The sequence below is a fragment of the Acinetobacter sp. YH01019 genome (genome assembly GCF_013420285.1).
Lineage (GTDB): Bacteria > Pseudomonadota > Gammaproteobacteria > Pseudomonadales > Moraxellaceae > Acinetobacter > Acinetobacter gandensis.
Genome location: NZ_VOYM01000019.1, coordinates 1 through 47,327 on the forward strand (window position 1 = coordinate 1; position 47,327 = coordinate 47,327).

The window sequence follows — 47,327 nt, forward strand, 5'->3', positions numbered from 1 at the left end:
TGTACACGGTGCACTGGGTTATGTATCGCCTTTTGAGTTTGAAGCAATGTACTATGATAAGATTAATCCGTTAGGTCAGGTGGCCTAACTTAAATAAAAAAGTCTCCGACAAACCCGGTACGGTTCAATGCTTAATGTATTGATGTTTCCCTTGCAGTATAGTGATAAAAAAAGAGCAACCGAAGTTGCTCTTTGTAAAACTCAAATCAAATTAAGATTTGTTGTGGTAGAAAGTATAGTAACTGGCATAACACACAGCAATAAATGCCAAACAACCAAAGAAGCTAATACGCATACTTGGATCAAATACCATACTGATACAGGTAATGAAACAGAACACGAAGCCAAGGATTGGAACAATTGGGAAGAGTGGTGCGGCAAAGCCTAGATCTTTGGCAGTTTTGCCTTCCTTATACCATTGGCGACGGAAGTTAAACTGACTTAAGCAAATACTCATCCAAACCACAACCATGGTAAATGCAGCAATTCCTAAAAGATTAGTGAAAATCGTTTCAGGGGCAAATTGCTCAGACAATAATCCTGGTAAGCCACCAATCATTGTTACAATCACTGCAACATACGGAATACCACGTGCATTTACACGAGAGAACACGGCTGGTAATTGCTTCTTATAAGACAAAGACCACATCATGCGTGATGCTGCAAATAGTCCTGAGTTCGCAGCAGATAAAAGCGCAGTAATAATGACAAAGCGGATTACATCTTCAGCATAAGGAATACCGATATGTTGGAATACCGCAACAAATGGTGAGCTACTGACGCCATCACCACCAAGACCTGCTTCTTGATGTGGTAATAAGCAAGTAACGACCACAATGGTACCCACAAAGAAAATCAACAAGCGGAAAATTGCTGTGTTAATCGCTTTCGGTACATTTTTAGCAGGGTCTTTGGTTTCACCGGCAGCAACACCAATGAGTTCAGTACCTGAGAAAGCAAAGTTAACAATTAACATGGTCGTGAAAATTGGGAACAAGCCTTCAGGGAACCAACCTTGTGCGGTAAGATTACTAAAGAGCGGTGCTGTTTCTTGACCTTGATAGCCAATAAAACCAAAGATAGCCATTAAGCCGAGCACGATAAAAGCAACTACGGTGATTACTTTAATCAAAGCTAACCAGAATTCAGATTCAGCAAACCATTTGGTTGAAATCATATTTAAGCTAAATACAAAAGCACCAAAGATTAAAGTCCACATCCACATGGAACTGTCTGGGAACCATTCCTGCATGAGCAGTGCTGCAGCAGTAAATTCAGTTCCTAGGGTAACTGACCATGTCAGCCAATATAACCAAGTGATGGTATAACCTGTGCCTGGACCAATATAGCGTTTAGCATAAGCGCCAAATGAGCCAGATTCAGGCATATGCACAGCGAGCTCACCTAAGCAAAGCATCACCATGTAGGCGATTACACCGCCTAAAAAATACGAAAGAATGGCACCTACAGGCCCCGTTTGTGCAATGACTTCACCCGAACCTAAAAATAGACCAGTACCGATTGCGCCGCCAAGCGAAATCATTACCAGATGTCGAGTACTCATAGCGCGTTTTAACGGCGCAGAATTGCCCTGATGCGAAGCATCATTCGGAGAATGAGATGACTGCATAGAGTAAAAGGAAAAATCAAGAAATGAAGCGAGTAATTGTAGTGAACAATGTTACTGTTCTGCAATCAATTAATATAATTTATAGATAAATAAACTGATTGTTTGTCAGAGCTGACAGAAGAATTGGCGTCCCTACGGGGATTCGAACCCCGGTTACCGCCGTGAAAGGGCGATGTCCTAGGCCTCTAGACGATAGGGACGTTTTGAGGTGCTTGTATGTTATGGATAAATAGAGACCGAGTCAAAGGAAATTTTGAAAAATACGATTTATTCGTTTGTTATTCATACACATAAACTGAATTTTTAATCCTTAAAAGGTCTAAGTTAGATGTGTCAATAAATAATTATAGTTTTCTCATAAAATGAGAAATATGCAGCGATCATGTAGTGAATTAAAAAAATAGTACAAACGGAGGATTTGCCATTTAAAAAGTGAACCTGAGATTGGTCAGATTCACTGAATAAAAGCTTAGATAAGATTAATTTTTATTATGGTATAACCAGTAATAACCTGCATAGCATGCTGCCATGAACAGCAAGCAGCCGATGAAACCAGAGAGCATTTCAGGGTCTGCCGCCATACTTAAGCCAGTTGCAGTACAACAAACAAAACCTAAAATAGGTACCAATGGGAACCAAGGTGTACGGAATTTAAGTTCAGATACACGATGACCTTGTTTGAGCCATTGGCGACGGAAGTTGAACTGACTCCAACAAATACTCATCCAAACGATGACCATGGTGAATGCCGCGACACCCATTAAGTTTTTAAAGATCACATCTGCGCCAAATTGCTCTGAAAGCAAGCCTGGTAGGCCACCGATCATGGTAACTAATACAGCAACGTAAGGCACACCCGATTTGCTCAATTTACCAAATACGGGTGGCAATTGTTTTTGCGCAGACAGTGCCCACATCATGCGTGAAGCAGCATAAAGGCCTGAGTTCGCAGTAGAAAGTAAGGCTGTAATAATGACGAATCGAATAAAGTCTTCAGCGTATGGAATCCCCATCAGGTTGAAAACTGATACAAAAGGACTGCTACTTAAACCTCCATGACCACCTACATTTAAGCCAGCATCGGTATAGGTTAACAACGAGCTAATCACAATAATTGTGCCGACAAAGAAAATGATAAGTCGCCAAACGGCCGCATGAATGGCTTTCGGTACATTCTTTTCAGGATTTTGAGTTTCGCCAGCAGCAATACCGATCATTTCTGTACCATTAAAGGCAAAGTTCACAATCAGCAAAGTTGCAAAAAGCGGAAATAAACCATTTGGGAGCCAACCGTGTTCAGTTAAATTATGAAACATCGGTGCAGATTCATAACCTTGGAAAGGTACAAAACCGAAGATGCAAGCAAAACCAAGAATAATGAATAGCAGCACAGTTGCGACTTTCACCATCGACAACCAAAACTCTGATTCAGCAAAAGTACGTGTAGAGCTTAAATTTGAGAACAATACCCCTGAAGCAAAAATCAGCGTCCATAACCAAATTGAAGTTTGTGGAAACCACTCCTGCATAAGAATCGCGGCTGCGGTGAATTCTGTTCCAAGCGTCGCAGACCAGCCAAGCCAATACATCCACGAGACCATATACCCAGTACCTGGGCCAATATAGTTCGTTGCAAATGCACCAAAGGAACCTGAAACAGGTAAATGTACAGCCAATTCACCTAAACAGAGCATGACCATATAGGCAATTAAGCCGCCAATAATATAGGCAAGGACTGCACCGAGTGGGCCGGCTTGTGAAATTACTTCACCTGAACCCATGAATAAGCCAGTACCAATGGCACCGCCAAGAGAAAGCATAACGAGGTGACGAGTCGTCATCGCTCTTTTTAGCGATGGACTATGTCCCTCTGCAGATGAAGACTGCGAAGGTTCTGAGGGAGATTGCATAATGAAAATAAGTGTTTAGAAAGATGTATTTTATGATTGATTTGAATAAAATATGAGATAAATCGTATTTTTCTTATAATGTGAGAATCTTAATCTAAAATCTTGATATTTAAAGCCGATCACTACTTAGTGATCGGGTGTCTGAAACTGTGATTCAGAAGCGGCTTTCGGTTCAGCATGTTCCGTAGCTGGAGCAGGGGTATTATCACGACTGACAATATAAATATACAGTGCAGATGGAAATAAAATGGCTAAAACCAAGAGCAACTTTTTAAGCATGAGGTTAACTAACATTGAAAAACGTATTGCTTCATTATAAACAAAACGAGTCAGACTGAAAGTAATTAAAGTTTTAGGTTTTCCTGTTCAAGTTTTGAAAGTATGAGTTGGTAAATATCAGGATACTGTTATTTAAATTTATATAGAGCTTATTTCATAAATAAAAATAGCACCTTAGAGCTCTTTGATTACTTTAGAATTTGAACGTTACATCAGCAATGAATTGTCGCCCAATTTCAGTCATAACTCGAGGCGTACTTGAAGTACTTGTTGCTCCAGTTACATAGGTATTAATGCGATTCGTTACATTATTAATAGTGAGACCAAAAATTGCTTTTAAATCTTTACCTAAATTTATGTCATAAGTTGTTCGCATATCCCAAGTAAACTTAGGTTTAATTTCAGAAGCAATATAAGAGTCGATTTTTGAACCGTTATAGTCAATCTTTCCATTTGAAATCATGTCGTCATAACTATCTTTGTAACTAAAATAGTTTGATAGTTTTATTGGGGCTGAATCAAAAGCAATGTCCCAGTTAATGCGAGCAGTCCAAGGTTGATTAAAATTTTGCGCAGGACGGTCGGCCCATTGAATTATTTTACCATCATAAGAAATTAAGCGGTCTTGTTCGGCATCTTTATATTCAGATGTATAGTCAATATAGCTACGGAATATTTCACTATAGTCAAAACCTAATGCAAATAAATGCTGCGTACCTGCAATATTGAATGGCTCTCGGTTTTTTAGTGTCAAAGAATAGATGTCTGCTTCACCATGTCCATCATTGGCATATTCGTAAGAAAAATTGAACCCATCTTGAGGAATGTCTGTACGGTTGCGGGATATTTCATCTTGATACTTACGATTAACCCATTTTAGATCTAAATCCCAATTTTTAATCTGGCTATTAATCCCAAAAACTGTTTCATCACTAAATGGTGTCTTAAGTTCTGAGCGGCGTGTAGAAGTTGAAGAACTAGACATAGATTCAACCCAATCAGTTTCAGGGTTTGGACGTGTTGCCTTATACAATAACTCTCCCATTGCATCATTAAGTTCTGTACCTAAAGTTTGCTGTCCATAGTATCGGTTCCATCCAGCTAAAATGTGCAGTCTGTCATCTTGAAAAGGTTTGTAAGACATTGAACTACGCGGGGCAATGTTAAAATTAGAGCTTAAAGAATCATAGTCTGCCCGAATACCGAAACGTGTTGAAAAGTGATCTGACCACTGAATATTGTCTTCAATAAATGCATTGAAACGGTCTTGTTGCGCCGAAAATTGACCAGCTTTATAAATTGATGCTGATGCAAAATATTGTCCTGTCCAACCTTGTATAGTTGTATTGGTGTCACATAATAAGTCATCTGGTAGGCAAGTATAATTACCTAAATTTTTAAGATTTGTTGAATTACTATTAGTGATTAATACATCTGAAGCACGCCTCCAATCAACTTCTGCATGGCTGTAACCAACGCCAGCGAGGATATTGTGTTGTGTTTGTCCTATTTTAAATAAATCGAAAGCAGCTTGGGCATCATAACTTAAGGCCGTCTGATTTTGCTCTAATTGTCCTAGCATAGTCCCCTCTGAAACAGTTTTTGAGTCTGTCCAATCTTTACTGCCTTCGGCAAAATGCCAGATCAAGCCGTAATTTTTATCCGATTGGCGGTTACTATCAGAGTTCTGGAAATTGAGTTTATGAGTGAGTGTTGCTGGGCCAAACCGGTGTTCGAGTTCAGAAAATAAGGTTACGGTCTCGGTTTCAAGTGTACTTTCTGAATTTCGGCGACTATCTGCATAATTGAGACTATCTAAGATCCCATAATCGAAGCCAAATTTAGCTTTAGTTGTTTCTGAAGGTGAGTAGAACAAAGTTGTTCCAAGATTAATGTTTTTTCGTTCCTGATCAATTTTTTTAGGGCTATCGAAACCACTTAAAACAGGTATAACCGAGGTTCTTTTTGATGCATAACTATTAAAGCCCCATTGTTCTGAAAGCTTTCCGTAGATATTTGTGCTTAGGCCTTGTTTTGTATATTCTTTTTGATTGGCTTCACTCGGTTCTTCAAATAAATCTTGTTCTTTTTGGCTAATAATATTATATCTAGCCCAATCACTTTCAGTATAGTCATATGTAATCGAACCATGAATTTTACCAATTTCAGTGTTAGGTGCACATGTTTTTGCATTAATTACACCACCTGTAAACTGACCATAAGCAGCAGAAACATTGCTATCTAAGATTTCAAGCGAACATAGTAGATCTGTGTTGACAGCCATAGCTTGTGAGCCAGTACCAAAGCTGTGCATTGTATTGGATTCAGAATCTGTCGGATTAATCAATAAGTTATTAGAAACACCATTGACTATAAAATTGTTTTGAAAGGTCTGTGCACCATTAATTGAAATTTCTGCTGGTTTAAGTTCTGCTTGAGATCCAGAAGCATTTTGGCTTTGGCTAAACTGCACATTTGGATTAACTTTTAAAAAGTCAGTGATGTTTTTAGAGCTATTCGGCGTTTTTTCTAAATCTTCTTTGCTATAAACAGTTTTACCAACTTCTTGTTTGGCTTTAACTTCAACCTCAATAGGTGTCATCGACACCGTATTGGTTTTGATTTCTTCGGTGATCTGGCTTTCATTTGCATACGTTTGAGATGCTAAAGCAGTCAAAATTGCGATATTAAGGGGAGAATAGGCAAAGCGCATGGCTGTCAACAATTATGCAGATAAAAACGATAGCGATTATCATTAACTTTACAAGAATAATCAATAGAAATGAGAATTATTTGCAATAAATGTTTTTTTAATACACAGAAATTCAATCAATGAGAATTAAGATAGAAATAGAAGTAATTTAAGAATATTCATTCGTTATGAATATTAGAAAAAAGAAAGAGCTTGATAAGAAGTATTGGCGTCCCTACGGGGATTCGAACCCCGGTTACCGCCGTGAAAGGGCGATGTCCTAGGCCTCTAGACGATAGGGACGTTTAGAAGATGGCGGTATCTTATTGATCCGCCACCAGAGTGTCAAGTAGGTGAGGGCCGAGTTTGTTCAAAATATAGCAGAACAGTTCAGCAGTCTTTTGAGTGTCGTACAAGGCAGAGTGAGCCTCTTTACCATCAAACTCAATTCCAGCTTGAATACACGATTTAGCAAGTACAGTTTGACCAAACATCACCGCACTTAAAGTTACGGTATCAAATACGGAAAAACTGTGAAAAGGGTTTTGATTTTTTGTACCGGTACGGGCAATTGCTGCTTGTACAAAACCTAAGTCAAAATGCGCGTTATGACCGACTAATACCGCATGTGTGCAGTTTTGTTGACGACGTACTTCATTTACAGATTTAAAAATACGCTTTAACGCAGATTTCTCATCCTCTGCCATCGCCATACGCATTGGGTTAAATGGATCAACACCAATAAAATCTAAAGATCTACGGTCAAGATTCGCACCTTCAAACGGATTAATATGCGCATGGTGAGCTTCACCTGGCACAAATTTCCCTTCTGCATCATACACAATTGGAATGGCTGCAATTTCCAGTAAGGCATCGGTCTGTGAGTTAAAACCTGCTGTCTCGACATCGACAACAACAGGTAAAAAACCACGGAAACGTTGACCAACTACTGGTCGAGTTTCATCTGTCACACTTTTCTCCATTGAATGGTCTTACCCGCATATAACGGAATAATTTTTTCGCCATCCAAATAGTCTAAACTTTCAGGGATCACTTGATCTTCTTTTACCAAAGTAATGGTATTGGTATTACGAGGGAGTCCGTAGAAGTCTGCGCCAAAGTGACTTGCAAAACCTTCTAAGCGGTCGATTTTACCGACTTGATCAAATGCTTGAGCGTAGAGCTCAATTGCTGTAGGTGCACTATAACATCCTGCACAGCCACATGCATTTTCTTTAGCATCTTTTGAGTGCGGCGCGCTATCTGTACCTAAGAAAAACTTAGGATTTGCACTGGTTGCTACTTCAAGTAAGGTTTGCTGATGTGTTTGACGCTTTAAAATTGGTAAGCAGTAGAAATGCGGCTTGATGCCACCGACTAACATATCATTACGGTTAAACAATAAATGTTGCGGGGTAATAGTGGCAGCAACGTTACGGTCTTGTTCTAGAACAAAATGCGCAGCTTCACTTGTGGTGATGTGTTCAAGCACCAATTTTAATTTTGGAAATTGTTTAAGCAGTGGAGATAACACTTCATCTAAGAAGCGTTTTTCACGGTCAAAAATATCCACATGATTATGTGTCACTTCACCATGAAGAAGCAGAGGAACTTGATGTTCTTCTAGTTGCTCAATCACAGCATAGACCTTACTAATGTCGCTGACACCACTGTCTGAGTTTGTGGTTGCACCCGCAGGGTAAAGTTTAATGGCATTGACGTGTGCAGATTCTTTAATTTTTTTCACTTCACTTGGAGATGTATTGTCAGTGAAATACAACACCATGCGTGGGTCAAAGTGTACGCCTTCAGGTACATGAGCCATGATACGTTCACGATAGGTATTCGCTTCTTCCACTGTTTTAACCGGTGGAACAGTATTTGGCATGCAGATCGCACGAGAGAATTGTTTTGCTAAATCGGGAACTGTGCGCTCAAGTGCTAAACCATCACGTAAATGTGCATGCCAATCATCTGGCTGAAGAAGAGTAATCGTATTCACAGCGATCCCGGAACTTTGAAATAATACAAATGATAATGCATATAATGTGAAAATGGTAACGAGAATTCAGGACAAATGGTATTGTGGGTATAAATAAATTTTGAAAACTGTGGTATTTTTAAATCACTAAAAGAATTAGATAAATGCTTGGAAATGGAATACAAGTATAACCTTGCAAAGTTGCAATACGATAAGGAAAAAATAGAAGAACTGATTACACGGCAAACGCGTCGTGTCGGTGAAATTTTTCCGAAAAAACTCGAGCAACAATTTTGGTCGCTCAATTTACAACGCGCCCGTCATAACATCAGCCAATACTTTTGGATGGGTGTACTAACTTATTTTGTTCTCACTGTCCTGATTATTCCTGGGGATTACTGGATTATTCAAAAAGAACATTTTAGCCATGACTTTATTAAATGTTTATTGGGTTTGGTTAATGGCGCACTGTGCTTGCTGACGCTTTATGCCTTCTCGCGTTATAACATTCTCAAAGCTTATTTTGCCCATGCCAGTATGTTCATTGTATTTTGGGCTGTGCTATCGATGACATGGTTGACCATGACTGTATACACCGAAGCCTTAAAGCATCAAGCGATGATGATCATCTGCATGATTTATATTTTGGGATATATTTTGACAGGGGTTAAACCTATACACATGCTAATGGTTGGCATGTTGGCAGCAGTGATTACAATGCTGATGCTGTTTTCAATGTATGTACAATTTGATGCAATGGTTATGGGTCGTGTATTGATGGGTAGCTGTGTGATGGGCTTTGCTGTTAGTAAAATGCTCTGCGCACGTGAACGCATGATTTATTTAAATATGTTACGTGCAGATATCAGTGAGAAAATACATCGTATCCATACCACTGAGCTATTGCATCTTAGTCAGCATGACGAACTAACTAAAATATCCAATCGCCGCACATTAGATGAAATGCTTGATACTTTTTATGAGCAATCTAAACAAAACAATACAGCACTTGCTGTGCTGTTCATCGATGTTGACCACTTTAAAAATTATAATGATTTCTATGGGCATCAGAAGGGTGATGAGGTCATTTCAACGATTGCCAAAACGATTAAAAATGCCATTCGACATATGGATTTTGTCGCACGTTATGGTGGTGAAGAGTTTGTGGTTTTACTGCCTGAAACCGATGCGCATGGTGCTTATGCGGTAGCGTCAAATATTTATAAAGCAATCGATCGTTTAGAAATTCCACATGCCAAATCACAGGTTTCAAATCACGTCACTATTAGTTTGGGTATTACGGTATATCGTGCTGAAAATATGACGAAGGATGAACTGTTAAATATTGCCGATCAGGCGTTGTATCGTGCGAAACAATTAGGCCGGAATCAAATTTATTACCAATCGATACGTGCAATCAATGTCGCTTAAAGGTAGGTTTAAGTGATGCTTTATAAAGCTTGGATATAAAAAACCGCGCAAATTGCGCGGTTTTTTTTGACTCAACAAATCTTATTTGTTTTTGTCTTTTAATTGAGGCACTGCAGAACCTGTACCCACTGCAAGCAAGCCAGCACCAGTGTAGATGCCAAGTTTTGCACGTGTATCAGTGATGTCAAGGTTACGCATAGTCAATTGGCCAATACGGTCAGCAGGACTAAACATAGAATCACCTTTCTCCATGGTTAAACGCTCAGCTTCATAAGTGAGGTTAGGAGATTCAGTGTTCATGATGGTGTAGTCATTACCGCGACGAAGTTCAATAGTAACTGTACCTGTAATCGCTTTAGCAACCCAACGCTGTGCAGTTTCACGAAGCATTAAAGATTGAGAATCGAACCAACGACCTTGGTAAAGAAGACGACCTAAACGAAGACCGTTAATGCGGTATTGTTCGATGGTGTCTTCGTTATGAATACCAGTCACAAGACGCTCGTAAGCGATGTGAAGAAGAGCCATACCCGGAGCTTCGTAGATACCACGAGATTTTGCTTCAATGATACGGTTTTCGATTTGGTCAGACATACCTAGACCATGACGACCACCGATACGGTTGGCTTCAAGAATGAACTCAACTGGGTTTTCGATGCGTTTGCCATTTAATGCAACAGGGAAGCCTTCTTCGAAAGTTACAGAAACTTCTTCAGCTTTTACTTCTACGTCATCTTTCCAGAACGCAACGCCCATGATTGGGTCTACGATTTTGATACCCGCATTCAGGTATTCAAGATCTTTTGCTTCGTGAGTCGCACCTAACATGTTTGAATCAGTTGAGTATGCTTTCTCTTTTGACATTTTGTAGTCAAAACCGTTGTCGATTAGGAACTGTGACATTTCTGCACGGCCACCTAATTCGTCAATAAAGGTTTGGTCTAACCACGGTTTGTAAATTTTTAGCGATGGGTTAGTCAATAGACCATAGCGGTAGAAACGTTCAATGTCGTTACCTTTATAAGTCGAACCGTCACCCCAGATGTTTACGTCATCTTCTTTCATTGCTGTTACAAGCATTGTACCTGTAACTGCACGACCAAGAGGAGTCGTGTTGAAGTAAGGCATACCACCAGTTGAAATATGGAAAGCGCCACATTGAATAGCCGCAATACCTTCTAATGCAAGTTGTAAACGACAATCAACTAAGCGAGCTTTAACTGCGCCATACGCTTCCGCTTTTTTTGGAATCGCATCGTAGTCGTCTTCATCAGGTTGACCTAAGTTTGCTGTGTAAGCATAAGGTTCTGCACCTTTTTGTTTCATCCACAAAAGCGCAGCTGAAGTATCTAGACCACCAGAGAAGGCAATACCAACTTTTTTGCCAACTGGGACATTCTGCAAGATAGTTGCATTATCAGTCATTGTTAATCCTAACGATATAAATATAGGCACCGAGAATGGGTGGCCTGAAAGAATACATATATGTGCGCGATTGTAGCACTTTTCTGCACGGTTTTTCTAAAAAATCATGAGATACAAGCGATGAGGTGGAAAAAAATGATCGTTGAAATCTATTGGTGAATACTTCATCCAGTTTTTGCGGGCGGAAAATGCGTTTTCTGAATGGAATAGGATGCAAATATAAATAAATCTATTTGATTTAAATAAATGGTCATACCAATATTGAGTTGATTTGGTTTTTATCCTTTTCGTTGAAATGAGACTGAAGTCAAACAAAGCTTGGTTATTAGACTAAAGTATATTTTATAAAGTTTATTCATAAATAATAAATATAAAACATATATTTAAAAAAGGATTGTTAAAAATCTAAACTGGAAAATAATGTTTTCGCATTGAATATTGGTCATACCAAAAATAAGAAAAGCTTGAATGGTTGAGTTGAAATAATTAAAAATTGCGGAGTATTTCAGCAATAGTATGAGTTTTTATGTCTTTAATATTTATATTGGTATTACCAACATGAAAAGACCACATGCTGATATTGCTCAATAATTAAATCTTAGTAAGCATTTCAAGGAGATGACAATGCTTCAATGGCAGCAAATATATGACCCAATGGGGAATATATGGATATCAAGTTTAATTGCGCTCATTCCGATTATCTTTTTTTTCTTGGCGCTTGCTGTATTTCGTTTAAAAGGCAGTGTGGCAGGTACGATCACCGTTGTACTGGCACTTTTGGTGTCTTTATTTGCCTATGACATGCCTGCGCTCATGGCATTGGCTTCGATGGTCTACGGTTTCTTCTACGGTTTATGGCCGATTGCATGGATCATTATTGGTGCGGTGTTCCTGTATAAAATTTCTGTCAAAACAGGGCAGTTTGACATTATCCGTTCTTCGATTCTTTCCATTACTGAAGATCAACGATTACAGATGCTGTTAGTTGGCTTTGCTTTCGGTACTTTCCTAGAAGGTGCGGCGGGCTTTGGTGCCCCTGTGGCGATTACTGCAGCACTATTGGTAGGTTTAGGCTTTAAGCCTTTATATGCGGCAGGTCTTTGTCTGATCGTAAATACAGCGCCAGTAGCTTTCGGTGCGATGGGTATTCCAATTATCGTTGCTGGACAAGTGTCTGGTGTTGATACGATGGAAATCAGTCAGATGGTTGGTCGACAGCTGCCATTTATGGTGCCGATTGTACTGTTTTGGATTATGGCGATTATGGATGGCTGGCGCGGTGTGAAGGAAACTTGGCCTGCGGTTGTAGTTGGGGCGAGTAGCTTTGCGATTGCACAGTACCTAACCTCGAACTTTGTCGGTCCTGAATTACCAGATATTACCGCGGCGATTGCCTCTTTAGTGTCATTAACGATTTTATTTAAATATTGGCAGCCTAAACATATTTTCCGCTTTGCAGATCAAGATGCGACGATGAGTGAAGATGTTGCTGCACAAAAACAGCAAAAATATAGCTTGGGTCAAATTGCAAAAGCGTGGTCGCCATTTGCGATCTTAACGGTGATGGTCACGATCTGGAGTATTAAACCGTTTAAAGATTTATTTACTAAAGACGGTGCCTTACATGATTTAGTTATTTCGATCAAAGTGCCATTTTTACATCAATTGGTTCAAAAGATGCCGCCAGTCGTACCTGAAATGAAGGACTACGATGCTATCTATAAATTTGATTGGTTTTCGGCAACAGGTACAGCAATTGTTATCGCTGCGATCATTACCATTATTTTCTTAAAAATGAAGCCGAAAGACGCGATTGTGACCTTTGGTGAAACCATTAATGAATTAAAAATTCCAATTTATTCAATTGGGATGGTCTTGGCTTTTGCATTTATCGCCAATTATTCAGGGATGTCAGCAACATTGGCATTAGCACTTGCACATACAGGTCAAGCCTTTACCTTCTTCTCACCATTTTTAGGATGGCTTGGTGTCTTCCTTACGGGTTCAGATACGTCAGCCAATGCGCTATTTGCTGCATTACAGGCAACCACTGCACAGCAAATCGGTGTACCAGAAGTATTACTCGTTGCTGCCAATACCAGTGGTGGTGTGACAGGAAAAATGATTTCACCCCAGTCCATTGCAATTGCATGTGCGGCAGTTGGCTTGGTAGGTAAAGAGTCTGATTTATTCCGTTTTACCGTAAAACACAGTATAACGTTCACAATCATGATGGGGATTTTAATCACCCTACAAGCTTATGTGTTCCCTTGGATGATTCCATAACACGCATTGTGTAACAACGTTAAGGAAAGCAGATGAAAGTCTCTGATAAAACTGTTCAAAGTCTTCGCGTATTGATTGAAGAAAGCAATATGCAAGTTGGAGATCGTCTGCCTGCAGAACGGAAACTGTGTGAACAACTTGGCGTCTCACGCACTTCTTTACGCGAAGCGATTTCTCAATTGACCAGCATGGGCGTGTTGGTCAGTAAAGTCGGTGCGGGGACTTTTTTAAAGCAATTACCAGCGACTTGGTCGAGTTATCAAATTGTGCAGCCCATCAGCAGTTTGATTAGTGAAGACCCTGCCTACCGGTTTGATGTGCAAGAGGCGCGCATTATTTTGGAAGGTGGTACTGCATGGTATGCGGCACAACGTGCTACAGCAGAGGACTTGGCACATATCCGACATTATTATGATCAGATCAATCATTTTCAGGCTTTAGGCAATGACGATGAAGCAGCGCGTGCAGATGCCAAATTTCATTTGGCGATTGCTGAAGCATCACATAATTTAGTGTTGATTCAGATGATGCGTGGTCTATTTGATCTGTTGCAATTTAATGTCGTTTTAGGTCGTCGAAAAGTTTATAGCGAAGCACACCGATTTGATCAATTGCATGATCAGCATTTTCAAGTCATGAATGCAATTGAACGTCGTGATCCTGAAGCTGCACGTAGAGCAGTCTGTGGACACATTGAGTTTGTAGTACAACAGGTGCGTATGATTGATGAAGAAGAAGCTCGTCGTCAGCGTGCCAGTCGATTAAACAGGATATAAGCATGATTATTTCTTCTGCCAATGACTACCGTGAAGCGGCACGACGTCGTTTACCGCCATTTTTATTCCATTACATCGATGGTGGTGCGTATGCAGAATATACCCTGAAGCGTAATGTAGAAGATCTATCAAAAATTGCTTTGCGCCAGCGTGTACTGAACGACATGTCACAGTTAAGTTTAGAGACCAAACTGTTTGATGAGACTTTGTCGATGCCAGTTGCATTATCGCCTGTGGGTTTAACAGGCATGTATGCACGTCGCGGTGAAGTTCAAGCTGCGGTCGCTGCAGATAAAAAGGGTATTCCGTTTACGCTTTCTACCGTTTCAGTATGTCCAATTGAAGAAGTGGCACCTGCGATTCAACGTCCAATGTGGTTCCAGCTCTATGTACTACGTGACCGTGGTTTCATGAAAAATGCTTTGGAGCGTGCTAAAGCGGCAGGCTGTTCAACCTTGGTGTTTACTGTGGATATGCCTGTTCCGGGCGCGCGTTACCGTGATGCCCACTCGGGTATGAGTGGCCCAAATGCAGCAATGCGCCGTTATATGCAGTCATGTTTCCACCCACATTGGGCGTGGAATGTCGGCATGATGGGACGTCCGCATGACTTGGGCAATATTTCCAAATACTTAGGTAAGCCTACAGGTCTAGAAGATTATATTGGTTGGTTAGGTTCTAACTTCGATCCGTCTATTTCGTGGAAAGACCTTGAGTGGATTCGTGAGTTTTGGGATGGGCCAATGGTCATTAAAGGAATTCTGGACCCTGAAGACGCCAAAGATGCAGTGCGTTTCGGTGCAGATGGGATTGTGGTTTCAAACCATGGTGGTCGTCAGTTGGATGGTGTTTTATCTTCTGCACGTGCGCTTCCACCAATTGCAGATGCAGTCAAGGGTGATATTAAAATCCTTGCAGATTCGGGTATTCGTAATGGTCTAGATGTTGTACGTATGCTGGCGTTGGGTGCGGACACGTGTATGCTCGGTCGTGCTTTTGTTTACGCATTAGGTGCTGCGGGTGGAGCGGGCGTTTCAAATCTTTTAGAACTGATTGATAAAGAAATGCGTGTGGCAATGACTTTAACAGGTGCAAAAACCATTGCTGATATTACTTCAGATTGTTTGGTACGTTTAGAGCGAGAGTTGGCTTAGCCGTTAACTTTTAAATGTCAAATTCGAGTTGTTTCTTAACTTTGATACGCGTAAATGTCATCTGCAATTGTTCGAGGCAGGCTTACATATTTAAAGTGATGTTTCTGCGAAGATAATATTTATCAGAAAGTATTTGACGAGTTTTGCGGATGACAATGGTTTTGCCTACTTTTCCCAAAAGGAAAGTAGGTCGAACCGAAGGTTAATTCCTAAATATAAACAAAACTGAAATTACTCCGCCGTTATGAATCCTTTAAAGCCTGAACTGTATAAGCATTCATCCATAGGATAACCAATATGCAACCCCATTCAGATTCACAGCAAACCATTCAAAAACTCATCGAGATTGTTGGTAAACAACACGTTTTAACTGACGATAAAGACACACGTTTATACCGCCAAGGTCGTCGTTACGGTGCAGGGAAAGTACTGGCTGTTGTTGCACCAGGGTCATTACTGGAACAGTGGCAAGTACTACAAGCGGCTGTTGATGCAGATTGTATTGTGATTATGCAAGCAGCCAATACAGGTTTGACCGGTGGTTCAACGCCTTTTGGCGATGACTATGACCGTCCTGTGGTTCTGATCAGCACGCGTCGTTTGATTGGCATTCAGGTCATTAATGACGGTCAACAAGTGATTTGTCTACCTGGTGCAACACTAGATCGACTTGAAAAAGAATTGGTGCCATTTAATCGGGAGCCACACTCGGTGATTGGTTCATCGTGTATTGGAGCTTCAGTTTTAGGTGGCGTCTGTAATAACTCAGGCGGTGCTTTGGTGCGCCGTGGTCCTGCTTATACTGAGCTGGCATTGTATGCTCGTGTCAATGATGATGGTCAGTTAGAGTTGGTGAATCATTTAGGGGTAAATCTCGGAGAAACACCTGAAGAAATTCTAAGCAAGCTTGAAACGAAAAATTATCAAATCGGCGACATTATTAATAACTCAGGCTGCTGCGCATCGGACCATCGTTATGGACATGATGTTAAACAAGTTGATGAAAATACGCCTGCACGTTTTAATGCCGATCCGTCTCGTTTATATGAAGCATCGGGTTCGGCAGGTAAAGTGTGTGTTTTTGCCGTACGTTTGGATACCTTTGAAAAAATTCCAAGTCAGGTATTTTACGTCGGTACAAATTCACATGATGATTTGACTGAAATCCGCCGTTTTTTACTAAAAGATTTGCCGCGATTGCCGATTGCAGGGGAATATATCCACCGCGTGGCTTATGATATTGGGGCAGAGTACGGTAAAGACACCTTCATGTTCATTGAAAAACTCGGCACAGCCAAAGTACCTGCTGCATTTGCAATGAAAGATAAGGTCGATGCGTACTTAGAAAAATTTGGTATGAAAGGACTGTCAGATAAAGTTTTACAGCTGGTGACCAAATTCATGCCCAATCATTTACCGAAACGGATGAATGCCTTCCGTGATCTGTATGAACACCATTTGGTTATTCGGATTGAAAATCAAGATGTCGAGCAAGTTGAAAGCTTTTTAAAACGGTACTTCCAAGATAAAGCCTCAGGTGATTTTTTCCACTGTAGCGAGGAAGAAGGACGTAAAGCATTTTTACATCGTTTTGCCGTTGCAGGTGCAGCAATTCGTTATCGGGATACGCACCGTTCAGAAGTTGAAGATATTGTAGCTCTGGATATCGCATTGCGTCGTAATGATCGCGAGTGGGTGGAAACCTTACCCAAAGAGATGGATGATCTGATTGTTCATAAACTCTATTATGGTCACTTTTTATGTCATGTGTTTCATCAGGACTATATTGTGAAAAAGGGCGTGGATCCTTTGGCGATGGAACACCAAATGTGGCATTTACTGGATGCGCGTGGGGCGGAATACCCAGCTGAGCATAATGTCGGACATTTATATGTAGCAAAGCCTGCACTACGAACGCATTATGAAAAGCTTGATCCAACCAATAGTTTTAATGTGGGTATTGGTCAAACCAGTAAGTTAAAGCATTGGCAGTAAAGGGCTTTGGTCTAAAAAACTAAACCAGTGAGGGCAACGTCACTGGTTTTTTTATTGTCGTATGTTTTTGAGAGCTCAGTTGAATTGACCGTAGATGCCAAGAATTTTTTATAAATTGTCATCCCAATATTTTAAAAAACAGCTAAAGTACTATGCAACAAGTTGCAAAGCCAAAGATAAGGATTCATGATGACAACCAATAGCTATGCACATATTTTAAAACCCTTACATTTGGGTTTTACCACCATTAAAAACCGTGTGGTCATGGGTTCCATGCATAGTGGTTTAGAAGATCGTTTTTATAATTATCCAAAACTTGCTGCATATTTTGGCGAGCGCGCAAAAGGTGGTGTTGGCCTCATCATTACAGGCGGTATTTCGCCGAACCGTCAAGGCTGGTTGTTACCAGCCGGGGGAACAATGAATACCTTAGGCGATGTGGCGCCACATCGTTTAGTTACACACGCCGTGCATAAGCATGGTGCTAAAATTTTAATGCAAATTCTGCATGCGGGTCGTTATGGCTATCAACCATTTGTGGTGTCATCGAGTCCGATTAAATCACCGATTTCACCTTTTAAACCACGTCAGCTGAGTGATAAACAAATTTTATCGACCATAGATGACTATGTGAAATCCGCAAGCCTTGCACACAAAGCTGGCTATGATGGCGTAGAAATCATGGGTTCTGAAGGCTATTTGCTGAATCAATTCCTAAGTCGCCATGTGAACCAACGTACAGACCGTTGGGGGGGGGACATTGAAAATCGTATGCGCCTCGCAGTGGAAATTGTTAAAAAGATTCGTGCTGAAGTGGGTGAAAAATTTATTATTTGCTTCCGTTTGTCCTTATTAGATTTGGTGCATGACGGCAACACGATGGCAGAAGTCATTGCTGTTGCGAAAGCATTAGAACAAGCGGGTGTTACATTATTGAATACAGGGATTGGTTGGCATGAAGCTCGAATTCCCACCATTGTGACTTCTGTACCACGTGCCGCATTTGTCGATTACACAGCAGAAGTGAAAAAGCATGTATCAATACCAGTCATTGCATCCAATCGTATTAATATGCCAAATACCGCTGAAGAAATTTTAGCAAGTGGTAAAGCTGATATGGTGCAAATGGCACGTCCTTTATTGGCAGATGCTTTTTGGGTAAATAAAACGGCAACTAACCGTGTCGATGAAATTAATACCTGCATTGCATGTAACCAAGCATGTTTAGACCATACTTTTAAAAATCAACGCGTGAGTTGCTTGGTGAACCCACGTGCGGCACATGAAACTGAGCTGGTTTATTTAAAGGCCAAAAAACCAAAACGAATTGCTGTTGTGGGTGGTGGTGTGGCAGGTATGTCAGCTGCCACTGTTGCTGCGAGTCGTGGGCATGATGTCACTTTATTTGAAGCCAATGATGAGGTTGGTGGTCAATTTAACTTGGCAAAAGTTGTACCTGGTAAAGAGGAATTTCATGAAACCATTCGCTACTTTAAAGTTCAAATTGAAAAAACTGGTGTTGAACTGCGTTTAAATACGCGCGTTAACCGCGAACAACTTGAACGTGAAGGTTTTGAAGAGGTGATCATTGCTACAGGTGTTGTACCACGTCATTTGAAGATTGCTGGCAGTGATGCACCAAATGTACTGTCTTATGCTGAGGTGCTAAAAGGTGCAGCAGTAGGTGATAAAGTTGCAGTGATTGGTGCTGGGGGGATTGGTTTTGATGTCTCTGAATTTTTATTAAAGCCGCCACATCAGCCGCAGCCTCAACCATTGGTAGATTGGCAGCGTGAATGGGGTATTGACCCAAATCCGAACTATATCACCGAAGGTGGAATGCAAGCAGCTGAAATTGAGCCCCCTGTGCGAGAAATTTACCTGTTACAACGTAAAACTACACCGTTAGGTGCTGGTTTAGGAAAAACCTCTGGTTGGGTGCATCGTGCACAATTAAAGAAAAATGGTGTACGTATGTTACGTGGTGTGCAATACAAAGCCATTACTGAAGAAGGTTTGTGGGTAGAAACAGCGGGGCATGATCAATTACTTCGAGTAGATACAATTGTCGTTTGCGCGGGTCAGGAATCAGTAAAGCATTTGATGCCAGAACAAGGTGAGAAAACGCTCGCAAATTACCATATTATTGGTGGCGCTAAATTGGCAGCAGAACTTGATGCTAAACGTGCAATCCGTGAAGGGGCTGAACTAGCGGCAAAACTTTAATGGGCTGGTGAAACAATATTCATTTGAAAGGTTTAGTTGTATTTTTTACTTGTCAGATGGATAAAACCTCCGTATTATGGCGCACATGGAAGCGTGGCAGAGCGGTTTAATGCACCGGTCTTGAAAACCGACGAGGGCGCGAGTCCTCCGTGAGTTCGAATCTCACCGCTTCCGCCAAATTTGAAAAGCCCTGACAATGTCAGGGCTTTTTTTATGTCTGAAATTATTTTTTAAGCTACACTATCCATTAATTGCTTCGCTCAATTATCTTTAATAATTGTTTGATTCATAATCTTTATTTTAGAATTAGACTGAAAAAAAATGATCTTTTTTTATCTACTTAGATGACGTATCGTCTCCAACAACTATTCTTAAATTATTGCTTTTTAATCCGTCAAAAAGTAAAAGCATCAATAAAATAATTAATCTAAAAAATAGATTGTAAAAATTAAAATTAACAGTTTTACCGATTTAATTCTGATCTGTATATTTCTTCAACATAAAGAGCTTTTAGAGCAGCAAATTCGCTGCAATCTCCCGAAATGAGGAATGTGATCATGATGAAATTAGTTGTGGCTGTAATGACTGTTGGTTTATTAAGTGCATGTGCAACTTTTGATCCTGTACATTATGAAAAACAGCGTCAAATTGAAAATGCACAGCACTTACGTACTATGGGGTAATTTCAACATTTAACGGCTTAAAATAATCTGTTTGATGTGTATATATACGAAGATATAAAAAAGCCCTCAATATTGAGGGCTTTTTTATTGAAATAACACTTATTTGACTTCAGGTAAGTCAAACCAAATCACTTGCGCATCATCTAAAGCTTCAATTTTGCTAGCTTCTAGAAAGGCGATTGCGCCACCAGCTTCAACGGTATGTTGAGCAATTTTCACTGAGCCTGAAATGACATGCACATAGTTAATGTGTTGTGTTGCTTCAATGTCTAAAGATTGACCTTTAGAAATGACTGCTGTTTTCACTTCAGCTTGTTGGCGAATATGCATCGGTGCATTGTCATTCGGTCCAACAATTAAATGCCATTGATCTGGTTGATCACGTGGATCGCATTTAATTTGCTGATATGTCGGCTCTGCATCACGTTCGTTTGGAATGATCCAAATTTGCAATAAATGAACATCTTCATCACCTTGGTTCATTTCACTGTGACGAACACCAGTTCCCGCGCTCATCAGCTGCCATTCACCAGCAGAAATCCCACCATGATTACCCATACTGTCTTTATGGGTAATTGTACCTTTTAGCACGCAGGTTAAGATTTCCATATTGTCGTGCGGATGTTGACCAAAACCTTCATGCGCAGCAATTAAATCATCATTGATTACACGAAGAGCACTGATGCCCATATATTTAGGGTCATACCAGTTACCGAATGAGAAGCTGTGTTTAGATTCAAGCCAACCCATTTTTACGTGGCCGCGATTTTCGCTTGGATGTAAAAAAGCATTCATGGCATTTATCCTTATCTTAATTATTTAACATGAACACATTTTAGGATTTAGCCCAAAGTAGATATATAGCTTTTTAGCGACAATTCATCCTATATTTGCAACGATAAAGGGTGAATATGCCAGATTGTAGATATAAAAAAGCCTGCATGAAGCAGGCTTTTTTGAACAAACTTAATTATTCAAGGAACTTAACAGTTACGCCAGATTTTACTTTTTTACCTAAATCATTTGCGTCCCAGTTAGTCAAACGGATACAACCGTGAGACGCAGTTTTAGAAATTGCAGAAGGGTTAGGTGTACCGTGAATACCGAATGATTTTTTGCTTAAGCCAATCCAAATATTACCCACTGGGCCGTTAGGGCCTGGTGGTAAAGACAATGGTTTTTTATTGTTGCCTTGAACAAAGTTAGAAGGTGAGTAGCTGTACCAAGGGTTTGGTGCTACACCTGTAACTTTGTATGTCCCTGTAGGCGATGGAGTATCTGAACTACCAATCGTTGCAGGGAATGAGCCGATCATTTGGTTACGGCTGTTGAATAAATAAAGCTGTTTCGCACCTTTATGCGCAACGATTAAGTGAATATCTTCTGGAACTTCGTTACGAATGTTCGCTACAAGAATTTTTTCACCCGCTTTTTTAAATGTTGCTTTTGGATTTAATTTCTTTAAGAAATCTTCATCCATATGGAATTTTTCACCCAACATTTCAGTTACACGTGTGTAGTACAAGCCTTTCATTTTTGCTTGTAATGCATAATCGTGAGGAATGGAAGCTGCATATGGGCCTTTTAAGTCTGCCTCTGTCAGCGTGTATTCGATGAAAGCAGGCTTAGAACCTTGTTTAGCAATTAATGCATCCCAAGTTTCTTGAGTTAAAGTACCCGTTGGTTTTAATGCATTCATTTGTTGGAATGATGCAATTGCTTTTAATGTGTTTTTACCACTTGTACCGTCAATTGCACCCGGTGAAGCATGTGCATTGTTTAACATGACATGTGCACGTGCATAAACAGGGAATTGACCTTTACCAATATTGTCATACCACTGTGCATTGTTGAGATCATTTAAACCCCAAGTGGCTTTGGCAGCAGGTGTACTTGTTGTAGCTGGCGTAGATGTTACAGGTGCAGCACCGATATCAGCTTTCACATCTTCAGATTGTTGTAGGCTATCTAACGTTTGAGAAGCCTGATTCAAATCTTCTTGTTCTTGAGCGCTGATTTGATTTGCAGCTGAAGAAGCTTCAGTCGCGAGTGGATCAATTGGATCCTGCACGGCAACATTGCTTACTTTTTTTGGCGTTAATGGTTGTTCAGCAGTAGATGCGGCAATAGCTGTACCAGCAAATATGCAACTTAGGCTCAAAGCGAGCATTGTGCGAACGAACATGTAATTCAACCTTAAGAATTATTCATTTACTGTGTATAAAAAATCTGGCTAAGTATTACAGAAAAAAAGTGGAGATGCAGTATTTGTTTTGTGTAAATATCATTTTTGGCACTAAAGGTGATCGGTTTTTAAATGCATGAGAAGTTATTAAATTTACGACCTTTTTGTTATGATGATTGCAATGTCAAATATAGTTGGGAAAGTGAATGACGACCTTAAAGAATGATCGTTTCTTGCGTGCCTTATTACGTGAACCGGTAGATGCAACTCCGGTGTGGATGATGCGTCAGGCAGGCCGTTATTTACCTGAGTATCGCGAAACACGTAGCCAAGCTGGTGATTTCCTATCTCTTTGTAAAAATACAGAATTAGCTTGTGAAGTGACTTTACAGCCTTTGCGTCGTTATGATTTAGACGCAGCAATTTTGTTTTCAGATATTTTAACCGTGCCTGATGCACTTGGTTTGGGATTATATTTTGAAGCGGGTGAAGGCCCTAAATTCCATAAAACCGTTCGCACCGAGCAAGATGTTGCTAACTTACCAAAATTCAATGCTAAGTCTGATTTAGACTATGTGATGAATGCAGTATCTACGATTCGTTCTGCATTGGGTGGTCAAGTTCCACTGATTGGTTTCTCGGGTAGTCCTTGGACATTGGCAACTTATATGGTTGAAGGTGGTTCAAGTAAAGACTTCCGTTTCACCAAACAAATGATGTATGCACAGCCTGAAGTTTTACATGCATTATTAGATCGATTAGCGGATGCAGTCATTGAATATCTAAATGCGCAAATTGATGCTGGTGCACAAGCTGTTCAAATTTTTGATAGTTGGGGTGGGGCATTAGCACACCGTGAATACATTGAATTTTCACTGAACTATATGCAAAAGATTGTTGCAGGTTTACAACGTGAAAAAGATGGTCGTAAAGTCCCTGTGATTTTATTCACCAAAGGTGGTGGTCAATGGCTTGAGCCAATGGTCGCAACAGGTGCAGATGCATTTGGTCTCGATTGGACAACACCACTGCATGTGGCACGTCAAACAGTGAATGGTCGTGCAGCCTTGCAAGGTAATTTAGATCCTGCAACGCTTTATGGTTCACCTGATGCGATTGCTAAAGCGACACGTGCCATGTTGGATGATGCTTATGCCAATGGTGAAAAAACCGGTTATGTTGCAAACCTAGGTCATGGTATTACCCAATGGGTAGATCCTGCAAATCCGAAAGCGTTCGTTGATACTGTCCACGAATACAGTGCGAAGTACCTTTAAGTAACAGTCCACACGCTTAGGAATTAGGGTTTAGGATTCAACCGTGATCAGCATTTTAAAATCATGTTTTGAGTTCTCATATAAGGCAGCTTCGGCTGCCTTATTTGGGATATTACTACTCATAGCATTTGCGTTGACAGCCTCAATGGGTAGTCAAGAATATTTTGGCTTTTTCCGCTACGATTATTTATTGTTTTATGCGCTGCTTATTCAGGCGTGTTTGCTTTATCTCAAATTGGAATCTTGGGCTGAAGCAAAAGTAATTGCGCTGTTTCATATTCTGGCTATGGGCATGGAAATTTTTCTAACCCATCCCCAAATTGCTTCATGGCAATATCCACAGCCAGCAGTGTTTAAAATTTTAACTGTGCCTTTGTTTGCTGGATTTATGTATTCAGCTGTGGGAAGTTTTTTCGCACGTTCTTTGCGTTTATATCAGGTTTCATTTATTGCCTTACCACGATTTAGCAATATGTTGGCTTTGGCAGTGTTGTCATATTTGAATTTTATGACCAAATTTTTTGTGCCAGATATTCGTTTACTCCTTTTTGTTTGGAGTGGTGTGATTTTTTGGAAGACTAAGTTACGTTTTCAATTACAACATCATCAAATACAACTTCCGATGTTACCGGTTTTATTGTTATTGGCATTTATTATTTGGATTGCAGAAAACATCAGTACTTTTTATAAAATTTGGCTCTACCCAAGTCAGGTTGACGCATGGCACATTGTGGGCTGGGGCAAATTAGGTTCTTGGTATTTATTGCTACTTTTAAGCCTGGTTTTGGTGCTAAAAATCCTTGGAAATCGTGATGAAAAAGGTGTTTGGAAGTTAAAAAAATAGTTAAATCAGGGTCTTATTGTTAATATGATGTTTTAGATAAAAAGTTTTGCGTTATCTGAAATATCACGCTAATCTAAACTCGTGTAATAAAAATTACACATGTTTTAATAATTAAAAACAATGGAATATAATTCCCTGGAGAAGTGCTATGTTAAAAAAATTAGCTTTAGCTGCCGTTGTAGCGGCAGGTTCTACAGCAGCATTTGCTGACCGTGACGTAGGTTGTGGTGTTGGTTCTCAAGTATGGGCTGGTCAATCAGGTAAAATTCCTAAAATTTTAGCTGCAACGACAAACGGCATTTTTACTAACCAGCTACTAGGTATTACTTTTGGTACCTTAGGTTGTAGCGGTACAGGTACAGTGACTGCTCAAGCAGTAACATTTACCAATGAAAACGCTGAATCACTAGCGCGTGATATGGCGGTTGGCCAAGGTGAGAGCCTAAACGTTCTAGCTGAACTTCTAAATATTCAATCTACCGATAAAGCACGTTTCTTTGCTGTATCTAAAGCAAATTTTGCTGAAATTTACTCAGCAGAAAACCAGTCTTCTCTACAAGTGCTTGCATCATTACAAAGTGTAATGGCGAAAGACGATGTACTTAAAGCATACGTTTAATTGATGCTTATAAAACCCTGTCTTATGGCAGGGTTTTTTATTACCCAAAATATATAAAAATGGATTTGAATATAACTGAATGAAATCAATTGCTTTATTTTGTACCTTTATTATTCCGAGCATGATTTATGCACAGCAGATCGATAATTTAAATCCTGCTGAGATACAGCATTATCTTCAAATTGCTCAATTTAAAAAATTGTCAGAGCACATCAGTTGGCAAAGACTGCTATATACCGATAATAAAGGACAAAGTGAAGTTACCTATTCAGGCTATTTTCTTGCTGAAAATGGCCGTAATGATGCTCATGCTGAATTAAATGCGGATATTCAAGCTTTGTTTCAAAGTGCAGAACCGAATCAATCGATTCGTTGTAAATTTCCTGCACGAAGCCAGTGGTTAATGCAGCAACTGAATATTTCAAATGATCAATTACCACCAGTGACATGCCCTGAACTTGATGAATGGTTCGGTAAAATCAGGCCTTATAAAGCCACTTTAATCTATGCTACGGACTTTATGGGTAATCCAAGCTCAATGTTTGGTCATACATTATTGCGCCTTGATCCCAAAGATCAAAAAGAATTAAATCTGGTTTCTTACGCAATTAACTATGCGGCTACTGTTGCTGGAGAAGATAACTGGTCATATGCATGGAAAGGATTAACGGGCCAGTATCCTGGTGAATATTCACTCATGCCTTATTATCGAAAAGTAAAAGAATATGGTGATTTTGAAAGTCGTGATTTGTGGGAGTATGAACTGGCTCTAACGGAGCAAGAAACCAGTTTCTTGGTAAAACATATATGGGAAATGCAGCAGGTGAGTTTTCCATATTATTTTGCTAGTGATAATTGTGCTTATCGACTTTTGGGTTTAATTGATTTGGTTCGACCAAGTTCAAATTTAAAAGAACAATTCAAGGTTGCCTCAATCCCAGTCGAAACGATTAAAGAAGTTGATAAACAAGGTTTAATTAAAGCTGCAATTTACCGTCCAGCCTTAGAAACGCAATTATTATCTCAGGCACAGCAACATGGTTATCACTTAGCGCGAGAAGCACAGCGACTCTCACTCGTTGAACCAGCTAAGATGCAAAATGTAATTGGTACTTATAGTAAGCAACAACAAGCTAAAATTTTAGAAATGGCTTATGACCATTTATATTTACAATTGATTGGTCGTAAAGTTGATGCAGAATTTGCGCAACCAAGACTTCGTCAAATATTGGCATTACGTAGTCAATCAGATATTGAAAAACAACGAATTGAGCCTGCTATTCCCAGCCTAGATCCAGTAAAAGGTCATCACGCGCGTACTTTCGATGTAGCGCTTGGTGAAGTACAAGGTGAACAGTTCCTTGAGTTGAGTCATCGTGAGGCCTATCACGACTTGATTGATCCGCAAGGTGGTTTTCGTATAGGGACACAACTGATGTTTTGGAACGGTTCTATTGAGTACCGTGAAGACATGTTAAAGCTCAGTCGTTTTGATTTTCTGTCAGTTAATTCATATAACCCGATTACACCGTTTAAAACGCCATTGAGTTGGGGTTTTAATTTGGGTTGGCAGCAAGCTTCCGTTGATCAAGGTCAATTCAGTGAAACTGAGCAACATGGAGTGGCTGAGCTAAAAGCACAGTCAGGCTACAGTTGGGCAGATCAGGCAAGGACTCATTTATGCTATGTGCAAACCCAAACGCAATTTCAAGTTGGCAAAGCACTGGATAAAGGTTGGCGTGCTGGTATTGGTCCAACATTGGGTTGTCAAAATATCTGGTCAGAGCGAGTCAATACCTTGCTACAAGCAGAATTACCTTATTGGGAAGATTTGCATCAGTGGAATTTAAAAATTAATGCTCAAGTTCAATACCTGCTTAATCAGCAAAATGCGTTAAGGCTGGGTTATGAATATCAACAACAAGACACGAAGGATTGGGACAAATTTAAATTGAGTTATACCTTCTTCTATTAATTTTTAAGATAGATAAAACTTGATGATTCATTTAAATATGTTTTTTTATGTAAGTAAAGCACGGTATCATCTCTAGCTTTTATGCCGCTGTGGTCTATCTCCCATGAATCAAGAATGTATTACAGGTCTGTGTCAGACTTGGAAGAATATTTGTGAGCAATATACTGCTAAAGAACATCAAGCGGCTTTCAAATTTATTGAAGAACATGTTGAATATTTGGTAACGGTTTTTTATCAACAAATGGTGAAAGAGCCTGAATCTGCCGAATTTTTTAAAGACGATATTATTCAAAAAAGACTAATAGATACACTTCGTAAATGGTTGCTTGAAACCTTTCAGGTTGCAATGAATACCCACTATGAACAGTCTGTAAAACGCCAGCAAAAAGTCGGTGTTGTACATGCACGTGTGGGTATTCCATCATGGTTAATCATGCGAGGAGTGCGTGAAATTGAACGTAATGTTTTTGAAATATTAGAGCAGAAATCAGAACAACAAAATCTGCATATGTGTAGCTACATTGTGCAGATCATGGGCTTCAGTACTGAAATTATGTGTCGTTCTTATGAAGCGAACACAGAAAAAAGTCAGGAAATAAAGCACAACTATCGCTTATTTTCAGCGATGCAAGATGTTGCTGTACATAAAGATAAACAACGTGGTTCATTACTCGATTGGGAAAATGAACTGATGTTTAAAATATTCTCTGGAAGCTTAGGTTTTTATCACCCGTTGTTCTCAAAATCTGAATTTGGCTTATGGTTTATTCATAAAGCATCTTATGCATTTTCAGGGTCTGAACAAGTGCAGTTGATTATTGATCGAATTTATCAAGTGGATGAGCTAACGCAGCAAGCCATGCAAATGATGGACAGGGATCAGCTACAACAGGTGATCCAAAATATACGTGAATTAAACCGTGAAATTCAGCATTTGGTTGATCAATTATTCCAAGTGGCAGAGTACATTGAGTCAGGCAATGATTCATTGACGCAACTTCTCAATCGGCGTTATTTAAATACCATTGTCTCTCGTGAAATTAGTTTTGCACGTCAAAACCATACACCTTTGTCATTGTTGGCTTTTGATGCAGATTATTTTAAAAGTATTAATGATAAATTTGGCCATGCGGCAGGGGATTTGGCACTGAAATTTATTGCCGAAGCTTTACAGCGATTTAGTCAAGGCAGTGATTATGCTTTCCGTATTGGGGGGGAAGAATTTTTATTATTGTTGGTGGATACTGAAGTTGATCGTGCAATGAGTATTGCAGAAAATGTAAGACGCTATATTGAACAGGGTTTAATTCGCACGGCTCAAGGACAACAATTTAATTTTACAGTGAGTGTGGGCTGTGTGCTGTACGATGGTCATCCAGATTATCAACGTTTTCTTGATGCTGCAGACCATGCCTTATATGCGGCGAAAAACAATGGTCGAAACTGTATTTACGTTGCTAAAACTGATCCGCAAGCAACATGCTCTGCATCTTAAATGGATACTCACTTAATTTTGCTTTGTATAAAATCTAAAAATTTTGCTTTTTGCTCTATATACATGGGATGAATTTTAGCTTCATCCCATTTTTGTTTAAATACTCGTGCAGCAGCAGCTTTTACGGGATCCTCTTTTTGTCTTGGAAGTTCTTCGCGTCCTTGTGCACCACTTAAACCCTTTTTATCATCAGGGACTGGACCCTCATATTTTTTTACCACCTTTATGGTTAGCATAGCGACGTGCACGTGTAAAACCCATCTGTAAAAATTTACGTGCCATATCTGCACCGACAAAATCTTCAGCGCCCAAATACTCTTCAAAGAGCTGCCAAATTTTGGTACTGCTTTCGATGGCTTTTTCTTCATTAGCAAATCGCCAATAGGGCAAAATTTCAGATTTATAAGGCTCTACGAGTAATACACCTTGTTCACCACGTCCAATTCTATAAAGTTCAGGGTGTTCGCGAAAATTTATTTTTTTAAAATCTAGACTGTAATCAAAACTATTGGAATGAACGCGAGATACACGCTTAGGTGTGGGGATGGATTTCTTATTCATATTCACTCCATTACAACCTTACTCTATTTCAACCTTAAGCTAAAAAAGTAGCCCCAGTTGGGGCTACTTTTTATTTTGTCTTTTTGCTGGTAGATTTGGCTTTGGTCGTCTTGGGTTTTTCTCCCTTAGACTTGCTTGCCTTAGCATCCGTTTTCTTTTCTGTTGAAGATTTTTTGGTTGTTTTCTTCTCAGCTTTTGGCTTTTCCTCTTTAACCCTAGTGCTTGTCTTTGATGTGGTGGCTTTTTTAGGGGCCTCTTTTTTGTTGGCTTTAGATTTCGGCGAACTTTTAGTTGACGCAGATTTTTTAGCTTTTACTTTTTCATCTTTAGTTGCAGCTTCTTTTTTAGAAGTGCTGTCCTTAGATTTTTTTTCAGCAGTTTTCTTTGTTACTTTGTTTGAATCTTTACTCGATGCTTTAGCTGATTTTTTTGCTTTATCCTCATTTTTTTTTACAGTTTTTGCCGTAGTTTTCGCTGTCTTTTTCTCATCTTTTTCAGTTGTCTTTTTTGCGGCTACCATAGTGATCACCTTTAGTTAGTAAAAAAGAAAGTAGCAATGAATCTAAAGGATTCATCTTGCTTTCAATGTACGGATTAATCTTAAATAGGGGGGTGAAATCATGTTATGAAATGTTTAATTTACGAACAGAAATACATTAAGTAATTGATATTAATTTTATGCGGTAGTTTTGAGTTACAAGTCTTACAGCAAGGTTACAAACAACATTTTTAAAAGATATTTTTGAAAAAAAATATCTTGGGCGATCAAACTTCAACGACTACAAAGTATTTTTTTACAGTTTCTACTACTTCGAAAGTGCCGATAAAACCGGGTGGAATTACGCCTGCATTTCCAGCTTTCACTTCTATATATGTGCCTTCTTGGTCGTGTATACGAACTACGCCTTCAATAACTTGAAAGAATTCTTGTTTGTTGTTGGCAAAATGAATATTCCATGCCCCGACTTCACATTGCCATATACCACAGTCCATATTGGTATGAGCATATAAGCTTTGGGTTTCTCGTTTAGGATTACCATGTATCAAACGATCAGGCCGAGGGTAGTCAATGCTTGAGTCAGCGTGGGTTAAACCTTGACCTGCTAAATATAATTGCGTCATTGTTTGTCCTAAATTGAGTCATCTAAGTATAAAAAATTACAGCATATTTAATCACGCACAAAAAAGCCTCAATAGATTGAGGCCTTTTTATGTCGCAGAATTAATAGCTTTCTGGAACTGCACTTAAAAATTCACGACGTTCTTCTTTATTGGTTTTAAAGTCACCGACAAAAGAAACAGTACGTGTCGTAGACTCTTGTTTACCAACACCGCGCATCATCATACACATGTGAGCTGAATCAATCACAACCGCAACACCGCGCGCACCAGTGACTTCAGACACTGCTTCAGCAATCTGCTGAGTGAGGTTTTCCTGAATTTGTAAGCGACGTGCAAACATTTCCGTGATGCGTGCAAATTTAGACAAGCCTAAAACATTACCTTCTGGAAGATAAGCAATATGGACACGACCATAGAATGGGAGAAGATGGTGCTCACATAAAGAATAGAATTCGATATTTTTAACTAAGACCATTTCACGGTTATCGGATGGGAAAACCGCATTGTTAGTCACTTCTTCAAGCATTTGTGTATAGCCTGAAGTTAGATACGAAAAAGCTTTAGCAGCACGCATAGGCGTATCTTTAAGACCTGGGCGATTTAGATCCTCACCAACGGCAGTTAGGATATTTGCGTAGGATTGCTGCATAGACATAAGACGTGTTCACTTACACTGAGAGATTGAACAAGGTCGGCATTGTAGCAGAAAACTATTACAATGCCTTCTTTTGGGGTAAATTCCGATTACTGTTTGAACTGTGGGTTCTTTTCTGCACGTTTGAGCAGAACTAGAACAGCTCCTGTGCCACCTTGTTTTTCAGGTGCACTGACAAAAGCTAAAACATCACGGTGTTGACGAAGCCAACTATTCACATAGGTTTTTAGAATTGCTTCAGGGCCTTTACCATGCACAATTTTAATCACATTTTGATTTTCTTCTTTGGCCATTTGAATAATTTGCAGCACGGCAGAACGGGCTTCTTCCACTGTACAACCATGTAGGTCGACCGCTTCAAACCAACGTAGATTACCAGCTTTTAAATCTTCAAAAACTTTGTGCTGCAAAGTTGCAATGCGATAGCTTAAAGCCGCTTGGCTCGCCACAGGGTTGAGCATTGCTTGGGTATCTGACAACAAAGCATCATCAGTTTCCATTGGACCTATAGCCGCAGCTCGTTTAGCCAACGTTTGCGCATCGGGTTTCTTACGGCCAACTTTATCTATTTTTGCAATATTGCCTGCATCCATTTTTTGGACACCTTGCATTTGCTTTTGAAATAAAGCTAAGTCATCTTCCTGCTCTTGCTCAACAGTTTTGGCTTTTGGCTCAACATGCTTCGCTAGGGCAGTAGAATGTGGATTCGTGATTTGCTTTTTAAAGGCTTTCAATAAATTGAATTGATCTTTAGAGAGCGAAGAATCGTGTTTGCTCATATTTAAACAATAAAAAAAACGGCAAAAATGTAGATAAATTATAGCTTGAAATAGCCATAATTTGAACTGAAATGGATTCAATGCATTTTATAAATAGCGAATAAATAAAATTGAATTTGTATAAGTGAACAGTTGGTTATTAGATCTGTTAAAAAATGTGGGTTAATTATTCTCGATACGGCGTATGGCAGTCTCTAAATCGTAAAAATATTGAAATTGTTCGTCAGCGATAAAGCAATTTTGTTGGTTATTTGAATTGAAAAAGATCGTGCACATTCCTACATTTTTTGCACCGGCAATATCTGCAATTGGATTGTCTCCAATAAAAATACAATCTGATGGATTACAATCAAACTGTGTGCAGACGTAGAGAAAAATTTCAGGTTGAGGCTTTCTCATCTGTAGAGCTTCAGATACAAAAATCCCAGAAAAATATTCACTTAGTCCTAAAGCGTAAAAATTATGCTCTTGAAAGGGTGATCGACCATTGGATATCAATCCTAATTTATATCCATTTTGGTATAATTGTTTAATAGTGATTTCTGCATGCTCGAAAGCAACAGAAAATTCATTAAAATCATTAATATAAATGGTGAGCAGTTCATTTACAGTATATTTTGTAAAGTTGAATTCAATACTTAATTGATGATAAACCTGATCTTTCCAAACTCGTCCATGATCATCAAGTTCAATAAATCGCTGTATAAATTTTTGTTTAGAATTCTGTGGAATCAGTTGCAAGAAATTAATCTGCCAATTCAGAAATCTATAGAGTGATTCATCGCGATTTAAAATGGTTTGGTCTAAATCAAAAAGTAGAATTTTTTTCATGCCATGGTTTATAACGAATAGTAAACGAGCATCAAGTATTTATGATTTTGACTTTTGATATTGCAATTAGATGTTGATGAATATTTTAAATTTAGGCTGAATAAAAGTTCAGGGAGAAACATCACCCTGAACTTAATCGAAGATTAAACAGTCTTTGGTGTACCAAACAACTCTTTAAATGCCTGATCAGGGCGAGGCTGCTTCATAAAACTTTCACCTACCAAGAAGGCATGAATGTCATGTTCCTGCATCATTGCGACATCAGTAGGTGTTGCAATACCGCTTTCTGTTACAAGTAGGCGAGAAGGCTCAAGTAACTTTTTCAAACGTAAAGATGTATTTAAATCCACATCAAATGTTTTTAAATTACGGTTATTCACACCCAACAAGCAACGATCTGAAAGTTTTAAAGCACGTTCCAGCTCATCTTCATCATGCACTTCAACCAATACATCTAAGTTATGCTCAAAAGCTGTTTTAGACATTTCTTCCAATTGCTGATCTGATAAACAAGCCACAATTAAAAGAATACAGTCAGCATGTAATGCACGTGCTTCAATCACACCATAAGGGTCAATCAAAAAGTCTTTGCGCAGGGCTGGCAAGTCACAGTGCGAACGTGCGATCTGAATGTTTTCATCAGCACCTTGGAAAAAATCGACATCAGTTAATACAGATAAACATGCCGCACCTGCGTCTTGATATTGCTGTGCAATTTCAGCAGGGTTGAAGTTTTCACGAATAATGCCTTTAGACGGAGATGCCTTTTTAATCTCAGCAATGACACCAGGACGTTTTGAACGGAGGCTTTCAGCAAAGCCACGTAGAGGTGTTGCTGCTTGAGCAAGTTCTTCAACATCTTTATAACTGCGTTGCTTAAGACGGGCAGCAAATTCTTCTTGTTTACGGTCTACAATTTTACCCAAAATTGTATTTGCGATATCTACCATGATCTGTGTCCTAATCTTAAGCTTCGTATTCTTTTAAAGTTTTAGTAAATTCAGACAAAATGCCCATTTTTTCTAAGGCTTGACCGCCATAGATAATGTCATGTGCTAATGCAACACCTTGTTTATAGCTTTTGGTTAAACCTGAAACATAAATGCCTGCGCCTGCATTCAGCGCAATCATATTTGCCGCTTTTTCACCGAGTGCTGATTTTTTCTTGCCTAGAGCATCTTTAATTAGTGTCAAACTTTCTGCTGAGCTATCGACAGACAAACCGGTTAAAGTTTGCGATTCAATATCAACATTTTCAGGTTGAATTTCCCATTCTGTGATTTCACCATCTTTAAGTTCAGCCACATAAGTTGCTGAGGCAAGGCTAATTTCATCTAAACCATCACGCGAATGAACCACCATGACATGTTCAGCACCGAGTTGTTTCAACACTTCAGCCATAGGGCGACATAACTCATTTGAAAACACACCAATGACAAAGCGTTTTACTCCAGCCGGATTCGTAAGCGGGCCAAGTAAGTTGAAAATGCTACGGAAACCGAGTTCCTTACGTGGGCCAGCAGCATATTTCATTGCTTTATGATGATTTGGCGCAAACAAGAAACCGACCCCCATTTCACGGATGCAGCGTTCTGTTTGTTCCATGCTTAGGTCGAGATTAATGCCGGCTTGTTCAAGCAGATCAGAGGAACCTGATTTTGAAGACACGCCACGGCCACCATGTTTAGCAATGGTTGCACCCGCAGCTGCAACGACAAAACTTGACGCAGTTGAAACGTTAAATAAGTTTTGGCCATCGCCACCTGTACCGACAATATCCACCAAATGTGGCAGATCACTGACATCAATTTTAATCGCAAACTCACGCATCACACGTGCAGCGGCCGTAATTTCGTCAATACTTTCACCTTTTAAACGTAAGCCCATCATTAATGCGCCAATTTGTGCAGGGCTTGCTTCACCTTGCATAATCGTGCGCATAACCTCTTCCATTTGTGGTTGAGTAAGCTCAATATTTTTAGTGATGTTATTTAAAGCTTGTTGAATATTCATAATTGTTTCGCACCGAATTACGCGTAAATTTCTAAGAAGTTTTTAAAGATTTGATGACCATGCTGACTCAAAATGGATTCAGGGTGAAACTGCACGCCTTCAACAGGCAATGTCTTATGTTTTACACCCATGATTTCTTCCATAGAGCCGTCATCTTCATTGGTCCAGCAAGTGACTTCTAAGCATTCTGGCAGAGTTGCTTGATCTATCACTAAAGAATGATAGCGTGTTGCTGCGAATGGAGAAGGGAGGTTGCTGAAAATACCTTTATCGCTGTGATACATGTCTGATAAACGACCATGCATCACTTTTTTAGCGCGAATAATCTCACCACCAAATGCTTGCCCAATGGCTTGATGTCCAAGACAAACACCAAGTAAAGGAATTTTGCCAGCGAAATGCTGAATTGCAGGAATAGAAATGCCTGCCTCAGAAGGTGAGCAAGGGCCAGGGCCAATGACTAAATACTTCGGTTGCCATCGTTCGATATCTTCCAATGTCACGGCATCATTACGTACTACTTTTACTTCCTGATTTAACTCGCCAAAATATTGAACGATGTTGTAGGTAAAAGAGTCATAGTTGTCGATCATCAAAAGCATGAGCGTTTTAACCTTTGAAATTTATGCACTTAACTGTGCTTTAGTAAGTCCGAATAGCTTCTAAATTTTTTACATCAACCTAAATGATGCTGTTATTTAGGCATGCTAAATAGCTAAAAATTTAGAAGTTCTGCAATCATAGCAAAAAATATACATTTTCTGCTGAACAATTTCTCAGAGCTGCTTTGAACATTGTGTTTGTGTCTTATTGTGAATGCAAAGGATAGGAAAATTAGCTGGCTGAATTAAAGTGAAAATAGAGTACAAGTGTGAATTTTAAACATATAGAAATAAAATATAAAAAATAAAGTAAGTAACTAACTAAAAGAATGTCTAATACTTATGATAAAAGATGTGTTGTTTTGAAGCAAAATCACCAAAATGGAGCATATTTTTTAACTGAACTTAATGAATGAAGATGCGATAAATAGGGCTATTGGGGGGGTTAAATAAGCATTTATTCAATATATTTTTGCTCAATTAGGATCTTTTATAGTCGCTTAAATTGATTAATTACATGTGATAAATCTATTAAGTAACTAGTTTATATAAGAATTAGCATTTATTGAGAATGAGTATCAAAAAATAAAGTGTTTTACTTTACAAATTTGTATTTTCACTCAAAACAAACAAGCATCAAAATGGTGCGCACCATTTTGATACATCGGCATATTCTTTTTAAACAAATGCGATGAAGAGTGGTTGAATATGGTGCATTTACTGTTACACACAGTATAATAGCCTCAAAGTGAGGGGTGTAAATCTTCTATTCTGATAAGGAATTCAATATTTTAACTTTGCTTTTTAAAGTTGGTACGGTAATTGCTTAATAACTACCAACTACTAACACGCACTTGAGTGTGCACAAAAAAATCATCGGAGCAAAATGAGCATGGCGAACAAGGTCCTTCAACTCATCCAAGAAAGTGGCGCAAAATGGGTCGATTTTCGTTTCACGGACACTAAGGGTAAAGAGCAGCACGTAACTTACCCAGCAGATACAATTGACGAAGATACGTTTGAAGACGGCAAAATGTTTGACGGTTCGTCAATCGCTGGTTGGAAAGGTATCGAAGCGTCTGACATGATCCTTCGCCCAGATGCTGAAACTTGCTTCCTTGATCCGTTCTTTGCTGAACCGACTGTAGTGGTAACGTGTGACGTAATCGAACCATCTACTGGCCAAGGTTATGAACGTGACCCTCGCTCGATCGCTCGCCGTGCAGAAGAGTATCTAAAATCAACTGGTATCGGTGATACTGCATTCTTCGGTCCAGAACCAGAGTTCTTCGTATTTGACGAAGTGAAATGGGACATCGACATGTCTGGCGCTCGCCACACATTGATCGCTGAAGAAGCTGCTTGGTCTACCGGTAAAGATTACGAAGCTGGTAACTCAGGTCACCGTCCACGTGTTAAAGGCGGTTACTTCCCAGTACCACCTGTTGATTCTTCACAAGATATGCGTGCAGAAATGTGTGCAAAAATTGAAGACATCATGGGCCCAGGCCGTGTAGAAGTACATCACCACGAAGTTGCATCTTGCCAGCTTGAAATTGGTGTTAGCTTCAATACGATGGTTCGTAAAGCGGATGAAGTTCAACAGTTTAAATATGCTGTTTGGAACGTTGCGCACCAATATGCTAAAACTGCGACTTTCATGCCTAAACCAATGGTTGGTGATAACGGTTCTGGTATGCACGTTCACATGTCGATCTCTAAAGATGGCAAGAACCTGTTTGCTGGTGATGAATATGCAGGCTTGTCAGAAATGGCGCTTTACTTCATTGGCGGTGTGATCAAACATGCTCGTTCATTGAATGCAATCACAAACCCTTCTACAAACTCGTACAAGCGTTTGGTTCCGCATTATGAAGCGCCGATTATGCTTGCTTACTCAGCACGTAACCGTTCAGCTTCTATCCGTATCCCTTACGTTTCTAGCCCTAAAGGCAAGCGTATTGAAGCACGTTTCCCAGATCCAATGATGAACCCGTACTTAGGTTTTGCAGCATTGTTGATGGCTGGTCTTGACGGTATTCAAAACAAGATCCACCCAGGTGAAGCTGCTGACAAAAACTTGTATGACCTTCCTCCTGAAGAAGAAGCGAAAATCCCAACAGTTGCTCATAGCCTAGAAATGGCACTTGAAGCACTTGAAGCGGATCACGACTACTTGTTAAAAGGCGGCGTATTCACTCAAGAAATGCTTGATGCCTATATCGAACTTAAAACTGAAGAAGTACGTCGTCTTAACACGACGACTCACCCAGTTGAGTTTGACATGTACTACAGCCTATAATTCTGATCTGAATTTAAGCTTTAAAAAACCCGCTCTTGTAGCGGGTTTTTTTGTATCATTGTTTTTGAAACTTCTTATTGTAAATATTATGGCGCAACGTAAAAAACATACCAGCTTTTATCCATGGATTGATCCTAAAGATCATGACAAAGGCTTTAAAATGAATTTTTCTGAAGTCACTTATGTTGAGGTCGGCCGCACTGTGGAAGGCTATAAGCAGGCAGAATTCGTTGCGCTAAAAAATCCAGAACTCGCTCTAGACTTTGATTATCCAAAATGCTTTTATATCAGTGCTGAGGGATTGGTTTTGATAAAAACGCCTCAAGGTAAATATGAAGTGATTGCCAAGACGGATAATGCCTAAAGCAGAACTTGAAGACCTAATCTAATTGGTATTGTTTTAAATTTTCGATTTCATAAGGCGCATCTTCAGCAGGGTAGCGTAATTCCTTTCCTTGAGTTTTAGCAAGCGACCAAATTACACTTTCACCAGCTGGGATGTTAAGACTTTGCAATGAATAAATTGGCTCACCAAATGCTTGTTCAGTAGGGATAAATGTCCAACCATGCTGTTTAAATGCCGTGACAACATCCGATAAAAAGGCTGCATTAATTTGATTTACGTGTAGCAGTAAGACATGTTTTGGTGAGCGTTGTAGGGTTTGGACTGCGAGCTGATCATAATATTCTGCACGGTTTAATAAATGCCAAATATAAGCTTGTTTTAAGCGCAGTAATTTTTCTGTGTCGGCTAGTGTGGCATATTGCAAATATTTACGATTATAAAACCAATCGCTAGCATCAATGCTGACACCGCCCAATGCGTATTGGTTGTTTTTAAGCCATTGATATACTGCGTCACGTTTTTCGACGGTTTCGCCTTCTTTTAAGAAAGGATAGCGATAAATACGTTTGTATCGAGGTAGTGTATTAAGTATAAGGTCAGCATCCTGAATGCTTTGAATATACGCTTGCGTGGTGGTATCAGGTTTATTTAGGTTTTGATGTAATGCGCTATGATTACCAATCAGATGTCCCGCTTTCCCCCAATTCGCAATCAGTTGTTTGCCTTGATAGTCACCAAATTTAACGAGGCTTGGAAATACAATTGATTTAATTTGATGTTCTGCAAGTTGATCTAAAATCTGTTGATTAATTTGGACTGCTTTAGAGTTTTGCTGTGGATTAACTCCATCATCAAAACTAAGTGCGAGCTCTTTGGCTTGGGTCATTGTGCATAAGGTAAATAAGCTCACTAGACTGAGTAAATTTTTTAGAGATTGTTTAAGTGTTGTCTGATTCTTTGTCATTATTAAAATATTTGTGTTGTCATGAATAAGGTTGATGATTTTAGTTTAGGGTTTTTGAATTTAACTGAGTGGATCTCTTACATTAACATAAATGGCTGTAAATCTGCCCGTCAAAAGGCAAGGGCCTGTGTATAATCAACTTGATGCATAAATGCATTGATAATGTTGGTTTTATAAAGGCAAGGGTTATGCAGACCGCAGCGAAACTTCAATTACAACAACAGATACCAGAAGCTTTAAAACTTTGGCTCTACGCTTCTGGGTCTTTGACACAGCAATTGACAGATTTAGCAGGTGGAACATTTCAAGTTGAGCCTTTAAAAGAACATTATCAGCGTTTAAATCGACGCGATGCGCAGTGGATGAAAATGCCTATTCAGCATACCTCATGGGTGCGTGAAAGTTATCTTTATGGCAATCAAAAACAGCCTTGGGTAAAAGCAAAATCTATATTTCCTATTTTAAGTTTAAATCAGCGCGCACGAATTTTTAAACATATTGGTACGAAGCCGATTGGCTGGTTTTTATTTCAGCGTACAAATCCTGCATGTGAGCGACGAGTACTGTGGCTTGAAGATGGTTGGACACGTCAGAGCTGTTATACTTGGCATGGCTGTAAATTCATTGTTCAAGAGACATTTTTACCTGCGTTTGAACAATACATTCAGCAGCCTAAATAAGATTGGATAAGGACAGGCATGGCAACGGTACAGCAAATTACTTGGCGTGAACGCTTAGAAGCATATTATTATTTGTGTCGTTTTGATAAGCCAATTGGCACAGAGTTGGTTTTTTGGCCCACCATGTGGGCACTTTGGATTGCCAATCAAGGAATGCCATCTCTCGCGATTCTAATACCAATGATTATCGGTACAATTTGTATGCGGGCAGCAGGTTGTGCAATTAACGATTTTGCAGATCGTAAAGTTGATGGCGCAGTTGAACGAACCAAAACTCGTCCTCTAGCGACAGGCGTAATTAGCGCTAAAGAAGCTATTTATGTTTTCCTTATTTTAGTCCTCGTAAGCGCATGCACGTTATTTTTCTTGCCGATTGAAACCTTCTATTGGTCGTTTGGTGCCTTGTTTTTAGCGTTTATCTATCCGTTTATGAAGCGCTATACGCATTTACCACAAGTATTTTTGGGGGCTGCATTTTCATGGTCAATCCCTATGGCCTATACCGCAGTAGGGCAAACACCAGACTTAACGTGTTGGTTGCTCTATTTTGGTAATTTGGCCTGGACGGTGGCATATGACACTCAATATGCGATCACAGACCGTGAATATGATCTAAAAATTGGAGTGAAATCGACTGCTATATTATTTGGTCGTTTTGATATTGAAATCATTTCATTACTTCAAGTTGTCAGTCTGTTATTAATTGGCTCTGCCTTATATATTGAAAACTTATTTTTCCCATTTGGTTTAATTGCATTGCTTGCTGTAGCTGTGGACTTTATTTACCAATGGACACAAACCAAAGATAGAGTGCCAATGCGCTGCTTTAAAACCTTTTTACATAACCGTTGGGTGGGTGTAATGATTTTTGTGGGAATTGTGGCTGCACAGAATTTATAGTGTTGTTAATCCGATAATTATAAATTGAAATAAAGCGCTCTATCCGAGCGCTTTTTTTTATGCTTAATTGGATTGTATCTCGGTCGAGATTAATGGAATAAGAATAAAGGAATTAAATCATGCAAAAAAATCTTAAGAAAAGTTTATTAGCGGTTTTATGTTCATCTGTCTTATTGCTATCAGCCTGTGGCGGAAATGATGATCATTCCGAGTTTAGTTTTAATCAATATTACCTTTCAGATAAGGCTTATCAGCAAGATACAATAGACTATGTTAGCCAAGTTCGTGTTATGAGCTATAACATGCAAAATGTGTTAAATAAACGTGCTAAAGCGACTGCGATGGTATTTTATCCAAGTACTCCAATGCCAGCAGATGGATGGCGGGTAGTAGTTTGGGAGCATGGCACAGTTGGAAGTGGAGATAGTTGTGCGCCAAGCTTAAATGCATTGAACCCACGTTTTAAAGCCATGGCAGAGAGTTTGTTAAAAGAAGGTTATGTAGTATTGGCTCCTGACTATGAAGGATTGGGCACGCAGGGGATTCATCCTTATCTAAACTTAGAAAGTGCTGCAAAGTCTGCTCAATATGCAGTGAAAGCATTACAGCAACATTTAGGTAATAAGATGCAAGGAGATTGGATGTCTGTAGGCCAGTCTCAGGGTGGACATGCATCTTTAGGTACAGCTGAGTTTGAAAATGGAAACAGCCGTTATAAAGGTGCTGTTGCAGGTGCTCCTGCATCAAGTTTGGGCTACATTATTTCGGAAATTGCACCTACAGCGATTACAAGGTTAGCCGCTGCTGAAAATATTCAAGGTAGTGGTGTTGCTAAAGGTACAGCAGCAAAAGTTTATTCTGAACTTCTTGCTTATGCAGCTTATGTGGCGGTCGGCATTAAGGCTTATGAACCACGTTTTGACTACAATTCGATTTTTGAGCAGCGCTCACAACCATGGGTTGCTAAAGCTGAAGGAACTACAGGTGAAAATGGTCTATGTCTTGATCCATTAATGAAAGAATTTGAAAATGACATTAATAATTATGTTGCAAATAATGCAGGTAAAACAGCTGCTGACTATCCAGGTCTAACAGCAGATTTCTTAACCAATTCTACGATTGCTAAGTTTTTAACCGTGAATCAGCCAGCAACACGTCATATTGATAAACCTGTTTTAATTATTCAAGGCGAGTTGGATACTGCTGTGCCGTATCAGGTAACACAAGCACTGGCGGATCATTTAAAAACTAATTTGAAGACGGATGTAACTTTTGAATTGGTGCCGGGAGCAACTCATACACAGGCAATTGTACAACGTAATGCTATGTTGGTCGCATTTATTAAAGAACATATGCCAGCATCAAAATAGCAATGAATATCGACGCTCGAATAAGCGAAAATGACAAAATAAAAGCCTGAGCAACTGCCTGGGCTTTTCTTTATGAATTTTGTAGAGCGTAATAACTGGTGCAAGACTTGAGAGAATTTCAATCTTTGCTATATTGTGTGCGATATTTAAGTTGATCGAATTGAATACTATGTCTGAAGTGAAGCCAAAACCTAACACTAAAAAGATGATAATCCTGATGGCATTGGGGTTGCTCATTCCAATATTTTTGGTCAGCATGGCTTTTCTAGCGGTAAATAGTGATGCAAAAAATCAGGAAAAATATAAGCAACAACAAGCTGAAATGATTGAGAGAATCAAAGCGCGTGAAGCTGAAGATGCGGCCTTGGCAGCCGAAGCTGATCAAGCAGTGTCAGAAGTATTGGCATCTCAAGCGGCTGATGCTCAATAATTTCAATGTAAATTAATGAATACACCAAAATAAAAAAACCAGTAATGTTTTACTGGTTTCTTTATTTATAGCTTGAGGGTACTTTATTTGATGTCTTGTCTTAGTGTATGGGCACTTGGAATACTGGTATAGCGCAGGACTCGATAACCGGCTTCCTCAAGCATTTCATCGCGGTCAGCATCTTCTTTTTCTTTACCAATATGGCTGGGATCATCGAGTTCAATAATGACAAGTACATTATAGGTTTTATCTAAAATGACAAAGTCGGTTACTTTGCGGTTAAAGCGGTTGCGAATTTTATAATTTTGATTGGTAATGAGGGCACTAAAAGCCACTTGTGCTAACACATAATATTCAGGAAATGCTTCATTTAAGCGATGAAACATTTTACTTTCAAATGGTGTGATGACACGCTTGGCAAAGAATTTTTGCTTGCGTAAAAATAATTTGGGAAATATTAAGCAGCCGAGGGCAAGAGTTGCCATGCAGCCAATCACGAAAAAAATAAACTGACTTAAATCTAACACGCAATGTTACTTCACATAAGAAAAAAGCCCACGTCATAATGCGTGGGCTTTTTAGTATTTGGCTCTCCAACCTGGGCTCGAACCAGGGACCTGCGGATTAACAGTCCGTCGCTCTACCGACTGAGCTATTGGAGAATCTGCACGCATTCTATGAGCCAAATGCAGTCAGGTCAAGCAACAATTGTAAAAAATGCCACTTTTAATGTTGACTGCGCTAAAAATAAACATGTTTCAAAGAATTGTATATTCAGTAACAGATTTAGAGAGCAATTCAGGTAATTCATTGAGGTGAGTTTTAAATCAAGCAGGATGGAATCATCAGATTGGCCGTTTCTAATAGGGAAGGGTTAGGTAATTTTTAAAGTAAATACTGGAAGTTGGAACAAAAAAAAGCCCACGTCATAATGCGTGAGCTTTTTAGTATTTGGCTCTCCAACCTGGGCTCGAACCAGGGACCTGCGGATTAACAGTCCGTCGCTCTACCGACTGAGCTATTGGAGAATCTGAGACGCATTTTAGAGAGCAATTGTAGAAGGGTCAAGGATGTTTCTAGAAATAATTGAAAAAGTTAAATTAAATGGCTTAAAAATAGGCTGAATATTGAAAATGTGCTGTGTAATCTAGTCTGGTTGACTTTTATTTGAGGAATTTAAACTCTTTTTATTAAACTTAAATATAGTGAATGACCTATATAAATAGCGAAAGTGAAAGCAATAAAAAACCCACTTCATAATGAGTGGGTTTTTAGAATCTGGCTCTTCCACCTGGGCTCGAACCAGGGACCTGCGGATTAACAGTCCGTCGCTCTACCGACTGAGCTATGGAAGAATAGATGGCTCTCCAACCTGGGCTCGAACCAGGGACCTGCGGATTAACAGTCCGTCGCTCTACCGACTGAGCTATTGGAGAATCTGATGCGCATTCTAGGGATGAATATAAATGTGGTCAAGCATATTTATAAGAAAATTACGTTAAATGTTTCAATATTAGTCAAACTCTAAATATTTGTTTATATATTGATTATTCTTTGATTTTGAGCGCTGAATTATTCGGCAGAATCAAAAGAACATATTTTTTCGGATGTGATCATTAAGTAAGAAATGACTGAGGCAAGCGTATAAAAATTAAAAACAGTATTTTGTTTGTTTTCTGCATGCATAAAAAATCACCCAGAAAGGGTGATTTTTCAGACTTTCAAATAAGTTTTAAAACTTATTTTTCAACGCCAGCAGCTTGACCTGCATATTTAGCGTTAGCATAGTCCCAGTTCACTAGGCTTTCTAAGAAAGTAGAGATGTATTTAGGACGAGCGTTACGGAAGTCGATGTAGTAAGCGTGTTCCCAAACATCGATAGTCAACACAGCAACTTTACCGTGAGCAAGTGGAGTGTCGGCGTTAGAAGTTTTAAGGATAGAAAGGTTACCGTTTACTTCGTCAGCAACTAACCAAGCCCAACCTGAACCGAATTGAGTTGTTGCAGCTGCAGCAAATTCTTCAGCGAATTTTTCATAAGAACCGAAAGCTTCGTCGATTTTAGCAGCTAAAGCACCAGTTGCTTTACCGCCGCCGTTTTTAGCCATACAGTTCCAGTAGAAAGTGTGGTTCCAAACTTGAGCCGCGTTGTTGAATACGCCCGCTTTAGAAGCATCGCCAGCAACAGCAGTGATGATTTCTTCTAAAGTTTTACCTTCAAGGTCAGTGCCTTTAATTAGGTTGTTCAGGTTAACCACATAAGTGTTGTGGTGTTTGTCATGATGGTATTCTAAAGTTTCTTTGCTGATGTGCGGAGCAAGATCTTCGTAACCGTAAGGTAACGCTGGTAAAGTAATCGTTGTCATGTTTTCAATTCCTTGCATTTTGCTGGGTTTTGACATTAAGTGCCGTTATTGTAATAGATTCTTGCATTAAAATGCGCATTGCTTATAAATAACAATACAGAATAAAGCCTGAAAATATACGTATAAGGGCAGAGTCAAAGACCAAGACGATTTAAATTAAATCGGGTTGTTTAATTCGAAATAACTATACTCAATATTGAACTGTTCTGAAATAGCTTTTGCGAGTCGTTGCACGCCATATCTTTCTGTTGCGTGGTGTCCACATGCATAATAATGTACATTTAATTCTTCAGCTTCGTAAAAAGTACGCTCACTCACTTCACCTGAGATATAGGCATCGCAGTCAAGAGCAGCTGCTTTAGCAATATAGTCTTGAGCGCCACCGGTACAGAAGCCGACTTTTTGAATCGTATTTTTCTGTGCAGGTAAATGGAGCGCATCAAAGCCTAAACGTTCTGACACATACGCTTTAAATGCTTCAGGTGTCATAGCATTTTTTAAATAGCCAATATTACCAATTGGATTACGCTCAGTTGGATCTAGTGCTTCAAATTTTTCAAGTTCAAGTATATCTGCAATTGCTGCATTATTACCGAGTGTCGGATGGCTATCTAATGGCAAATGATAACCCACTAACGAAATATCATTTTGGATGAGGCTTTTAATCCGTCTACCACGCATGCCTGTAATTGGATACGCTTCGCCTTTCCAAAAATAGCCATGGTGGACCAATAATAGATCTGCACCAGCGGAAATGGCAGCTTCAATAGCACTTTGTGAGGCTGTTACAGCGCATAAAATTTTTTTCACTTCATGGCGACCTTCAATTTGTAAGCCATTGGGTGCATAATCTTTAAATTCATGTGCTTTTAAAGTGGTATCACACCACTGAATAATTTCACTTAACTGAGCCATATTTTTCTCAAAATCTAAAATACAATAGGTCAAAATTAAACATTATTTAAATTGTAACTAAAGAATCACAAATCTCTGTGTTTATTTTTAAGTTTGTCGAAAATATTACATTACAATACTGTATAAATTATTTAGTCATCAATGAATTATAAAACTTTTAGAGGATAAAGAAGTGCGCCGGACCTTTACATGGTTACCTTGGGTGTTATTGATACTGGTGATAATTGGTTTTTTGACTTGGCAACAGATTCAAAAGCCTAAAGCACCTGTCGCACCAGATGGGGTAAAAATGCCTGCTGAAAAGGTTGAACCCTTAATCAATACTTCGCGTACAGGTGGAGTTGTGTCATATAGTGCGGCAGTAAAAGTTGCAGCACCAGCAGTGGTTAATATTTTTACGACGCAAAAAGTAAAACAGCTTGATCATCCATTGTTAAATGATCCTGTCTATCGCGAATTTTTTGGCAATCAAATCCCTGATCAAAGTAATCAAAATGAAAATAGTCTTGGTTCAGGTGTCATTGTACGCCCTGATGGTTATATCTTGACTAATAATCATGTGATTGCACAGGCAGAACAGATTGTTGTTGCGTTACATGATGGTCGTAGAGCAGAAGCTAGAGTCGTTGGGACAGACCCAGATACTGATTTGGCTGTGATTAAAATTGAGATGGATCAATTACCTGTCTTGCCATTTAAGCTTAGTGGTAATGAAGTGGGTGATGTAGTACTAGCTATTGGTAATCCATTTGGTGTAGGTCAGACGGTTACACAAGGGATTATTTCAGCAACAGGTCGTTCTGATTTGGGTATTAATACCTATGAGGACTTCATCCAAACTGATGCCGCGATTAACCCTGGTAATTCAGGTGGCGCATTGATTGATGTTGCGGGGAATTTAATTGGTGTAAATACCGCAATTTTCTCACAATCAGGTGGTTCACTTGGAATTGGTTTCGCCATTCCAGCCAAAGTGTGTCAGCAAGTACTTAACTCTATTCTCAAAGATGGACGTGTGGTACGTGGTTGGTTGGGAATTAGTTTGCTGCCAATCCAGCAAGAAAATATTTTAGATCCGCGTGTAAATGGTGTAGTTGTTGCTGATGTAATTCGTGATGGGCCTGCGGCTAAAGCTGGTTTAAAACGTAGCGATAAAATCATAAAAGTGAATAATGAGTTGATTACATCAACATCGCATTTGATTAACTACGTCGCTCAGCAAGCACCATTAAGCACAATGCAAATTGACCTTGAACGTGATGGGAAAGCAATGACATTGCCTGTGCAGGTTGGCGAGAGAAAGTTACAAAATCAAAATAGTGATTCGCAATATATTCCATTGCCTCGATAAAGAAAAAATCCCTCACCATGAGGGATTTTTTTTGGTCATAAAATAATTGGTCCGGAATTCAATTTACAAAAAATGCAATGTATTGTCTTGATGAATTGGCTTACTTTAAGTTTAACAAGAATGACATAAGCGTATAAGAAGATGAGTTTTTGGTGGTGTATCAAAAAGTATGCTAAAAAAAAGCAGGTTGAATTTTGATAAAATAGAGAAATGCAAATAACTCTAGAAATCAAATGTCCAACCTGCCTCAGTGACAGTATAAAGAAAAATGGCATCA

General features: G+C 39.3%; 40 protein-coding genes, 7 tRNA genes and 1 pseudogene. 20 read left to right on the forward strand and 28 right to left on the reverse strand.

All coding sequences use genetic code 11. From position 1 onward, the window contains the following. Positions 1-211: 211 nt before the first annotated feature. From FTT84_RS06690 to pyrC, 8 genes are all read right to left on the reverse strand, one after another. Positions 212-1,630, reverse strand: a complete 1,419-nt coding sequence (locus tag FTT84_RS06690) for an amino acid permease (protein ID WP_067766018.1) — start codon at positions 1,628-1,630, stop codon at positions 212-214. A 124-nt stretch (positions 1,631-1,754) separates the two neighbouring features. Next, positions 1,755-1,830 (reverse strand) — tRNA-Glu (locus FTT84_RS06695). Positions 1,831-2,109: 279 nt separating this feature from the next. Then, positions 2,110-3,540, reverse strand: coding sequence for an amino acid permease (locus tag FTT84_RS06700; RefSeq protein ID WP_180080618.1), 1,431 nt, complete (start codon positions 3,538-3,540; stop codon positions 2,110-2,112). Between the two features lie 126 nt (positions 3,541-3,666). Further along, positions 3,667-3,819, reverse strand: coding sequence for a hypothetical protein (locus FTT84_RS06705; RefSeq protein WP_167348723.1), 153 nt, complete (start codon positions 3,817-3,819; stop codon positions 3,667-3,669). 193 nt (positions 3,820-4,012) lie between these two features. Next, the gene (locus FTT84_RS06710) at positions 4,013-6,532 is read right to left on the reverse strand and encodes a TonB-dependent siderophore receptor (RefSeq protein ID WP_180080616.1); all 2,520 of its coding nucleotides are present in this window, start codon (positions 6,530-6,532) and stop codon (positions 4,013-4,015) included. A gap of 206 nt (positions 6,533-6,738) precedes the next feature. Then, positions 6,739-6,814 (reverse strand) — tRNA-Glu (locus tag FTT84_RS06715). Between the two features lie 20 nt (positions 6,815-6,834). Beyond that, entirely contained in the window at positions 6,835-7,494 is a 660-nt protein-coding gene (gene rnt / locus FTT84_RS06720; protein ID WP_067766008.1) for a ribonuclease T, read from the reverse strand. After that, the gene (gene pyrC, locus FTT84_RS06725; RefSeq protein WP_180080613.1) at positions 7,479-8,513 is read right to left on the reverse strand and encodes a dihydroorotase; all 1,035 of its coding nucleotides are present in this window, start codon (positions 8,511-8,513) and stop codon (positions 7,479-7,481) included. Before pyrC ends, rnt begins: the two co-directional genes overlap by 16 nt. Positions 8,514-8,666: 153 nt before the next feature. On the opposite strand from pyrC, the gene FTT84_RS06730 reads away from it, so the two are divergent. Then, positions 8,667-9,923, forward strand: a complete 1,257-nt coding sequence (locus FTT84_RS06730) for a GGDEF domain-containing protein (RefSeq protein WP_067766002.1) — start codon at positions 8,667-8,669, stop codon at positions 9,921-9,923. An 81-nt stretch (positions 9,924-10,004) separates the two neighbouring features. On the opposite strand, the gene argG is transcribed toward FTT84_RS06730, so the two are convergent. After that, positions 10,005-11,348, reverse strand: a complete 1,344-nt coding sequence (gene argG, locus FTT84_RS06735; protein ID WP_067765999.1) for an argininosuccinate synthase — start codon at positions 11,346-11,348, stop codon at positions 10,005-10,007. A 618-nt stretch (positions 11,349-11,966) separates the two neighbouring features. Between argG and lldP the strand changes: the two genes are divergently transcribed. From lldP to FTT84_RS18035, 7 genes are all read left to right on the forward strand, one after another. Beyond that, positions 11,967-13,634 carry an L-lactate permease gene (lldP, locus tag FTT84_RS06740; RefSeq protein ID WP_171256696.1) on the forward strand — a complete coding sequence of 556 codons (1,668 nt, stop codon included), beginning with the start codon at positions 11,967-11,969 and terminating at the stop codon, positions 13,632-13,634. 32 nt (positions 13,635-13,666) lie between these two features. After that, positions 13,667-14,410, forward strand: a complete 744-nt coding sequence (gene lldR, locus FTT84_RS06745) for a transcriptional regulator LldR (protein ID WP_067765996.1) — start codon at positions 13,667-13,669, stop codon at positions 14,408-14,410. Positions 14,411-14,412: 2 nt separating this feature from the next. Further along, positions 14,413-15,564 (forward strand): FMN-dependent L-lactate dehydrogenase LldD, encoded by a 1,152-nt coding sequence (lldD, locus tag FTT84_RS06750; RefSeq protein WP_067765993.1) that lies wholly within the window; start codon positions 14,413-14,415, stop codon positions 15,562-15,564. A gap of 297 nt (positions 15,565-15,861) precedes the next feature. Continuing rightward, positions 15,862-17,559: a D-lactate dehydrogenase gene (gene dld, locus FTT84_RS06755; protein WP_180080612.1), complete on the forward strand. Its 1,698-nt coding sequence runs from the start codon at positions 15,862-15,864 to the stop codon at positions 17,557-17,559. 189 nt (positions 17,560-17,748) lie between these two features. Next, positions 17,749-19,785, forward strand: coding sequence for an NADPH-dependent 2,4-dienoyl-CoA reductase (locus FTT84_RS06760; RefSeq protein ID WP_180080621.1), 2,037 nt, complete (start codon positions 17,749-17,751; stop codon positions 19,783-19,785). An 87-nt stretch (positions 19,786-19,872) separates the two neighbouring features. Next, positions 19,873-19,962 (forward strand) — tRNA-Ser (locus FTT84_RS06765). 380 nt (positions 19,963-20,342) lie between these two features. Continuing rightward, positions 20,343-20,468: a hypothetical protein gene (locus FTT84_RS18035; RefSeq protein ID WP_257222836.1), complete on the forward strand. Its 126-nt coding sequence runs from the start codon at positions 20,343-20,345 to the stop codon at positions 20,466-20,468. A gap of 99 nt (positions 20,469-20,567) precedes the next feature. On the opposite strand, the gene FTT84_RS06770 is transcribed toward FTT84_RS18035, so the two are convergent. Continuing rightward, on the reverse strand, positions 20,568-21,263 hold the full coding sequence (locus FTT84_RS06770; protein WP_067765948.1) for a pirin-like bicupin family protein: 696 nt from the start codon (positions 21,261-21,263) through the stop codon (positions 20,568-20,570). A gap of 175 nt (positions 21,264-21,438) precedes the next feature. Continuing rightward, positions 21,439-22,653, reverse strand: coding sequence for a L,D-transpeptidase (locus FTT84_RS06775; protein ID WP_180080609.1), 1,215 nt, complete (start codon positions 22,651-22,653; stop codon positions 21,439-21,441). Positions 22,654-22,859: 206 nt separating this feature from the next. Between FTT84_RS06775 and hemE the strand changes: the two genes are divergently transcribed. The 5 genes from hemE (at position 22,860) to FTT84_RS06800 (ending at position 28,863) form a co-directional block, all read left to right on the forward strand. Next, a complete protein-coding gene (gene hemE / locus FTT84_RS06780; protein ID WP_067765941.1) occupies positions 22,860-23,930 on the forward strand; it encodes a uroporphyrinogen decarboxylase in 1,071 nt (356 codons plus the stop codon). Positions 23,931-23,976: 46 nt separating this feature from the next. Beyond that, positions 23,977-24,774, forward strand: coding sequence for a DUF817 family protein (locus tag FTT84_RS06785; RefSeq protein WP_245668232.1), 798 nt, complete (start codon positions 23,977-23,979; stop codon positions 24,772-24,774). Positions 24,775-24,922: 148 nt separating this feature from the next. Beyond that, a complete protein-coding gene (locus tag FTT84_RS06790) occupies positions 24,923-25,393 on the forward strand; it encodes a DUF3015 family protein (RefSeq protein ID WP_067765935.1) in 471 nt (156 codons plus the stop codon). A gap of 79 nt (positions 25,394-25,472) precedes the next feature. Next, positions 25,473-27,368, forward strand: a complete 1,896-nt coding sequence (locus FTT84_RS06795) for a DUF4105 domain-containing protein (RefSeq protein WP_180080606.1) — start codon at positions 25,473-25,475, stop codon at positions 27,366-27,368. 103 nt (positions 27,369-27,471) lie between these two features. Next, entirely contained in the window at positions 27,472-28,863 is a 1,392-nt protein-coding gene (locus FTT84_RS06800; protein WP_180058855.1) for a diguanylate cyclase, read from the forward strand. 8 nt (positions 28,864-28,871) lie between these two features. Here the strand turns inward: FTT84_RS06800 and FTT84_RS06805 are convergent. From FTT84_RS06805 to FTT84_RS06845, 9 genes and pseudogenes are all read right to left on the reverse strand, one after another. Then, positions 28,872-29,424, reverse strand: a pseudogene (locus FTT84_RS06805) (DUF4385 domain-containing protein). A 70-nt stretch (positions 29,425-29,494) separates the two neighbouring features. Further along, on the reverse strand, positions 29,495-29,944 hold the full coding sequence (locus FTT84_RS06810) for a hypothetical protein (protein WP_180058853.1): 450 nt from the start codon (positions 29,942-29,944) through the stop codon (positions 29,495-29,497). 245 nt (positions 29,945-30,189) lie between these two features. Then, positions 30,190-30,546, reverse strand: a complete 357-nt coding sequence (locus FTT84_RS06815) for a cupin domain-containing protein (protein ID WP_180080603.1) — start codon at positions 30,544-30,546, stop codon at positions 30,190-30,192. A 100-nt stretch (positions 30,547-30,646) separates the two neighbouring features. Beyond that, positions 30,647-31,195, reverse strand: a complete 549-nt coding sequence (folE, locus tag FTT84_RS06820; protein WP_180080600.1) for a GTP cyclohydrolase I FolE — start codon at positions 31,193-31,195, stop codon at positions 30,647-30,649. A 95-nt stretch (positions 31,196-31,290) separates the two neighbouring features. Continuing rightward, complete coding sequence (locus tag FTT84_RS06825; protein ID WP_067765913.1) at positions 31,291-31,980, reverse strand: Smr/MutS family protein; 690 nt, start codon at positions 31,978-31,980, stop codon at positions 31,291-31,293. A 162-nt stretch (positions 31,981-32,142) separates the two neighbouring features. Further along, positions 32,143-32,811: an HAD family hydrolase gene (locus tag FTT84_RS06830; RefSeq protein ID WP_180080597.1), complete on the reverse strand. Its 669-nt coding sequence runs from the start codon at positions 32,809-32,811 to the stop codon at positions 32,143-32,145. A 143-nt stretch (positions 32,812-32,954) separates the two neighbouring features. After that, the gene (gene trpC, locus FTT84_RS06835; protein ID WP_180080594.1) at positions 32,955-33,761 is read right to left on the reverse strand and encodes an indole-3-glycerol phosphate synthase TrpC; all 807 of its coding nucleotides are present in this window, start codon (positions 33,759-33,761) and stop codon (positions 32,955-32,957) included. A gap of 16 nt (positions 33,762-33,777) precedes the next feature. Beyond that, entirely contained in the window at positions 33,778-34,824 is a 1,047-nt protein-coding gene (gene trpD, locus FTT84_RS06840; RefSeq protein WP_067765907.1) for an anthranilate phosphoribosyltransferase, read from the reverse strand. A gap of 17 nt (positions 34,825-34,841) precedes the next feature. Beyond that, a complete protein-coding gene (locus tag FTT84_RS06845; RefSeq protein ID WP_218949668.1) occupies positions 34,842-35,426 on the reverse strand; it encodes an aminodeoxychorismate/anthranilate synthase component II in 585 nt (194 codons plus the stop codon). A gap of 886 nt (positions 35,427-36,312) precedes the next feature. On the opposite strand from FTT84_RS06845, the gene glnA reads away from it, so the two are divergent. After that, positions 36,313-37,728 carry a type I glutamate--ammonia ligase gene (glnA, locus tag FTT84_RS06850; protein ID WP_180080591.1) on the forward strand — a complete coding sequence of 472 codons (1,416 nt, stop codon included), beginning with the start codon at positions 36,313-36,315 and terminating at the stop codon, positions 37,726-37,728. A gap of 88 nt (positions 37,729-37,816) precedes the next feature. Then, positions 37,817-38,092, forward strand: coding sequence for a hypothetical protein (locus FTT84_RS06855; protein ID WP_180080588.1), 276 nt, complete (start codon positions 37,817-37,819; stop codon positions 38,090-38,092). A gap of 16 nt (positions 38,093-38,108) precedes the next feature. Here FTT84_RS06855 and FTT84_RS06860 read toward each other — a convergent pair whose 3' ends face one another. Continuing rightward, complete coding sequence (locus FTT84_RS06860; protein WP_180080586.1) at positions 38,109-39,038, reverse strand: polysaccharide deacetylase family protein; 930 nt, start codon at positions 39,036-39,038, stop codon at positions 38,109-38,111. A gap of 188 nt (positions 39,039-39,226) precedes the next feature. Here FTT84_RS06860 and FTT84_RS06865 point away from each other — a divergent pair, with 188 nt between their 5' ends. The 4 genes from FTT84_RS06865 to FTT84_RS06880 all read left to right on the forward strand — a co-directional run bounded on the left by FTT84_RS06865 (position 39,227) and on the right by FTT84_RS06880 (position 42,418). Beyond that, positions 39,227-39,718, forward strand: a complete 492-nt coding sequence (locus tag FTT84_RS06865; protein ID WP_180080584.1) for a chorismate lyase — start codon at positions 39,227-39,229, stop codon at positions 39,716-39,718. An 18-nt stretch (positions 39,719-39,736) separates the two neighbouring features. Next, positions 39,737-40,618, forward strand: coding sequence for a 4-hydroxybenzoate octaprenyltransferase (ubiA, locus tag FTT84_RS06870; protein WP_180080581.1), 882 nt, complete (start codon positions 39,737-39,739; stop codon positions 40,616-40,618). Between the two features lie 119 nt (positions 40,619-40,737). Further along, the gene (locus FTT84_RS06875; RefSeq protein ID WP_180080579.1) at positions 40,738-41,988 is read left to right on the forward strand and encodes a S9 family peptidase; all 1,251 of its coding nucleotides are present in this window, start codon (positions 40,738-40,740) and stop codon (positions 41,986-41,988) included. Between the two features lie 169 nt (positions 41,989-42,157). Continuing rightward, the gene (locus tag FTT84_RS06880) at positions 42,158-42,418 is read left to right on the forward strand and encodes a hypothetical protein (protein ID WP_067765885.1); all 261 of its coding nucleotides are present in this window, start codon (positions 42,158-42,160) and stop codon (positions 42,416-42,418) included. An 83-nt stretch (positions 42,419-42,501) separates the two neighbouring features. Here the strand turns inward: FTT84_RS06880 and FTT84_RS06885 are convergent, their stop codons facing one another. The 7 genes from FTT84_RS06885 to FTT84_RS06915 all read right to left on the reverse strand — a co-directional run bounded on the left by FTT84_RS06885 (position 42,502) and on the right by FTT84_RS06915 (position 45,699). Continuing rightward, positions 42,502-42,903, reverse strand: a complete 402-nt coding sequence (locus FTT84_RS06885) for a DUF2726 domain-containing protein (protein ID WP_180058260.1) — start codon at positions 42,901-42,903, stop codon at positions 42,502-42,504. Positions 42,904-43,004: 101 nt separating this feature from the next. Beyond that, positions 43,005-43,080, reverse strand: a tRNA-Asn gene (locus tag FTT84_RS06890). A gap of 290 nt (positions 43,081-43,370) precedes the next feature. Further along, positions 43,371-43,446 (reverse strand) — tRNA-Asn (locus FTT84_RS06895). 251 nt (positions 43,447-43,697) lie between these two features. Continuing rightward, positions 43,698-43,773 (reverse strand) — tRNA-Asn (locus FTT84_RS06900). Between the two features lie 5 nt (positions 43,774-43,778). Continuing rightward, positions 43,779-43,854, reverse strand: a tRNA-Asn gene (locus FTT84_RS06905). Between the two features lie 303 nt (positions 43,855-44,157). Continuing rightward, positions 44,158-44,784 carry a superoxide dismutase gene (locus tag FTT84_RS06910; protein ID WP_067766299.1) on the reverse strand — a complete coding sequence of 209 codons (627 nt, stop codon included), beginning with the start codon at positions 44,782-44,784 and terminating at the stop codon, positions 44,158-44,160. Between the two features lie 156 nt (positions 44,785-44,940). After that, complete coding sequence (locus FTT84_RS06915; RefSeq protein ID WP_180058259.1) at positions 44,941-45,699, reverse strand: Nif3-like dinuclear metal center hexameric protein; 759 nt, start codon at positions 45,697-45,699, stop codon at positions 44,941-44,943. A gap of 172 nt (positions 45,700-45,871) precedes the next feature. Between FTT84_RS06915 and FTT84_RS06920 the strand changes: the two genes are divergently transcribed. After that, the gene (locus FTT84_RS06920; protein WP_180080576.1) at positions 45,872-47,050 is read left to right on the forward strand and encodes a trypsin-like peptidase domain-containing protein; all 1,179 of its coding nucleotides are present in this window, start codon (positions 45,872-45,874) and stop codon (positions 47,048-47,050) included. The last annotated feature ends 277 nt before the right edge of the window (positions 47,051-47,327 follow it).

What these genes read in the sequence shown, in the direction of transcription:
- FTT84_RS06690 (WP_067766018.1), bottom strand. Translation starts at nt 1,630, where the DNA reads ATGCAGTCATCTCATTCTCCGAATGATGCTTCGCATCAGGGCAATTCT.
- FTT84_RS06700 (WP_180080618.1), bottom strand. Translation starts at nt 3,540, where the DNA reads ATGCAATCTCCCTCAGAACCTTCGCAGTCTTCATCTGCAGAGGGACAT.
- FTT84_RS06705 (WP_167348723.1), bottom strand. Translation starts at nt 3,819, where the DNA reads ATGCTTAAAAAGTTGCTCTTGGTTTTAGCCATTTTATTTCCATCTGCA.
- FTT84_RS06710 (WP_180080616.1), bottom strand. Translation starts at nt 6,532, where the DNA reads ATGCGCTTTGCCTATTCTCCCCTTAATATCGCAATTTTGACTGCTTTA.
- rnt (WP_067766008.1), bottom strand. Translation starts at nt 7,494, where the DNA reads ATGGAGAAAAGTGTGACAGATGAAACTCGACCAGTAGTTGGTCAACGT.
- FTT84_RS06730 (WP_067766002.1), top strand. Translation starts at nt 8,667, where the DNA reads ATGGAATACAAGTATAACCTTGCAAAGTTGCAATACGATAAGGAAAAA.
- argG (WP_067765999.1), bottom strand. Translation starts at nt 11,348, where the DNA reads ATGACTGATAATGCAACTATCTTGCAGAATGTCCCAGTTGGCAAAAAA.
- lldP (WP_171256696.1), top strand. Translation starts at nt 11,967, where the DNA reads ATGACAATGCTTCAATGGCAGCAAATATATGACCCAATGGGGAATATA.
- lldR (WP_067765996.1), top strand. Translation starts at nt 13,667, where the DNA reads ATGAAAGTCTCTGATAAAACTGTTCAAAGTCTTCGCGTATTGATTGAA.
- lldD (WP_067765993.1), top strand. Translation starts at nt 14,413, where the DNA reads ATGATTATTTCTTCTGCCAATGACTACCGTGAAGCGGCACGACGTCGT.
- dld (WP_180080612.1), top strand. Translation starts at nt 15,862, where the DNA reads ATGCAACCCCATTCAGATTCACAGCAAACCATTCAAAAACTCATCGAG.
- FTT84_RS06760 (WP_180080621.1), top strand. Translation starts at nt 17,749, where the DNA reads ATGACAACCAATAGCTATGCACATATTTTAAAACCCTTACATTTGGGT.
- FTT84_RS18035 (WP_257222836.1), top strand. Translation starts at nt 20,343, where the DNA reads ATGATGAAATTAGTTGTGGCTGTAATGACTGTTGGTTTATTAAGTGCA.
- FTT84_RS06770 (WP_067765948.1), bottom strand. Translation starts at nt 21,263, where the DNA reads ATGAATGCTTTTTTACATCCAAGCGAAAATCGCGGCCACGTAAAAATG.
- FTT84_RS06775 (WP_180080609.1), bottom strand. Translation starts at nt 22,653, where the DNA reads ATGTTCGTTCGCACAATGCTCGCTTTGAGCCTAAGTTGCATATTTGCT.
- hemE (WP_067765941.1), top strand. Translation starts at nt 22,860, where the DNA reads ATGACGACCTTAAAGAATGATCGTTTCTTGCGTGCCTTATTACGTGAA.
- FTT84_RS06790 (WP_067765935.1), top strand. Translation starts at nt 24,923, where the DNA reads ATGTTAAAAAAATTAGCTTTAGCTGCCGTTGTAGCGGCAGGTTCTACA.
- FTT84_RS06795 (WP_180080606.1), top strand. Translation starts at nt 25,473, where the DNA reads ATGAAATCAATTGCTTTATTTTGTACCTTTATTATTCCGAGCATGATT.
- FTT84_RS06800 (WP_180058855.1), top strand. Translation starts at nt 27,472, where the DNA reads ATGAATCAAGAATGTATTACAGGTCTGTGTCAGACTTGGAAGAATATT.
- FTT84_RS06810 (WP_180058853.1), bottom strand. Translation starts at nt 29,944, where the DNA reads ATGGTAGCCGCAAAAAAGACAACTGAAAAAGATGAGAAAAAGACAGCG.
- FTT84_RS06815 (WP_180080603.1), bottom strand. Translation starts at nt 30,546, where the DNA reads ATGACGCAATTATATTTAGCAGGTCAAGGTTTAACCCACGCTGACTCA.
- folE (WP_180080600.1), bottom strand. Translation starts at nt 31,195, where the DNA reads ATGCAGCAATCCTACGCAAATATCCTAACTGCCGTTGGTGAGGATCTA.
- FTT84_RS06825 (WP_067765913.1), bottom strand. Translation starts at nt 31,980, where the DNA reads ATGAGCAAACACGATTCTTCGCTCTCTAAAGATCAATTCAATTTATTG.
- FTT84_RS06830 (WP_180080597.1), bottom strand. Translation starts at nt 32,811, where the DNA reads ATGAAAAAAATTCTACTTTTTGATTTAGACCAAACCATTTTAAATCGC.
- trpC (WP_180080594.1), bottom strand. Translation starts at nt 33,761, where the DNA reads ATGGTAGATATCGCAAATACAATTTTGGGTAAAATTGTAGACCGTAAA.
- trpD (WP_067765907.1), bottom strand. Translation starts at nt 34,824, where the DNA reads ATGAATATTCAACAAGCTTTAAATAACATCACTAAAAATATTGAGCTT.
- FTT84_RS06845 (WP_218949668.1), bottom strand. Translation starts at nt 35,426, where the DNA reads ATGCTTTTGATGATCGACAACTATGACTCTTTTACCTACAACATCGTT.
- glnA (WP_180080591.1), top strand. Translation starts at nt 36,313, where the DNA reads ATGAGCATGGCGAACAAGGTCCTTCAACTCATCCAAGAAAGTGGCGCA.
- FTT84_RS06855 (WP_180080588.1), top strand. Translation starts at nt 37,817, where the DNA reads ATGGCGCAACGTAAAAAACATACCAGCTTTTATCCATGGATTGATCCT.
- FTT84_RS06860 (WP_180080586.1), bottom strand. Translation starts at nt 39,038, where the DNA reads ATGACAAAGAATCAGACAACACTTAAACAATCTCTAAAAAATTTACTC.
- FTT84_RS06865 (WP_180080584.1), top strand. Translation starts at nt 39,227, where the DNA reads ATGCAGACCGCAGCGAAACTTCAATTACAACAACAGATACCAGAAGCT.
- ubiA (WP_180080581.1), top strand. Translation starts at nt 39,737, where the DNA reads ATGGCAACGGTACAGCAAATTACTTGGCGTGAACGCTTAGAAGCATAT.
- FTT84_RS06875 (WP_180080579.1), top strand. Translation starts at nt 40,738, where the DNA reads ATGCAAAAAAATCTTAAGAAAAGTTTATTAGCGGTTTTATGTTCATCT.
- FTT84_RS06880 (WP_067765885.1), top strand. Translation starts at nt 42,158, where the DNA reads ATGTCTGAAGTGAAGCCAAAACCTAACACTAAAAAGATGATAATCCTG.
- FTT84_RS06885 (WP_180058260.1), bottom strand. Translation starts at nt 42,903, where the DNA reads ATGGCAACTCTTGCCCTCGGCTGCTTAATATTTCCCAAATTATTTTTA.
- FTT84_RS06910 (WP_067766299.1), bottom strand. Translation starts at nt 44,784, where the DNA reads ATGACAACGATTACTTTACCAGCGTTACCTTACGGTTACGAAGATCTT.
- FTT84_RS06915 (WP_180058259.1), bottom strand. Translation starts at nt 45,699, where the DNA reads ATGGCTCAGTTAAGTGAAATTATTCAGTGGTGTGATACCACTTTAAAA.